Origin of the sequence: Microbacterium bovistercoris (genome assembly GCF_003387575.1) — a bacterium.
Classification (GTDB): Bacteria; Actinomycetota; Actinomycetes; order Actinomycetales; family Microbacteriaceae; genus Microbacterium; species Microbacterium bovistercoris.
Genome location: NZ_QUAB01000015.1, coordinates 1 through 57671, shown reverse-complemented (window position 1 = coordinate 57671; position 57671 = coordinate 1). Strand labels below are relative to the sequence as shown.

Below are 57671 nucleotides of genomic sequence, written 5' to 3'. Positions count from 1 at the left end.
GCTGCGTCAGGCGATCGCGAAACCGGCGCACCTGACCCTGATCGACGCGGCCGAGGCCAGGGCGGCGGCACGCTTCGCCGACACACTGGCCGAGATGACGGCGGCCGCCGCGGCGGGGGAGACCATCCACGACCTGCTCTGGCGGGCCTGGGACGGCGCCCGCTCGGTCGACGGGCGCAAGCTGCAGTACGCCTGGCGTGAGAACGCGATGCAGGCCACCGGTGGCGAGACCGCCCGCGCGCTGGACGCCCTGGTCGCGCTGTTCGATGCGGCGAAGCGCTTCGTCGAGCGCACGCCGAACGAGAGGCCGGGCAAGTTCGTCGACGACATCCTCGGCAGCGAGGTCCCCGAGGACACCCTCTCGTCGCCCGAGCGACCGGGGCGCGTCACCCTCCTGACGCCGGCGACCGCGCTGGGGGCGGAGTTCGACGCCGTCGTCATCGCCGGTCTGCAGGACGGCGTCTGGCCGAACGTGCGCCTGCGTGGCGGGATGCTGCAGACCTGGCGCCTCGCCGACGCGATCACCGCGGCCCGTACCGGCGTCGAGACGGAGGTTCCCGGCGTTCTCGACCGGCGTCGCAGCGCGCTGCACGACGAGCTGCGGCTGTTCGTGCGGGCGCTCTCCCGCGCGCGCAGTCGCCTGCTGATCACGGCGGTCGACGACGACGATTCGACGCCCAGCCCGTTCTTCGGCTTCCTGCCCCAGCCCGAGCCGCCGGAGCGGCACCCGTCCGCCGAGCACCCGCTCACCTTGCGCGGCCTGGTCGCGCGGCACCGTCGCACGCTCACGACGACCACCTCGCTCGCGGCGCGACAGGAGGCGGCAGGACAGCTGGCCGTGCTCGCCCGCGAAGGCGTGCCGGGGGCGGAGCCGGCCGACTGGTACGGCGTGACGCCGTCGTCGACGAGTGCGCCGCTGCACGACCTCGCCGTGGAGGCTGCACGCGTGTCGCCCTCGCGTATGGAGTCGTTCGAGGAATGCGGGCTGAGCTGGGCGGTGTCCGCACTCGGCGGCGACACGGTCATGCCGCCGTCCGCCGGCATCGGCACGATCGTGCACGCCGCGATGGAGACCGCGCCCGACGGCGACCTGGAGCGGATGCGGGAGGTCGTCGCCGCCCGCTGGCCGGAGCTCGACTTCGAGACCGAGTGGATCGGGCGCAAGGAGCGCCGTCGCGCGGAGCAGTACGTCGACCGGCTGCACTCCTATCTCGGCACCGTGACGCGGGACGGCGGCCGGGTGCTCGCCAGCGAGGTGGAGTTCCGGTTCGCGGTCGATGTGCCCGAAGACGACGACGCGCCCGCCGTGCACCCCGCCGGTGAGGACACCGCGCACCAGGCGATCATCCACGGGTACATCGACCGCGTCGAGGCGTATCCGGCGGGGGCGGGCGAGCACCCCGCCGCGCGAGGCCGAGGATGGCAGGCCATGCCCGCCGCAGACGAGAGGGTGGTCGTGGTCGACCTCAAGACCGGAAAATACGAGCCCGAGAGCGACGAGAAGGTCATCGACCACGCGCAGCTCTCCGCCTACCAGCTCGCCGTGCAGCAGGGGCTGATCGAGGGGGCGGATGCCGAGTCGCTCGCCGGTGCGCGCCTGGTGCTCGTCGCGAAGACGCTCTCGAAGAGCGACTACCGCGTCGCCCACCAGCACACGCTCGACGGCGAGGCCCGCGACGACTTCCTGCGCAGGGTCGCCGAAGCGGCGCGGGGGATGTCGGCGAGCAGTTTCACCGCACAGGTCGAGGCGCACTGCGCCGACACCCAGTGGCGGGTGCAGCCCTGCCGCATCCACACCGTCCCGGCGGTGAGCGCGTGATCGGTCACCGGTCGTCGAGCGAGCGAGGAACGAGCGAGACGAAACGCTCTCATGTCTGCCGGACACGTTTCGTCTCGTCGCTGCGCTCCTCGCTCAACGACCCGACGACGGGAGTCCGCGCATGACCTCGTCATGGACCGGACCGCCGAGCATCTCGGCGACCGATGTCGCCGCGGCGCTCGGGCTGCCGTCGCCGACGACCGCGCAGCAGCGGGTGATCGAGGCGCCGCCGACGCCGGCGCTGGTCGTCGCGGGTGCCGGAAGCGGCAAGACCGAGACGATGTCGGGCCGTGTCGTCTGGCTGGTCGCGAACGGGCACGTCCGTCGCGACGAGATCCTCGGTCTCACCTTCACGCGCAAGGCCGCGGGCGAGCTGTCCGAGCGCATCGCCGTGCGTCTCGCGATGATCGACGAGTACGGCCGTCGCGGCCTGCTGCCGCACCTTCCCGAGATCGTCGCCTCTGGTGCGCTGCGCCGGGTCGACGAGGCCGCGACCGGCCGGCAGCGGGACCTCGTCCGCGCGCACGTGCTCGATGAGCTCGCCGAGAGCTACGGCACTCGAGCCGCCCCTGCAGCGGCCGAAGATCTGATGATCCGCCCCCGAGTGTCGACCTACAACGCCTTCGCCGACGGCATCGTCCGTGAGCACGCCGCCCGCATCGGGCGCGACCCCGACGTGGCGATGCTCAGCCAGGCGGCATCGTGGATCCTCGCCCGCGACGTGGTGCTGCGCTCCGACCTGCCCGATCTGGAGCTGATCGACCGCTCGCTCACCGGCGTCGTCGACGCCGTGCAGAAGCTCGCCGGGGACGCCCTCGACCACCGCGTCGACCTCGATCGCGCGGTGCGCATCGCCACGGAGCAGGCCGCCGCCTTCGGGCCCTACCGCAGCAACGACGCCGTCGAGAAGGCCGCTGCCAACCTCGAGGCGATGCCCGTGCTCGCGGCGCTGGTGCGCGAGTACATCGCCGAGAAGGAGCGCCGCGGGGTGCTCGACTTCGCCGACCAGGTCTCCGGCGCCTACGACATCATCGAGTCCGCGCCCGACGTGCGCGCCGAACTGCGAGAGCAGCATCGGGTCGTGCTGCTCGACGAGTACCAGGACACCTCGGTGATCCAGACCAGGTTCCTCGCCGAGCTGTTCCGCGACTCCGCGGTGATGGCCGTCGGCGACCCGCACCAGTCCATCTACGGATGGCGCGGCGCCAGCGCCGACAACCTGTACGCGTTCTCCGGGTCGTTCGCGGCGGAGCAGACCGCGCAGAACTACAGCCTGATGACCAGCTGGCGCAACGACGCGGGCATCCTCGACGTCGCCAACCGCGTGCTCGAGCCGCTGCAGCGCCACGGCCTCGACGTGCCTCCTCTCGAACCTCGGCCGGGCGCCGGTGCCGGCACGGTGGAGACCCGCTTCCCGTTCACCGTCGACGACGAGGCTCGCGAGGTCGCCGAGTGGTTCGGCGATCGCCGCGCGAGGCACAGCGGCAGCAGCCCGCACACCGGCGCGATCCTGTTCCGTTCCAAGCGGCACATGCAGACCTTCGCGGGGGCGCTCGCCGCTGCAGGCATCCCGCACCGGATCCTCGGTCTCGGCGGTCTGCTCAACACCCCCGAGGTGGTCGACGTGGTCTCCACGCTGAGGGTCATCCACGACCCCACGGCCGGTTCCGCTCTCATCCGGCTGCTCACCGGCCCCCGATTCGGCGTGGGCGTCGCCGACATGGCGGGGCTCTACGACCTGGCATCCGAGATCGCCAAGCGCGACAGCGCGCTCATGCCGCTCCCCGACGAGGTGAAGACGCGCCTGCGCGCGTCGAGCGGCGCCGACGAGGCGGTGTCCATCGTCGACGCCGTCGACGTCGTGCGAGGCATGCGCGACGACTACCGGCTGATCGAGGGCATCACGTCCGACGGACGCGCGCGCATACGCGCCGCGGGCGAGATGCTGGAGCGGCTGCGTCGCGCCGTCGCCCAGCCGCTGCCCGAGCTGATCCGCCTGATCGAGTTCGAGCTGCGGCTCGACATCGAACTGGCGGTGAACGAGACCCGGGGCCCGGCACGCGTGGCCACGACGCAGCTGCGCGCATTCGCCGACGAGGTGCGTGCGTTCCTCGCCGCCGATGAGCGCGGCACGATCGGCAGCCTGCTCGCCTGGCTGGACAAGGCCGAGATCACCGACGAACTGATGCCCCGCCCCGAGCCACCGGAGCCCGGGGTCGTGCAGCTGCTCACCATCCACGGCTCGAAGGGCCTGGAATGGGATGCCGTGGCCGTGGTGCGCCTGGTCGAGGACGAGCTGCCCTCGCGCGCGACCGACACGGCGGGCTGGTTCGGGTTCGGCGCGGTGCCCTTCCCGCTGCGCGGCGATGCCGCCGCACTGCCGCGGTTCGAGTGGGACCCGCGCGCGGCGATGGACGCCGTCGGCGACGACCCGGTGAAGCGGCAGAAGGCCGGACAGTCGTCGCTCTCCGGAGGGGTGACCAAGGCCAATCCGCAGGGCGGCGCGCTCACCCGGTTCAAGAAGGCCTACTCCGACTACCAGAAGCAGGAGGAGCGCCGCCTCGCGTATGTCGCGGTGACCCGCGCTCGCAGCGATCTGATGCTGTCCGGGGCGCACTGGGCGGGCCAGAAGAGCCCGCGCAAGCCCAGCCCGTACCTGCTCGAGGCGCTCGACGTGCGAGGCCTCGACGCGCCCGAGGCCGTCGACCCGGACGAGAACCCGTACGACGGTCCGGGCATGACGGCGAACTGGCCGCTCGATCCGCTCGGCGCGCGCCGACTGCGCGTCGAGCGCGCGGCCGACGAGGTGCGCGCCGCGCAGGCCGCGCCGATGCCTGAAGCCGCACCCGAGCTGGTCCGCCTGCTTGCGGAGCGCGAGGCGCGGCAGCGCGGTACCGATGCGACCGTACCCACCCGCGTGCCGGCCTCCCGCTTCAAGGACTACGTCACCGATTTCGAAGGCACGCTCGGGTCGATCATCCGCCCGATGCCGGAGCGGCCGTATCGGCAGACCCGGCTCGGGACGCTGTTCCATGCGTGGGTCGAGCGACGCTCCGACATCGTCGGCGTGGGCACCGGGATCGACGACGGTCTCTGGGAGATCGACGGCGACACGCCGGATGCGCAGGACGTCTCCGAGGCGGATGCCGCCGACCTCGGTCGCCTCCAGGAGATCTTCGAACGCAGCGAGTGGGGAGGACTGCAGCCGATCGCCGTCGAGATCGAGATCGACTTCGCGCTTCCCGGGTCGGTGGAGGACGGGGGCGACGGCCACATCGTCATCTGCAAGCTCGACGCCGTGTACCGTCGCGCCGATCGCGGCGGACGGATCGAGATCGTGGACTGGAAGACCGGCAAGGCGCCGCGCACTGCAGCCGAGCGCGAAGACCGCATGCTGCAGCTCGCCCTGTACCGTCTGGCCTACCACCGCCGGTTCGGTGTGCCCCTCGACGAGATCGACGTCGCGCTCTACTACGTGGCCGACGATCTCGTCATCCGTGGTGACCGCGTCTACTCGGAGGCGGAACTGGTCCAGCGCTGGAGCGCCGCCCGCGCCGCGCGCTGAGCCTCTTCAGCCGAATCCAGATGGTCGTCGTCGGGCGCGGCGAGAGGTCGCCCCGCGGCACTCGGGCCCTTCGCCGTGCCGTGGTCACCGGACGAACCGCGCACACCGGTGATGCCGGCGGCTTCGGCGCGCTCATCCAGGTCGCCCAGATCCTGGGTCTCCTCGCCGGTCACGTCCGCCGCTGACGCGTCCTGTTCGTCGCGTTCGTGCGGTTCGGCGGAGGCGTCCGCGGCGTCCCCCTCGGCCTGCCAGAGGTCCTCTGGGCGATAGGCATCCGTCTGCATCGAGGTGTCCACGGCGACGGGCGGTGCCTGCGGGACACGTCCCGCCGCATCCAGGGCGGAGTCCACGTCGGTCGCGCCGGCCGACACGCGCAGGTCGTCGTGCACGCCGTCGGCGAGCGACTCCAGCAGTGCGGCAGCGTCGTCGACGATGTCGCTGCGACGCATCGTCTCACCGTGCACCAGCCAGCGGGCGAACTCGAGCTCGGCGAGCAGACGCGCCCGCACGCGCAGGGCGGCGTCCACGGCGTGAGCGGAGGCCCCGGCGTACGCGCCGTGCACGTCGTCGGCGGCGTCCTTCGCGCCCGACAGCCAGGCGAGGTCCACGGCGGGATCGCCGAGCGACAACCCGTGCCACCCCACCAGCCCGACCACCTTCGGCCCGAGATCGGGATCGTCCTCGAACAGGAACGAGTCGGCCTGTACACCGCCGAGCGTCACGGTCGTCTCGAAGCGCCACAGATCGTCGTCGTCCACCGCCTGACGCCAGCGGGCGCTGAGACGGGCGGGCACGCGGCCGGTGGCCGTGGCGCGCTCGATCAGCCGGCGCACCTCCTCGCGCACCTCGGAGGCGTCGCGCGCGGTGAGCCCGCCGCCGCGCACGACGGAGGCCGGCAGCGCGTGGGTCGCGGCGATGGCCTCACCGATGGACCACGCCGCGCCGCGTCCGGCCGGCACCTGCGACGCCTCGATCTGGAACCCCGGCAGGAGCCCGGTGACGAGTCCGCGGCCGTCGCCGATGCGCGTCTCGCCGATGTACTCGGGGGCCCGGAAGGGCAGCATCTCGCGGGCGCCGGGGGTCAGGGCGCGCAGCGCGATCGCCTCGGATGCGAGCTCCCGCGCGCCGTCCTCGTCGTCCGCGACGCGGATGGTCAGCTCGCGGCCGTCGGCCAGCGTGGCCACGGCCGAGTCGAACCGACCGTCTCCGCCGGCGGTGAGGGGACGGGCGCCGGTGACCTCCGCCCCGGGCAGTGCGGCTGTGACCGCCGCCACTAGAGTGAAAGGAGAGCGTGCCATGCACTCCAGGGTAGGTCGGCATCCGGGGCCTGACGCCCACGCCACGCCCGATCGGGCACAGGCCGTGGAGCCGGCCGGCCGTCGCCGTCGTGGACAGTCCGTGGATGAGAGGGAGCACATGATCGTCGAACCGGGCCTCCTCGACCGAGCCGGTGAACTGCGAGACGTGCCCGGCGTTCTCGACGGTCTGCGGGCGGATCCGTCCACCCGGACGATCGTCGTGCACGACCGGCGAGCGCGCGTCACCGATGCCGCGTTGCTGCGCGTCCCGCCCGCCGACGTCGTCGGCGCGCGGGACTGGGCATTGCTCGGCAGAGATCCGGACGGCACCCCGGTGCTGCTCGCCGTCGTCGAGGATGCGCCCGTCGATGCGGTCGCGATCGACGCCGTTCCCGCGGATCCCGCGCCGGTCGACACCGCCATCTGGTCGGCTGTGCGGGACGCCGGCGGAGTGCTCGCGGGCGTCGAGGCCGAACTGCTCATCGAGGCCGTCGCCGCCGCCGACTGGCTGACGGCGTTCCGGTTCTGCCCGGCCTGCGGCGCGGAGACCGAGTTGCGGCAGGCCGGCTGGTCCCGGCACTGCCCGTCATGCGGGCGCGAGCACTTCCCGCGCACGGACCCCGCGGTGATCGTCGCGATCGAGAGCGCCGACGGAGAGCGGCTGCTGCTCGGCGCGAACGCGAACTGGCAGGGCCGGATGTACTCCACCTTCGCCGGGTTCCTCGAGGCGGGGGAGTCGCTCGAGACCACCGTGCATCGCGAGATCCTCGAAGAGGCCGGTGTCCGCCTGCGGAACGTGCGCTATGTGTCGTCGCAGCCCTGGCCCTACCCGCGCTCGCTCATGCTGGGCTTCCGTGCGACGGCCGTCGATGAGGATGCGGTCGCGGACGGCGACGAGATCATCGACGTCCGCTGGCTGACGCGGGCCGAGATCGCCACGGCGCTGCGGGGAGAGGGGCCGGTCGGGCTTCCCGGGCCGTCATCCATCGCACGGGCGCTCATCGTGGACTGGTACGAGGAACGAGCGTGAGTGCACTCGACGCTCTCGACGAACGGCAGCGAGAGGCGGCATCCGTGCTGCGCGGACCTGTTGCCGTGCTCGCCGGAGCCGGCACGGGCAAGACCCGCGTGATCACGCACCGCATCGCGCACGGCGTCGACACCGGCGCGTACTCGCCCTCCCGGGTGATGGCGGTGACCTTCACCGCGAAGGCGGCCGGCGAGCTCCGAGGACGCCTGCGCGCGCTCGGCATCGAGGGGGTCGCCGCGCGCACCTTCCACGCCGCGGCCCTCGCGCAGCTCAACTTCTTCTGGCCGACCCTCGCCGGTGACAGCGCACCGTCGATCGTGAACAACAAGGTCCGGATGCTCGGGCAGGCGGCAGACGAGCTGCGCTTCCGCCCCAGCACCGCGACCCTGCGCGACATCGCCGCCGAGATCGAATGGCGCAAGGTCTCGATGATCTCGGTCGACCGCTATGCCGAACTCGGACGCACGGTCACCGGCATCGACGCCGACAGACTCGCCGCGCTGATGCACGCCTACGAGCGGATCAAGGACGAGCGCCGGCAGCTCGACTTCGAAGACGTGCTGCTGGCGTGCGCGGGCATGATCGAGGCCGAACCGCGCGTCGCCGCGGCCGTGCACGAGCAGTACCGCCACTTCACCGTGGACGAGTACCAGGACGTCTCGCCGCTGCAGGACCGGCTGCTGGAACTCTGGCTGGGGGACCGCCACGACATCTGCGTGGTCGGCGACGCCAGCCAGACGATCTACTCGTTCGCGGGTGCGCAGCAGCGATATCTCCTCGAGTTCGAGCGCCGGCACCCGGACGCCACGGTCGTGCGGCTGGAGACCAACTACCGCTCCCAGGCGCCGATCCTCGCCGTGGCCAACGCGCTCATGAAGGGACGGCCCGGAGCACTCGCCCTGGTGCCCGCCAGGGAGACGTTCACCGCCGAACCCCCCACGGTGACGGCGTTCGACACTGAGACGGATGAGGCGGAGGGTATCGCCGCGGCGATCGCCTCCCGCATCCAGGCCGGTTCCTCACCTGCCGACATCGCCGTGCTGTACCGGGCGCACGCGCAGTCCGCCCCGCTCCAGCAGGCGCTCGCCGCGCAGGGCATCCCCACGACGGTGCTGGGCGGCACGCGCTTCTTCGACATGCCGGAGGTGCGGCAGGCAGTGCTCGCCCTGCGGGCCGCCGCCGTCGCTCCGGCCCTGGCCGGATTCCTGCCCACGGTGCGCGACGTGCTGCGCAACCTCGGCCTGACGGAAGAGCCGCCGCAGGCCGGCGGTGCGCAGCGCGACGCCTGGGAGGCCCGGCGTGCGATCCTGCGGCTCGCCGAGGAGGCGCCGGCGGATGCCACGCTGCGCAGCTTCGCCGAGATGCTGTCCGCCAGGGCCAAGGATCAGCACGAGCCGGAGCTGCGGACCGTGACGCTGTCGACCCTGCACGCGGCGAAGGGCCTGGAGTGGCCGCACGTGCACCTCGCCGGATGGAACGAGGGAGCCCTGCCGATCTCGTACGCCACGACCTTCGAGCAGGTCGACGAGGAGCGCCGCCTCGCGTACGTCGGACTCACGCGAGCCGCGCGTACGCTGTCGCTGTCGTGGGCTCGGAGTGCGGGACGAGGGGAACGGGCGCCGTCGCGGTTCCTTGCTGAGATCGGGACGACAGGTCGCGGCACAGGCATCCTCCGTGAAATCTCACCGAGCGCCATGCGATCCGTCCGTCGGGGCTGACTCGGGCGACCAGCCCCGCGTTCTCCACGGGAGTTCGCAGGATGCGCGCCGCCAGCGCAGCCGCCTGCGCGATCCGCACCGACGCGATCGCACCGACCGGTCTGCCGATCAGCTGCGTGTGCAGCCGTGGCCAGGCGGGATCGCGCAGACCCTCGTGCTCGTCGCGGCAGGAGAGACAGGGCGTCTCGCCGGGACGCACGAGCGGACCGACCGTCATCGCCGCGGTCTCGAACGCCACCGGCAGGTGGGCCACGTCGTCGCGCAGGTACGAGGCCAGCTGCAGCGCGGACGCCGCCCCCTCGACCACGATCACCCCGACATCGGCCGGATCATCGCGGACGCCGCGGTCCAGCCCCTCCTCGAGGAGGCACTCCGCCATGCGCGGCAGAGCACGGTCGTCCGTGACGCTCACGCCCTCCACCCAGAACGCCGGAGCGGGCGGCGGATCGTCGCGCAGCACAGGGCGCAGCAGCGTGAGAAGGTCGCGCGCGGCCTGACGCGGCGCGCCGACGGCATGCGCGACGACGTCGAAGGTCGTCAGGCGGATGCCGGCGGAGAGACGCGCGAGCAGCGGTTCGACCCAAGCTGCCGTGGCGTCGACGTGGACGATGCCTTCGATGCCGAACTGGACGGTGTCGGAGTCGCGCCAGAGCAGCGGGTACCGGGGATCCAGGCGTGTCTTCGTGGTCGGACTGAGCGGGCTCATGCGGACGATCATGGCGGAGGCCACCGACGGCGTGGGTGGAGTTCGCCGGGCCTGTGGAGAACTTCTGTTGTTCGAGGGGCGCGGGAGGAGATGTTCCCTGCACTCGCAGAGTGGGACCCTCCGTTGGCTGGAGCGGGCAAGCCCGCTCCAGCCAACGGCCCCTCCCAATGCTCGTTCCGGGAACATCTCCTCCCGCTCGTGCTTTTGGGGAGGGTTCGCGTGCTCGGGGAGGGAGGTAGAGGGATGGAGTTTCTGGTGGCGTGACTTTCAGCCCCGGGTCGTTGAGCGAGCGACGGAGGAGCGAGACGAAACGGTGTCAGCGGAGCTGAGGGGTCAGACCGGGCGGGGGTCGTCGGGGTGGTCCTCGTCGGGGGACTGGTCCTTGGTGTCGCCCTCGGAGGGGGAGCCGCCGAAGTCGTCGCCGTCGAGCAGCCGGGCGAGGGCCTCGTCGAACTCGTCGGCCGCGGGGGCCTCGCCGCGTTCGCCGGCCTGCAGGCGCGCGATCAGCGCCGCCGGGTCGTCGATGTCCGACGCCTGCGGCATCAGGTCGGGATAGTCCCACAGCGCGTCGCGGGCGTTGGTGCCCACGGCATCCGTCACCGCGCGCCACATGGCCGCCGCCTCGCGCAGCCGGCGCGGGCGCAGCTTCAGGCCGACCAGCGCGCCGAGCGCGTCCTCAGCAGGGCCGCCCACGGCACGGCGGCGGCGAGCCGCCTCGGCGATCCGCACACCGTCGGGGAGCCGGGAGATCGCCTCCGTCGTCACGACGTCCACCCAGCCGTCGATCGTCGCGATGACGTTCTCGAGACGGGTGAGCGCCTCGCGCTGGGCCTCGGACTGCGCAGGCAGCAGCGCACCGCCCTCGATCGCCGCGCGCAGCTCCTCCGGGTTCGAGGGGTCGAGCCGCTCTGCGACATCCTGCAGCGCGTCCACGTCGACCTCGACGCCGCGGGCGAACTCGGTGATCTGGGACATCACGTGCAGGTGCAGCCACTTGGCGTGCCGGTACAGCCGCGCGTAGGCGAGCTCGCGCACCGCGAGGTACAGCGCGATCTGGTCCTCGGGGATCTCCAGCCCCTCGCCGAACGCCGCGATGTTCTGCGGGATCACCGCTGCCGTGCCGGCCGGCAGCACGGGGATGCCGACATCGCCGCCCGAGACGACCTCGAGGGAGAGGTCTCCGAGGACCTTCCCGAACTGCATGGCGAACACCGACGCGCCGAGGCCCCGCATCAGCTGACCGGCACCCTGCACGACACCGCGCATCTCGTCGGGCGCCTGCGAGCCGAGTGCCTGGGTGAGCGCGTCGGCGATGCTCGTCGACACGGGACCGGCGATCTCCTTCCACACCGGAAGGGTCTGCTCGACCCACTCGCCACGGGTCATCGCGCGCGGCGGTGCGGAGAGCTCCGACAGCGTCGTCGCCTCGCTCAGCCACAGATCGGCCAGGCCGAACGCATCCGCCAGCGAACCGCGTGAGCCGTCGGTGATGCCCTGTCCGTCCTGGTTGGCGATGTGCAGCGCCTGACGCTTCGTGCTCTCCCAGGGATCGCCGCCGAAGGCGCCCTGCATCTGCGAGAAGAAGGCCTGCATCTGGGCGGGGTCGATCTGGAAGCCCTCCATGCCGCTCATGGCATCGCGCAGCGCATCCGGGTCGATGCCCTCGCCGGACATCATCCGGCGCAGGAACTCCTCGAAGTCGGACGGGTCGGGTCGGTCGTCGCTCATGTCGCCCTCTCAGCACGCGGAAAGCCTGTGACCTCTACGCTAGTCACAGGATTCTGCGCATGCCCCGGACGGACGCGGATCCCTGTACGCCGCTCGCGAACGTCGGAGGTCGCCCGTGTCCCCAACCCGGTCCCGACGAGTCGGCGTAGGCGTCTGGGCGCTCGTCGTCGCACTGGTCGCCCTGGTGGCGCTCACCTTCATCCCCACCCCCTACGTGATCCAGCGGCCCGGTCCGGTGTTCGACACCCTCGGCACGGCGAAGGACGCCGACGGCGAGCAGGTTCCGCTGATCGAGGTCGACGGTGCGGAGACCTACCCGACCGGCGGAACGCTCGATCTGACCACCGTCCAGGTGGTCGGCAACCGGGAGCGCACGCCGAGCTGGGCGGAACTCGCGGTCGCCTGGGTCGACCCCGCGCGCGCGGTCGTGCCGATCGACGTGGTCTTCCCCGAAGGCGTCACGTCGGAGCAGCGCGACAAGCAGAACGCCGAGCTGATGGTCAACTCGCAGCACGAGGCCACCGCTGCGGCGCTCACCGAGCTGGGCTACGACGTCGGTGCGCAGGTCGAGGTCGTCGAGGCCATCGAGGACACGCCCGCCGACGGCGTGCTCGAGGCCGGCGACGTCATCGTCGCGATCGACGGCCAGGAGGTCTCCTCGGCCAAGGTGCTCCGTGAAGAAGTGCAGCAGGCCGGGGGAGACACCGTCGAACTGACCGTCGACCGCGACGGCACCGAGCAGCAGGTCTCGGTGACCCCGGAGGAGCAGGAGGTGAACGGCGACACGACCTGGCTGATCGGCATCTCGCTGACCACCACCTACGACTTCCCGATCGACGTGACGATCCAGCTCGACAACGTCGGCGGTCCCAGCGCAGGGATGATGTTCGCGCTCGGCATCATCGACACGCTCACCCCCGGCGAGCTCAACGGCGGTGAGAACGTCGCAGGCACGGGAACGATCGAGGCCGACGGCACGGTGGGCCCGATCGGCGGCATCCGGCAGAAGCTGTACGGCGCGCGGGATGCCGGCGCGACGATCTTCCTCGCCCCGGAGTCCAACTGCGACGAGGTCGTCGGGCACATCCCCGACGGACTGGACGTGTACAGCACCGCGACGCTCGAGGATTCGCTGCACGTCCTCGAGACGATCGCGGACGGCGAAGACACCTCCGAGCTGCCGACCTGCAAGGCGTCCTGAGCCACCTGCGGACGCAGCCCGTGACACTTCCGTTACGAAGCCGGTGCACAGACGCCCTGCCTAGGATGGACGGGTGACCTCGAACCCTGCGCCGACTGCGGCCACGCCCCGGACTTCACGAAGAATCCTCACGATCTCGCTGATCGTCATCGCAGCGCTGATCGCGGCGTTCTTCGTGTTCGCCTCGCTGTACACGGAGTTCCTCTGGTTCGACCAGCTCGGGTTCGAATCCGTGCTGACGACCCAGTGGCTGGCGACGGCGGTGATGTTCGTCGTCGGGTTCCTCGGCATGGCGGTGCCGCTGTTCGTGTGCATCCAGCTCGCCTACCGGCTGCGGCCGGTGTACGTGCGGCTGAGCTCGCAGCTGGACCGCTATCAGGAGGTCGTCGAGCCGCTGCGGCGCCTCGCTATGTGGGGCATGCCGATCTTCTTCGGCGTCTTCGCGGGCTTCGCGTCCGCGGGCAACTGGCGCATCGTCTGGCTGTGGGCGAACGGCGTCACCACCAGCGTCAAGGATCCGGAGTTCGGTGTCGACACCGGCTTCTACATGTTCGCGATGCCCTTCTACCACATGCTGCTCGCGTTCATCTCGGCCGTGCTGCTGCTGTGCCTGGTGATCACCGCGCTGGTGTCGTACCTCTACGGCTCCGTCCGGATCGGCCAGCGCGAGCTGCGCATCTCCAAGCCGGCCCGCATCCAGCTCGCCGTGCTCGCAGGGCTCTACCTCGTGGTGCAGGCCGTCAGCCTGTGGCTGGACCGCTACCTGACGCTGACCCAGCCTGAAGACCGCATCACCGGCCCCGCGTACACCGGCGTGTACGCGACCATCCCCGGCCTCGCGATCCTCTCGATCATCGCCGCCGTCGTCGCGATCCTGTTCTTCGTGACCGCCGTGATCGGCCGCTGGCGCTTCCCGCTGGCGGCGACCGCGCTGCTGGTCGTGGCATCCCTGGTCGTCGGCGTCGGCTACCCGTGGATCGTCACCACCTTCCAGGTGAAGCCGAACCAGAACCAGCTGCAGGCGGAGTTCTACGACCGCAACATCGACAGCACCAAGACCGCCTACGGCGTCGACGACATGACGGTCACGCCGATCAAGGCCAAGACCGACACTGAGAAGGGTCAGCTCCGCGAGGACGCCCAGACCACGGCATCCGTGCGCATCATGGACCCGAACATCATCAGCCCGACGGTCGCGCAGCTGCAGCAGTACCGCTCGTACTACCAGTTCGGCAAGGACCTCGACGTCGACCGCTACGAGATCGACGGCGAGATGCAGGACACCGTGGTCGCGGTCCGCGAGCTCGACATGACCAAGCTCGGTGGCGGTGACAGCTGGAACAACCGCGCCGCCGTGTACACCCACGGCTACGGCCTGGTGGCGATGGCGGGCAACCAGCGAACCACCGACGGCGAGCCGGTCTTCCTCGAGCAGGGCATCCCCTCATCCGGGTTCCTCACCGAGAGCGAGAAGTACGAGCCGCGGGTGTACTTCGGCGAGCACTCGCCGGAATACTCGATCGTCGGCGCCCCCGAGGGCACGAAACCGGTCGAGATCGACTATCCGCGCGGAGGCGAGGACGGCGGGTCCGACACGAAGACCACGTTCAAGGGCGATGGCGGACCGCGCATCGGCAGTACGTTCACGAAGCTGCTGTACGCGCTGAAGTTCCAGTCCGAGCAGATCCTCTTCTCGAACCTGGTCAACTCCGAGTCGCAGATCCTGTACGACCGCGATCCGCGGGAGCGCGTGCAGAAGGTGGCCCCGTATCTGACGCTGGACAGCGACCCGTACCCCAGCGTGGTCGACGGCCGCATCGTGTGGATCATCGACGGGTTCACCACGAGCGCCACATACCCGTACTCCTCGAAGGTCAGCCTGCGCGAGGCGATCGCGGATTCGACCAACTCGGCCTCGGCCGTGGCGTTCGACGAGATCAACTACATCCGCAACTCGGTCAAGGCCACCGTCGATGCGTACGACGGCAAGGTGAAGCTGTACGCCTGGGACGACGAGGATCCGGTGCTGCAGACGTGGCAGAAGGTGTTCCCGAGCACGGTGCTTCCGATCAGCGAGATGTCGGGCGATCTGATGAGCCACGTGCGCTACCCGACCGACCTGTTCAAGGTGCAGCGCAACATGCTCGGCGTCTACCACATCAAGGACGCGAACTCCTTCGCGCAGGAGGACAACCGCTGGCAGACGCCGGACGACCCGCGCGTCGAGGGCCAGTCCCAGCCTCCGTACTACCTGTCGATGCGGATGCCGGGTGAGGACACCTCCCGGTTCTCGATGTACTCCACGTTCATCCCTGCCGCACAGGGGCAGAGCACTCGAGAGGTGCTGATGGGCTACCTGTCCGTCGACTCGGACGCCGGGTCGACGAAGGGCAAGAAGTCCGGCACCTACGGCAAGCTGGAGCTGCTGGAGATCGACACGGACAACACGGTGCCCGGCCCCGGCCAGGTGCAGAACACGTTCAACTCGAACACGGCCGTGGCATCGCAGGTCAACATCATGCAGCAGGGTGAGTCCGAGGTGAAGTACGGCAACCTGCTGACGTTGCCGGTCGGCGGAGGCCTGCTGTATGTGCAGCCCGTGTACGTGCAGCAGTCCAAGGGCACGCAGCTGCCGAATCTGCGCAAGATCCTCGTCGCGTTCGGCGATCAGGTGGCGTTCGAGGACACGCTGACCGAGGCGCTGGACGCCCTGTTCGGCGGCGACGCGGGCGCCGCCGGCGGTGATGAGGACGTGCCGCCGACGGAAGGCGAGACACCGCCGGCCGAGGGCGAGGAGGCGCCGACCGAGCCGGGTGCGGCGGAGAAGCAGGCGCTGGCGGATGCCTCGAAGGCGATGAGCGCCCGTGATGCAGCGCTCAAAGCCGGTGACCTGGAGGCCTTCGCCGCCGCGGACAAGCAGCTGACAGAGGCCGTGCAGAAGCTGCTCGAGCTGTCGGCGACGTCGGAGACGACGGAGTAGACGCCGGGCCCAGCCGATCAGCGACCCCCTCCTGCCGATGCGCAGGAGGGGGTCGCTGCATCTTCCCCTGGCGGACATCGTGCCGCGGGCGGATGATGGAGCCATCGGCAAGAGCGAGGAGGTGGCACCGATGGAACTCGTAGCGGGGTCCCGCATCGTGATCCATGGCGCGAAGGTGGGCGACACGGAGCGTCACGGTGAGGTGATCGAGGTGCGCGGCGACAGCGGGGGACCCCCGTACTTCGTGCGCTTCGACGACGGTCACGAGTCGCTCGTGTTCCCCGGTCCGGACTGCGAGATCGAGCACCGCGGTTGACGGACCGGCCGCGGACCCGCCCGGGATCCGGGCTCGATTCGCCGTGCCTCCCGAGCCGTGTTAGGCTATTCAACGTGCCGCGGGGTGGAGCAGTTCGGTAGCTCGCCGGGCTCATAACCCGGAGGTCGCAGGTTCAAATCCTGTCCCCGCAACAAGAAGAAGGCCCGGTCCGCAAGGACCGGGCCTTCTGCCTTCCCCGCGGAGAGCAGCGTCGGAGCGGGCGTCGACCCCATCGCGATGATGTCGCGTTATGGTGGCCCCATGAGCGCCGCCGACCGATCATCACGCCTCGACCGGGCGACCGCCGCGTGACCCGGCGGCGGATCGGCGACGCGGTGCGACAGGCGACGGAGCAGAACAGCCGTCGCATCGGCCTCATGGTCACACTGCCGATCGCCGCGCCTTTCGCCCTTCTGCTGGTGTGGCCGCAGGCACTCGGCCTCCAGCGCGCAATCGTGATCGCTCAGCTGATCGCGTTCCGCGCGCCGCTGGCCGTCTTCCTCGCCGTCCTCGCCGTGATCGCCGGAGCGGTCGCGCTGCTGCGCAGGCGGTGGGGCGTCGCGGCTGCTCTTGCGCTGATGCTCGGCGTCGCCTCGATGGCGAACGCTGCCGTGCTGCTCGTCCGCGGCTCCGCGCACGCGTCGCCGGCGGGCGACCTCGTGGTGATGTCGTGGAACATGCAGGGCGGCGCTTCGACCCCGCGGTCCGCTGCACGGATCGCCCTGGACCACGGCGCGGAAGTCGTCGTGCTCCCTGAGACCGACGCAGATGCCGCAGCCGAGGTCGCGCGCCTGATGGACGACGGCGGACGGCCGATGGCGGCGTTCACGACGCCGCAGGAATGGATCCCGACCTCGGCGCTGATCTCCGAGCGACTGGGCGAGTACCGGCTCGACACGTCCGTCGGGACGACTCCCGTGCTGCCCAGCGCCGTCCTCCGTCCCATCGCGGAGGGACCGACGATCGTGGCGGCGCACACCGCACCGCCGCTGCCGGGGAGCATGGACGAGTGGCGCGAAGGCCTCGACTGGGCGGCAGCGCGGTGCGACGAGCCCTGGACGATCATGGCCGGAGACTTCAACGCCACCGTCGACCACTTCGAGGGACTGGGCCGTGAAGGCGGGCTGCTCGGCCTGTGCCGCGACGCGGCGCGCGATTCCGGGGCCGCAGCCGCCGGAACATGGCCGTCGACTCAGCCGGGGTGGATCGCCTCGCCGATCGATCACGTCATGGCCGGCTCGAAGTGGATCACGGCGGGGTTCAGAACCGTCGGGACGGACGGGGTCGGCAGCGATCATCTGCCGGTGATCGCTGTGCTGGAGAGGCGTTGACCTGTCTGCGGCTGGCACGGAGCGCTCAGGCTATGCCCGGACGACGGGGCTGGGGCAGGATGGGGGCATGTCCGGATCCTCGCCGCTCGTGGCCGTCTGCCAGTTCGCGCCGACGGCGGATCGCGGCGCGAACCGGGAGCAGGTCGCGGCGCTCGTCGCGCGCGCGGCGTCCCACGGCGCGCGGCTGGTGGTCTTCCCCGAGTACTCCAGTTACTTCGTGAACCCGCCGGATGCCACGCTGGTGGAGCATTCGGAACAGCTCGACGGGCCGTTCGTGCAGATGCTGCGGGAAGTCGCCGCGCATCACGGCGTCGTGATCGTGGCGGGACTGGTCGAGGCGGCCGGTTCCGGCCGGGTGCACAACACGGTCGTCGCCGTCTCCGTCGACGGGGTGCGCGCCGTGTACCGCAAGCAGCACCTGTACGACGCGTTCGGTCAGACCGAGTCGGACTGGATCGCTCCGGGAGAGCTCGGCACCGCCGTGTTCGACCTGGACGGCATCCGGTTCGGGTTGATGACCTGCTACGACCTGCGGTTCCCCGAGGTCGCGCGCACGCTGGCGGATGCCGGCGCGGATGCGCTCGTGATCCCGGCCGAGTGGGTGCGGGGTCCGCTCAAGGAGCACCACTGGACGACGCTGCTGGCAGCACGCGCGATCGAGAACACTGCCTACGTGATCTCCGCGGACCATCCGGCGCCGATCGGCGTGGGGCACTCGCAGATCGTCGACCCGCAGGGTGTGGTGGTGGCGGGCGTCGGCAGCGACGAGGGCGTGGCGATCGCCGCCGTCGATCCGGCGCTGATCGCGCGCACGCGCCAGATCAACCCCGTGCTGCGGCTGCGGCGCTACGCGGTCGTGCCGCGCCACACCGGTCGTTGAGCGACGACCACCTCGCTCAACGACCGAGCGCGGTGAGCCGGCGGGCGGCCTCCTCGAGCACCTCGACGCGCTTGCAGGCGGCGAAGCGCACCAGGCCCGCGTAGGACGACTGCCGCTCGGGTGAGACGAAGGCGCTGAGCGGGATCGCGACGACTCCGGCGCGTTCGGGCAGCGTGCGGCAGAATGCCGCGGCATCCGCACCGCCCAGCGCCGTGGCGTCCGCCACGGTGAAGTAGCCGCCCTGAGGGCTGTGCACCTCGAAGCCGGCTGCGCGCAGCGCCCCGCCGAGCAGCTCGTGCTTGCGCGACAGCTGCGCGGCGGCATCCGCGAAGTACGAATCCGGCAGACGCAGCCCGACCGCGACGGCCGGCTGGAACGGCGCGCCGCTCACGTATGTGAGGAACTGCTTCACGGTGAGCACGGCGCTGATGAGCGCGGCGGGTCCGTGCACCCAGCCGATCTTCCACCCGGTGGTGGAGAAGGTCTTGCCCGCCGACGAGATCGTGAGGGTGCGCTCGGCCGCGCCGGGAAGAGTCGCGATCGGCACGTGCGGCCCGTCGAAGGCGAGGTGCTCGTACACCTCGTCGGTGACGATGGTCGCGTCGTACCGGTTCGCGAGGCGGACGACCTCGGCGAGCACCTCCGGCCCGAACACCGCGCCTGTGGGGTTGTGCGGGTCGTTGACGAGGATGATGCGAGTGTTGTCGTTCACCGCCGCCGCGAGCTCGTCCAGGTCTGGTTGGAAGCCGGGGACGCGCAGCGGCACGGCGCGCAGCCGGGCGCCGGCAAGGGCGACCACTGCGGCGTACGAGTCGTAGTAGGGCTCGAAGACCAGGACCTCGTCCTCGGGGGAGTCGATCAGAGCCAGGAGCGTGGCAGTGAGCGCCTCGGTGGCACCGGCGGTCACGATGACCTCCGTCGCCGGATCGACCTCCAGGCCGTAGAAGCGCTGCTGATGTTCGCTGATCGCCGCGAGCAGGTCGGGGGCTCCACGACCGGGCGGATACTGGTTGACGCCGGCGGAGATCGCCTCGCGTGCGGCCTCGAGCACCTCAGCGGGGCCGTCCTCGTCCGGGAAGCCCTGACCGAGGTTGATCGATCCGGTGCGCACCGCGGCCGCCGACATCTCCGCGAAGATGGTGGGTGCGACCCGTCCGTCCGACGAGAGCAGGCCGGCGCCGGCTGCGGTTCGGCGCCATGCGCCGGGAATGTCATCCATGCAGAACAGGCTAAGACCATAGAAGAATTCCATCGTCGCCATACGAAACGCACAGAATCGCCCGTCACGCTGTAGGAGCGTTGTAAGGAGCAGATCATGAACGAGAACAACCAGGGCGAACCGATCGCCCCCCAGCCGTCCCAGAACCCGGATGCCGCCGGCGCGCCCGCCGGCCACCAGCTTCCCTCCAGCTTCTCCTCGGACTCGCAGGCCCCGGCCGCAGCAGCTCCGGCCGCAGCAGCCCCGCAGATCCCCGTGACCCCGCAGACGCCTGCCGCACAGGACCAGGCGTTCCCTGCTCCGCACTCTCCGGCCCCGCAGGCCACGGCTCCGCAGCCGCAGGCCCCCGCAGGTCAGGGCTTCGCCGCCCCCGGCGCGGCTTCGCAGCAGCCGGGTGCCGCCTACGCGACCGGCGCCGCCTTCGGTCTTCCTCCGCAGAGCGCTGACGCTCCCACCCAGCCGGTCCAGCCGCTGCAGGGTGCGCAGCCCACCGCTCCCGCGAAGCGCTCGGGCGGAAAGATCGCCGCGTTCGTGCTCGCGGCCGCCCTCGTCGGCGGCGTCGCCGGATTCGGCGGTGGTGCGCTGTGGAGCTCCGCCGTTCCCGAGAGCCAGGGCTCCGCGGAGTCCGGGCCGCAGACCGTGACGGTCAACAACCCCGGTTCGGTCAACGAGACCACCGCCATCGCCACCAAGGTGCTGCCGTCGGTCGTCACGATCGACGTGTCCAGCGGGAATGAGGGCGGCAGCGGCTCCGGTGTGGTGCTCACCAAGGACGGCTACGTGCTGACCAACACGCACGTGGTCACGCTCGGGGGAGCCGCCTCGGACCCGGCGATCCGCGTCACGACCTCCGACGGCAAGATCTACGACGCCACGATCGTGGGCACCGACCCGATCTACGACCTCGCCGTCATCAAGCTCGAGGACGCGAAGGGCCTCAAGCCGATCGACTTCGCCGACTCGTCCAAGCTGAACGTCGGCGACACCGCCGTGGCCGTCGGCGCCCCGCTCGGCCTGTCGAACTCGGTCACGACCGGCATCGTGAGCGCGCTGAACCGCAGCATCCAGATCGCCTCCTCCGCCGCGCCGGAGACCGGCGACCAGAACCAGGGCGAGCAGGAGGAGAACGGCGGCAGCCCGTTCCAGTTCGACATCCCCGGTCAGGGACAGCAGCAGCAGGCGAGCGAGTCGATCTCGATCGCGGTCATCCAGACCGATGCGGCGATCAACCCCGGCAACTCGGGCGGCGCGCTGGTCGACAGCAAGGGCGACCTGATCGGCATCAACGTGGCGATCGCGACCGCGGGCGGTTCGTCCTCGGGCGGCAGCGAGTCCGGCTCGATCGGCCTCGGATTCTCGATCCCCTCCGACGTCGCGCAGCGCGTCGCGAAGCAGATCATGGAGGACGGGGCGGCCACGCACGGCCTGCTCGGTGCATCGGTCCGTGACGCGGCGTCGGTCGAGGGCTCGACCGTCGCCGGCGCGTACATCGTCGAGACCACACCCGGCGGGGCCGCCGCGAAGGCCGGCCTTCAGAAGGGCGACATCGTCACCGAGTTCAACGGCGTGCCGATCACGAACTCGACCGACCTCACCGCCCAGGTCCGCGCGGCCGCCGGCGGAAGCGACGGGAAGCTGTCCTACGTCCGCGACGGGAAGTCGTACGACGCCGAGGTCACCCTGGGGACGCTGAAGCCGTAAACCCCGTCTGCCCCTACGCCGCTCAGAGGGACGTCACCACCGCGATAGGCTCGCGGGGTGGCGTCCTTCTCTTTCGGTTCCGGGAATGCGGCCAAGCTGTTGCGCCTCCCGTTGTATGCCATCGGGCGCATAGGCGCGCTGATCGTGCCGCGCGGACGCACCTGGGTGTTCGGCTGCGGCGCGGGGATCGGTGACGGCGCGCTCGCGATGTGGCGGGTCGCCACCGCTGAAGGACACCGCGCGATCTGGCTCACGCGCAACGCGCGCGAGAGGGCGGATGCCGCTGAGCTCGGCATCCGTACCGTTCCGCGGGACGGCATCCGCGGCTGGTGGGCGACGGCCCGCGCCGGCGTCGTCGTCGTGACCCACGGCCTGGGCGACGTGAACCGCTACGCGTCCTCGGACGCGTTCGTCGTGCAGCTCTGGCACGGTATCCCGCTCAAGCGCATCGGGCTGGACTCGCCCGCCACCACCCAGGTGCCCTCGGTGCCTGGAGCATCCGTGCTGAGGCGCCTGGTCGGCCTGGCGTACCGCGGCGCCGCGCAGCGCATCCGCGTGCTGCCCGCCGCATCGCACCGATCCCGCGGGCGGCTGGAATCCGCCTTCGGACTCGGCGACGACCGCGTGGTGGTCACCGGTGAGCCGCGCGTCGACGTGCTGTCGGCCGGCACCGTCGACGAACGGCGCGCGGCGGCGACATCCGTGCTCACCCGTACGGGGCCGCTGCTGCGCCGGCAGCGCGCGATCCTCTACGCGCCGACGTGGCGAGACGGCGAGGCCGATCCCGCGGTGCCCGATGCCGCCGAATGGGTGCGCATCGTCGCCCTGCTCGAGAAGCACGATGCGATCCTGTTCGTCCGCTCCCATCCGCTGGGCGAAGGCGCGTACGCACCGCCGTGGTCGAGCGGCCGGGTGCGGATGCTGGGCTCCGAACTGCTTCCCGACGTCACGCCCGCGCTGCCGCGAATCGACGTGCTGATCACCGACTACTCCTCGCTCGCCTACGACGTGGGACTGCTCGCCATGCCGGTGTTGTTCCTCGCGCCGGATGCGGAGGAGTACGCCCGCGTCCGCGGGTTCTACGGGCGGTACGAGGATGTCGCACCGGATGCTGCGACAGGCTGGGACGGGCTGCTGGACGAACTCGACCGGACTCTCGGCGATCGGGCCGCGTACCGGAAGCGGTCCGCCCGGTCGGCTACGCTCAGCGCAGAGATGCACGCGTATCGCGACGGCGGCAACGCCGCGCGCGTCTACCGGGCGATCCGCGCACGCGGGATCCCGGCACCGAAGGGAACACGATGACGACTGCCCGGATCGATGAGGTTCGCGAGACCCTGGTGATCAGCGGCACCGGACCGCGCCCCTCGGCGGGATCGCTTTCGGGCGCCAGGGCCGGCGTGATCGCGACGATCACCGGCGGAGGCAAGACGTGGAAGGCGACCTTCCCGCTGCGCACGTCGCGCTGGGGCGGTGCGGAACTGCCGTTGCCGGCGGGGGACTACCGTCTCGAACTCGAGGGCGCCGATCTCGCCGGCGCGACGCTCGCGGACACACTGCTGCCGATCCTGCGCGTCGCCGTCGACGATGCCGTCGTGACGATCGCGCCGCCGATCGACCCGGTCTACGAGACCGACGAGGGCCAGTCCACGCTCGAGGAGCGCTATGCGGCTGAGGGCGGCGGCACCGAGAACGCCGTGTTCTTCGAGAGCTTCTACGGTCGGGTCGCGGGCTGCAACCCCCGCGCGATCGATCGGGTGCTCGCCGAACGGGCACCGGCGGTGACCAGGTACTGGGCCGTCAGCGACCTGTCGGTCGAGGTGCCGGACGGCGCGGTGCCCGTCGTCGAGGGAAGCCCGGAGTGGTGGCGCGCCCGCGGGGCGTCCCGGATGCTGATCGTGAACGACTGGCTGCGCCGGCGCTTCTCACGCAAGCCGGGGCAGCGGGTGCTGCAGACGTGGCACGGCACGCCCCTGAAGCGGCTGGCGCTGCACCGCCCCGGGTTCGACCCCCGTCGCATGGCCGCCGTGGTCAAGGAGTCCCGTCGCTGGGACGTGCTGCTCGCACAGAACGTCTACGCCGAGCGCGTGCTCCGCAAGGCCTACGCCTTCTTCGGCAAGCCGATCTGGGTCGAGGGCTATCCGCGCAACGACGTGCTCATCGACGGGGATGCCGCCGCTGTGCGCGCCGCGCTCGGCATAGGCGAGGGCGAGAGGGTGCTGCTGTACGCGCCGACGTGGCGCGACGACCGCACCGAGATGGTCGACTTCGTCGACCCCGAGGTGCTGGCGAGCCAGACCGATGCCGTGGTGCTGGTGCGCGGGCACTCCCGCACGCTGGGCCCTGGCAAGGACCGCACCGGTGCACGGGTGATCGACGTCACCGGGTACCCCGAGACCGCGAAGCTGCTGTTGATCGCCGATGCGCTGATCACCGACTACTCCTCGGTGATGTTCGACTTCAGCGTCACCGGCAAGCCGATGTACTTCCTGGTGCCCGACCTCGAGCACTACCGTGGCGAGCTGCGCGGCTTCTACTTCGATCTCGCCGAGCGGGCACCAGGACCGCTGTTGCGCTCGCAGGACGAGCTGGTCGCCGCGCTCGCCGCGGACACCGAGGCCGACTACGCGGACCGCTACGCGGCCTGGCGCGCGCAGTTCAACCGCCGTGATGACGGCCACGCCGCGGAGCGCGTCGTCTCCCGCATCCTCGACCAGGGCTGGCTGACGCCCTAGCGCTCGGCCCCGGAGCTTGGCGAAGGGTCAGGGGAGCGGGGTGTTGCGGCCGCCGAGGCGGGAGGCGTCGACGGTGTCGTGTGCGCCGTGGAACAGGCCGGCGACGAAGCCCAGCCCCCAGGAGATGTGCATCGTGGGGAGCACCGCCAGCGTCCAGAGCCGCTCCCGCAGTCCGCGTCGGCCTGGGGCGAACGCCACCGCGATCACCAGCAGCGCGTAGGCGATCAGCGGCAGGTACACGACGGATGCGATCAGCGAGCCGATGCCGGACAGCACCCCGGTCGACTGCAGGACGCCGATGACGAGCGCCACGGCGATGAGGATCACCAGTGCCGGCGGCGCGAAGAAGCGCAGCCCGTTGCGGCGTCCGTACCGGCGCACGAGCTCGCCGCGCCACGCGCCGGTCGCGCGGAACTGCCGTGCGAGGCGCCACCAGCTCTCGCGCGGCCAGTAGGTGACCGCGAGCTGCGGATCGAACCAGACCAGGTGACCGGCCTGCCGGATGCGCAGGTTGAGCTCCCAGTCCTCGCCGCGGCGGATGCTCTCGTCGAACCCGCCCACCTCGTCGAGCACCGAACGGCGCATCACACCGAGGTAGGCCGACTCGGCCTCGCCCTCGTGGGTGCTGCCGTGATAGGCACCGCCACCGAGGCCGACGGGGGAGTTGTACAGTCGCGCGACCGCCTTCTGGAAAGGCGTGCGCCCCTCGGCGCGCATCACGCCGCCGACGTTGGCCGCGCCGGTGCGCTCCAGGGTCTGCATCGCGAGGTGCGCATAGCCCGGCGAGAGTTCGGAGTGCGCGTCGACGCGGATGATCGTGGGGTAGCGGCTCGCCCGGATCGCCAGGTTGAGTCCGACCGGGATGTCTGCGGCGGGGTTGTCGACCACGCGGATGCGGTCGTCGGATGCCGCGAGGCGATGCGCGAGCTCCGTCGTGCCGTCGCCGGAGGGGCCGAGCGCCAGCACGAGCTCGGTGGGACCGTCGACGTCCTGCGACAGCACCGACGCGACCGCGTGCTCGAGGTAGGCGCGCTCGTTGAGTACGGGCATCACGAAGGAGACCCCGGTCGTCGTGATCGCGTCATCCTGCACATCCTGATCCTTTCATGACAGATGCTCTTAGTACTCTGGATGTGTGAGCGTGGTGTCCGATGCGAAGAAGGCCTATTCCCTGCTGCGGAAGGCCCTGAACTCGCGTCGGGCGGTGCAGAGCGTGCGGCGCACGATCGCCGAGCAGCCGCCGCTGCCCGAACGGCATTTCCAGGTGGCGGTGTACTTCGCCGACGGCGCGGTGAACATGTACCAGATGCGGCAGTGGTACCGGCCGCTCGCGGGCCTCGCCGAGCGGTGGCCTGTCGTCGTGCTCTCCCGCACCGCGACAGGCGCCGAGAAGCTGATCGCCGAGGATGCGCCGCCCGTGGCATTCGTCCCGACGGTCCGCGACCTGGAGCGCTTCATCGCCAAGCAGGACATCCGGGTGGTGCTGTACGTCAACCAGAACACGCGCAACTTCCAGATGTTCCGGTACGGACGTCGCTGGCATGTGTTCATCAACCACGGCGAGTCCGACAAGATGTACATGACCACCAACCAGTACAAGGCGTACGACTACGCACTGGTGGCGGGGCAGGCGGCACGCGATCGGCTCAGCCGCACGCTGTGGGACTTCGACGTCGATCGCCGCACGATCGAGATCGGCCGTCCGCAGGCGGATCACTACTCCGGCACTCTGCCGTACACGCCCGACGAGCGGACCGTGGTCCTCTACGCGCCGACCTGGGAGGGCGACCGTCCCTCGGCGCACTACGGTTCGATCGCCTCGCACGGCGAGACTCTGGTCAAAGGTCTGCTCGCCACGGGCCGGCACCGGGTCATCTACCGGCCGCACCCTCGCAGCGGCGTCGTGAACGCCGAGTACGGCGCGGCGCATCGCCGCATCCTCGCCGCGATCGCCGAGGCGAACGGCGCGGACCCCGCGGCGAATCACTCCTACGACGACGGACCGGAGCTCGGCTGGCAGCTCGCCGCCGCCGATGTCGCGATCGTCGACATCTCGGCGATGGTCTACGACCGTCTCGCTGCAGGCAAGCCCCTGCTGATCACCCGGCCTGCAGACGAGCGCGCCTCGATCGACACAAAGGGCTACCTGTCGGACTGCGAGTGGCTCACCGTCGAGGGCGCGGCCGACATCGTCGCGGAGGTCGAGCGCGTCCGCGCAGACGACGACGCGATCAAGAAGCTGCGGATGTGGGTGCAGCACTACTTCGGCGACACGACCGAGGGCGTCGCCACCGCGAAGTTCCACGACGCGATCGAGCAGCTCATGCAGAAGTGGGACGAGTGGCACGCAGCCGAGATCGGTACGGGCGGGTCCGACGAGGACGACGACGACGAAGAGGCGAAGGACGAGGAAGACGACTGATGGGGCTGTTCCGTCGCGCCGAACGGGTCGCGCAGCCGCATCCAGCGGCCGCCGGGCCGTTCCGATTCGAGGTCGACGACGTGTTCGTGATCACCTTCCGAGGCCCGGTGTTCACCGGGCGCGTGGCGTCCGGATCCATCGCGCAGGGTGCCGCGGTCGTGCTCGAGCGCGAGGGCGGGAACCTCTCCGGCGTCGTCAAGGAGATCAATGTCCGCCGGCGGAAGCGTGACATGACGACGGCGGGCGACGAGGCCGGGCTCATGATCGACGGGATCGGCGTGGACGACCTGCCGCTCCGCCCGACCGGGGACGGCCATGTGATCGATTCCGCCGCGCTGCGCGGCGCCGTCATCCGGGCGGTGTGAGCATGGACCTTCCTCGCGCGGCCGCTGTCGCGGCCCGGCTCGACTTCGTTCCGCAGTCGCCGTCCACGAATGCCGAGCTGCGTGCAGCCGCCGAGGGCGCGCCGCACCTGACCGTGCTGCTGACCGACCATCAGACGGCCGGCAGAGGGCGCCTCGACCGCACGTGGATCACGCCGCCCGGCAGCGCACTCGCGATCTCGGTGCTGCTGCGCGAGCTCCCCGCCGACCCTGCCGCACGCGGCTGGGTCCCCTTGATCGCGGGACTGGCGATGGCGGATGCCGTCGGCGCGCAGCTGCCGGCGCATGAAGTGGGTGTCAAGTGGCCGAACGACGTGCTCGTGGACGAGCGCAAGATCTGCGGCATCCTCGCCGAGGCGACGCCGGATGCCGTGATCGTGGGTTCGGGGGTGAACACGGCCATGACGGCAGCGCAGCTGCCGGTCCCGACGGCGACCTCGTTCGCCGCGCTGGGTGCCGTCGCAGATGCGGACCGGCTGGTCGCCGACTACGTCTCGGGGCTGGACACCTGGATCACGGCGCTCGCCGCTGATCCGGCATCCGCTCGCGTGCATGACGCGGTCACCGCACGCTGCCTGACGATCGGCCGCCAGGTGCGCGTCGAGCTTCCCGGCGGAGGCGAGCTGCGCGGCCTCGCGATCCGCCTCGACGCCGACGGGCGTCTCGTGGTCGAGGCCGACGGTGCCGAGCATCCTGTCTCGGCCGGTGACGTGGTGCACGTCCGTCCGATCTGACACGCCGCGGCGCGCAGGGGGATGCCAGCATCCCCTGGGCACAATGGAGCCATGTCCCAGCCCGTCACGCTCGGCGGCCGGCCGATGATGCCGCCGCCCGGGGTTCCCGTCGAGGAGCTGCTCATCGCGCGGTTCCACGGGCACGCGCGTCGCCTGTTCTGGTCGGCGCTGGTGCTGATCGGAGTTTTCGGCGCGACGGCGTACTTCTACGACAACCTGCCGGACGGCTTCGAGAACTGGATGCTGCTGGCCGCTGCAGGTGTGCTGATCCTGATGGCCGTCGTCGTCCCGTACCTCACGTGGCGCTCGCGCAGCTACACGATCACGAACCGTCGAGTGATCGTGCGCGAGGGCATCGGATCGCGCCGTCGCCGGGAGGTCTCGCATGCCCGCGGCTACACCATCGCCGTGCACCGCGGGCTGCTGCAGCGGATGTGGGGTGCGGGCACGATCACGCTCAGCAACGGCGTCGACGCGCCGCTGCGCCTGGTGAACGTGCCCAGTGTGAACCTCGTGCACGAGACGCTGGCCGATCAGATCGAGGTCAGCCAGATCCTCGCGCATCGCGATGCCCAGTCCGGTCTCGGGACCCCGCCACCCGCGGGGCCGCCACTGGCTCCCTGAGCCTGTCGTAGGGTCTGGGCCTGTCGTAGGGTGCTCCCGGATACGGGAGAATGGACGCGACGTTAGGAGTCGCGGATGGCAGTGCGCGTTGGCGTGATCGGCGGAGGACAGCTCGCCAGGATGATGATCGCCCCGGCGGTCGAGCTCGGGCTCGACCTGCGGGTGCTGGCCGAGGGCGAGGGGATGTCGGCGCAGCTGGCGGCCACCCGCGTCGGAGACTATCGCGATCTCGAGACCGTCCGTGCATTCGCGAAGGACGTCGACGTGATCACCTTCGACCACGAGCACGTGCCGCAGGAGGTGCTGCGCGCGCTCGTCGCCGACGGCGTGGAGGTGCACCCCGGACCCGATGCCCTGCAGTACGCGCAGGACAAGCTCGTGATGCGCACGAAGCTCGCCGAGCTCGGCGTGCCGCAGCCGGACTGGGCTGCCGTGCACGACACCGCCGAGCTGCAGGCGTTCCTCGACGATCACGGCGGGCGCGCCGTCGTCAAGACTCCGCGCGGCGGCTACGACGGCAAGGGCGTGATGGTGGTGGCGGATGCCGCAGACGCCGCGGCCTGGTTCGGTGACTTCGACGCGCTCCTGGTCGAGGAGCTGGTGTCGTTCAGCCGCGAGCTCGCGCAGCAGGTGGCCCGTCGGCCCCGCGGGGAGGTCGTGGCCTATCCGGTGGTGGAGACGGTGCAGCGCGACGGCGTGTGCGCCGAGGTCATCGCCCCGGCGCCCGAGGCGTCGGATCGGCTGGTACGGGTCGCCGAGGAGATCGGCCGGCAGATCGCCGACGGGCTCGGCGTCACCGGGATGCTGGCGGTCGAACTGTTCGAGACGACGGACGAGCGGCTGCTCGTGAACGAGCTGGCGATGCGCCCGCACAACAGCGGGCACTGGAGCCAGGACGGCGCGGTCACGGGGCAGTTCGAGCAGCACCTGCGCGCGGTCGCCGACCTGCCGCTGGGCGACGCCGCCCCGCGCGCCGCGTGGTCGGTGATGGTGAACATCCTCGGCGGACCGGCTGACAGCACGATCGACGAGCGCTTCCCGGCGGCGATGGCCGCCCATCCGGACGCGAAGATCCACACCTACGGCAAGGCGTCCCGTCCTGGGCGCAAGGTCGGCCACGTCAACGTCGCAGGCGACGACCTGGACGACGTCGTCTACGACGCCCGCGCGGCGGCCGCGTACTTCGCCTGACACGGTTCCTGAGCGAGCGAAGCGAGACGAAGGGCGTAGGCGCGCCGTTGCGACGTTCTCCCAGGCGCGAACCGTAGCCTTGAACGGTGACTGAGCCACTGCACTCCTCGAGCCGCCCCGTCGTCGGCGTCGTCATGGGATCGGACTCCGACTGGCGCGTGATGAGCGACGCCTCCCAGGCGCTGAGCGACTTCGGCATCCCGCACGAGGTCGAGGTCGTGTCGGCGCACCGCACGCCGGACAAGCTCGTCTCGTACGGTCGGGATGCCCGCAGTCGCGGCATCCGAGTGATCATCGCCGGAGCCGGGGGAGCGGCGCACCTGCCCGGCATGCTCGCCTCGGTGACCGCGGTGCCCGTGATCGGGGTTCCGGTGCCGCTCGCGTACCTCGACGGCATGGACTCGCTGCTCTCGATCGTGCAGATGCCCGCCGGCATCCCCGTCGCCACCGTCTCCATCGGCGGCGCGAAGAATGCGGGGCTGCTCGCCGCGCGCATCCTCGGCACGTCGGATGACGCTCTTGCCGACCGGGTGGAGGAGTACGCCCGTGATCTGGAGTCGCAGGTCGAGGAGAAGAACCGGCGGCTGAAGGGCTCGCTGTGACCCTGGCCCCGCCCCGTCAGCGCAGCGCGGTGGGACGCCCGCTCATCGAGACGCTGCCGCTGCGCAACCCCGAGTCCGCCGATCCATCGTTCATGGGGCGGCGGGCCTGGTGGCTCGTTGCGATGAACGTGCTGATTCCGGGGTCCGCGCAGATCCTCGCGGGGAACCGCCGCCTCGGCCGGTTCGGTCTGGGCGCGACTCTGGCGGGCTGGCTGCTGGTCGTGCTGACGGTCGGCCTCGGGCTGTTCTGGCGCGACGCGGCGATCGTACTGGGCGGCAACTGGTTCGTGCTCACGATCATCCAGGTGCTGCTGATCGGATACGTGGTGCTCTGGGTCGTTCTGACGATCGACACCATCCGTCTGCTGCGGGTGGTCAAGCTCCCGCCGGTCACGCGGTTCGCCGCTCCTGTCGCGGCCCTGCTGGTGCTCTCGCTGGTGGCATGGGGTGGGCTGTTCGCGTCCTCCGCTGCGGCCTCGAGCCGAGGGGCGTTCACCACGATCTTCGGCAACAGCGGCCCGAGTCTGCCGCCGAGCGACGGTTACTACAACATCCTGCTGCTCGGGGCGGACAGCGGCACAGGTCGCGACTCGATGCGGTACGACAGCATCTCGGTGGTGTCGATGAACGCCGCGACCGGGGCGGTGACGATCTTCGGCATCCCGCGCGACATGCCCAACGTGCCGTTCGCCGAGGACAGCCCGATGCGTGATCCGGAGCGGGTCGGATACGACTACCGCAACTACTTCGAAGGTCACGACGATTCGGAGTGCGGCTGGGGGTCGGGCATCAACCAGCTCACCAACGCGGTGCAGGTGTGCCGCGAGGATCGGGGCGAGAGCCTGTACCCGGAGGCCGCTGCGCACGGCTCGGACCCCGGGATCGAGGCCACCAAGGACGCGGCCGAGGGCGTGCTCGGCATCGAGATCCCGTACTACGTCTTCGTCGACATGAACGGCTTCGCCGACCTCATCGACGCGCTCGGCGGCGTGCGCATCACCGTGGAGAAGCGGCTGCCCGAGGGCGGCGGACCCGCGTATCCCGACCAGCCCGCCAAGGACTGGGCCACCGGCTGGATCGAGGCCGGCGAGCAGGCCATGGACGGTGACACCGCGCAGTGGTACGCGCGCTCCCGGTACACCACGAGCGACTTCGACCGGATGAAGCGCCAGCGGCAGCTGCAGGAGGCGATCCTGGCGCAGTTCACCCCGCAGAACGTGCTCACGAATTTCAGCTCGATCGTGGACGCCGGGGCCGCGCTCGCGCACACCGATCTGCCGCAGGACAAGCTGCCGGAGTTCTTCGACCTGGTCATGAAGGCGAAGAAGCAGAAGGTGACCACGGTCGAGCTCACGCCTGACGGCGGCGTCAGCGAGCGGGAGCCGGACTTCGACCAGATCCATGAGATGGTGCAGCAGGCGCTCCATCCGCCGACTGAGACGCCGACGCCCTAGGCTTCCGGACCCGCTGGGTTTCTGGACCCCGTCCAACCGAGTTCCCAGGCATGCCCGATTAGCCTTGCCTCATGAGTGTGCTGCTGCGTGTGGTCCTGGACCAGCTGGTGACGGTCGTGGATCCCGATCAGGCAGCGGCGTCGCTCGATCTCACCGCGGGCCTCGTGCGGACCGCGCCGCGGGGCTGCGGGGTGGCGGCGATCGCGCCGGCTGGCGCGGAGGTGCCGATCGCGGGCATCGAGGAGGTGCGCACGCTGGCCGTCGGGCGGCGCGAGCTGGCCGCGTCCTGGCCGCTGGGCTTCGCCCCCGGGGTCGGCGGAGGCCTGGTGCATGCGCCGACGCTGATGGCACCGCTGGTGCGCCATGACCGGGTGCACGACGGCGATCAGACCATCGTCACGCTGTGGGACCTGGGTGCGTGGGATGCGCCGGAGCAGTACTCGAAGACCTCTGTCGCATGGCAGCGGGGGATGCTGCGCAGAGCCGTCAAGCACGCGGATGCCGTCGTGGTGCCCTCGCACGCCATGGCGCGGCGGCTCGCCGACCTCGGCTCGTTCGGCGATCGCATCCGCGTGATCGCCGGCGCCGCGCCGGAGGGCTTCGCAGAGCCGGCGGATGCTGCAGCGCGGCGTGCCGCGCTGCTGGTGCCGGAGCGCTACGCGGTGATCGTGGGCGGCGTCGATGCGCTGGCGGCCGGCTTCACGGCGGCGATCGCCGCGGGGCTGGACGTGGTCGTTCTCGACGCGGCGGACGGGTCGGAGCCGGCCATCGTGGAGATCGCCTCCGCTGCGGGGATGCCGGAGCGCCGGGTGCACGTGCGGGGGGTGCTGGATGCTTCGGATCGGGCGGCTGTGCTCGGCGCTGCTGCGGTCGTGCTGGCCGTCAGTGCGCTGGATTCCTGGCCGTGGCGCGTGGTCGAGGCGATGCTGCTCGGCGTGCCGGTCGTCGCCGTCGACAGCGGAGTGCATCGGGATGTGATCGCGGACGGCGGACTGGTCGTCTCACCGGCGGATCTTGCGGATGCCGCGGTCGCCGCCACCGGCGGCGAGGAGAAGAAGCTTCGCGTCCTGGCGCACGACCGGGCGAAGGCGTTCTCCTGGGCCAGCTCGGCGGAGCGGGTCTGGGCGCTGCACGCGGAGCTCTGAGCCGGAGTTCCGGGGATTCTACTCCCTCGGAATCAGGTGGCACTCGCACCACACTGGTGACTTCTGTCACACTGTTCACATGTTCCGACGTTCCCGGCGTCTGCAGAAATCGCCCCGCATCAGCCGAATCCTCACCGCGGTGGTCGCCGCGGCCGCGTTGTCGTTGAGTGTGCTCGTGCCGGTGACGACGGCATCGGCGACGCCCGTGAACGGACCGGTGAAGATGTCGCTGGTCGGATTCTCGGCCGGAAACATCATCAGCGACGCCGTCTTCACGGCCGAGAGCACGATGACCGAGGCGCAGATCCAGTCGTTCTTCAACTCCAAGGTCAAGACCTGTCAGAGCGGGTACACCTGCCTCAAGGACTTCCGGATCACATCGGTCAGCAGGTCGGCGGACACGTACTGCAAGGGCTACACCGGGGCGGCGAACGAGAGTGCCGCGCGCATCATCTACCGCGTGTCGCAGTCGTGCGACATCAACCCCCAGGTGTTGATCGTCATGCTGCAGAAGGAGCAGGGCCTGGTCACCCACACCTGGCCCAGCCAGTGGCGCTACGACAAGGCATTGGGGCAGGCGTGCCCGGACACGGCGCCGTGCGACCCGACGTTCGTGGGCTTCTTCCATCAGATCTACGGTGCCGCGCGGCAGATGCAGATCTATATGGAGGGGCGCTACTTCACCTGGTACGCGCCGGGGAAGACCTGGAACATCCGCTACAACCCGAACACTGCCTGCGGCTCGTCGCCGGTCTACGTCGCCAACAAGGCGACGTCCGCGCTGTACTACTACACGCCGTACCAGCCGAACGCGGCAGCGCTGCGTGCGGGGTACGGGACCGGTGACTCGTGTTCGGCGTACGGCAACCGGAACTTCTACAACTACTTCACGGACTGGTTCGGGTCGACGCAGACGCCGGCCTCGACGACGCCGCCGGTCGTGCCGGTTCCGGCGCTGAGCAAGGCTGACAAGGCTCCGTTCGTGCTGGGCAATCTGGCTGACGGGACGGTGCGGGCCTACGCGTTCTCGAAGGGGGCCTGGGGTCCCGTCGTCGTTCTCAGCACCGTGCCGGGCGCGACGGAGGTGCACTCCGTCGGCGACCTCACAGGCGATGGACATCGGGACCTGATCGCCGTGGACTCCGCCCGCAGGGCCTGGCGGCTCGATGGAGCGGGCGGCATCACGTTCGGCGCGAAGACCGCGCTGTCCGCTGATTGGTCTGCCACGGTCCGGCGCACTCCTGCCGGCGATTTCAATGGTGACGGCGTGCCCGACATGTTCACGACCGACGCGGCGGGTGCGCTCTGGCTGTGGCCCGGAGACGACCGCGGATCCTTCCGGAAGGCCGTTCGCGTCGGTAGCGGCTGGGCGACGATGAACCTTGTGAGCGGCGGGCAGGATGTCACGGGCGATGGTGTTCCCGACCTCATCGCGCGGACTGCTGCGGGTGACCTGTTCGTCTATCCCGGTGACGGTCGTGGCGGCTGGACGCCGAAAAAGCAGATCGGTCGAGGTTGGGACGGGATGACGGCTGTCTTCTCGCCGGGCGACTTCGGCGGGGACGGCTTGGCAGACGTGATCGCACGCAAGGCGGACAGTTCGCTGTGGGTGTACGCGGGAACGGCATCGGGTCCCCTTCAAGGCGGAGTTCGGATCGGCGAGGGTTGGGGCGGCATGCTGACACTGTCCGGCGCCGGCCCCACTGCCGATGGTCCTCGCGTCTTCGCGCCCGGAACAGGCGACTTGGACGGCGATCGTCTGCCCGACATCACGGCTCTCCGCCCCACAGGAGAACTCCTCGCATACCGAGGTGACGGATCCGGCGGATGGGGCGGATCCCGCACCCTGGCGACGGGGTGGGCCCGCGGGTCGAACCTGATTCCGATGGGGGACTTCACCGGTGACGGCAGGCGTGACGTGGGGCAGGTGACACCGGATGGCACGTTCATCCTCCACCCCGGTGCGGTGGGCGGCGGGCTGGCGCCCTCCGTTCGAATCGGCGTGGGCTGGAGCGGGATGACGGCTGTGATCGGCGGAATCGACTTCAACGGCGACCGCAAGCCCGACGTGCTCGCCCGCACGTCGGCAGGGGACCTGCGGCTCTACGCGGGCAACGGCAGCGGAGGCTGGGCCGGAGTCAGTGTCGTCGGGCGTGGTTGGGGTGGGTTCGACACGATCTTCTACGCCGGCGACTTCGACGGAGACGGTGCGGGCGACCTGATCACACGCAGAACCGACGGCTCGCTCCGGCTGTATCCGACGACGGGTCGCGGTGGCTGGCGGACGGCGGTGAAGATCGGCCAGGGATGGCAGGGCTTCACCGCGCTGTCCGGCGTGGGCGACTTCGACGGGGATGGAAAGGCCGATGTGCTGGCCAGGAAGTCCACCGGCGACCTGCTCCTGTATCGCGGGAACGGCGCGGCAGGATGGCTGGGGTCGCGGCAGATCGGCCAGGGGTGGAACGGGTTCTCGACCATCCGCTGAGGTCCCGGATTCGTGCAGGCTGTTGCCTTAGGATGGAGGACGTCTGCGACGGCACCGGCCGTCGCCGTTGAGTGAGTGGGACCGTGACTGACACCCGAGAGCTTTTCTCTGTCGTCCCGCGCAGCGAGTTCGACACACCGGGCAAGAGCCACGGACTGATCGACGTCGTGCGCTGGCGCTATCTGCTGCGCCTGCTGGTGCGTACCGGCGTGACCACCAGGTACCGCAACTCCGTGCTGGGCTGGACCTGGTCCTATGTCCGGCCGGCCGCGCAGTTCCTGGTGTTCTGGGTGGTGCTCGGGTTCTTCATGAACCTCAACCACGGCATCCCGAATTACGCGGTCTACCTCTTTTCCGGAATCGTCGTGATCAACCTTTTCTCCGAGGGGTTCAAGAACGCGACGACCTCCATCGTGGGCAATGCCCCGCTCGTGCGGAAGGTCTTCCTGCCCCGCCAGCTCTTCGCCGTGTCCGCGATCATCGTGGCCTTCGTGCATTTCCTTCCTCAGGTAGGACTGCTGCTGCTGGTCTGCCTCTTCATGGGCTGGACCATGCAGATCTCCCTTCTTTCGATCGGGGCGATCCTGGCCGGAATGCTCATCGTCATGACGTTCTCGCTCGGACTCGGACTGTTCTTCGGGGCGATCAACGTCCGCTACCGCGACGCGGAGAACATCGTGGAACTCATGCTGCTGCTGGCGACGTGGGCCTCCCCAGTGCTGTACGCGTGGACGATGGTGCAGGACGCGGTCGTCGATCGCCTCGACTGGCCGTCGTGGATCGTTGAGCTGTACATGCTCAACCCGATCACCCAGGGTGTCGAGCTGTTCCATTACGCCTTCTGGCGCCCGGTGACCGAGACCGCCCTTGCCATTCCGCCCGGACTCGGATGGAACACACTCTGGACCTTCCTGATCGCGGTCGGCATCCTGCTGCTCGGTCAGCTCGTCTTCCGCCGCCTCGAGGGAAGGTTCGCACAGGACCTATGAGCATCCAGACGGCTGCGAAGCCCAGCATCATCATCGACGGCGTCCGCAAGACGTTCACGCTCAACCATGCCTTCTCGCTGAAGGACACCGTGGTGGCATGGATCCGCCGCCGTAAGACGACCAGTACGTTCGAAGCGCTCAAAGGCGTCGACCTCGTCATCGGCGAGGGGGAGTCCGTCGCCATCCTCGGCATGAACGGCTCCGGGAAGTCGACACTGCTCAAGCTGGTGTCGGGCGTCATGGAGCCGGATGACGGCCAGGTGCTCACCCGCGGCCGGGTGGCCGGCCTGATCGAGGTCGGTGCGGGGTTCCACCCCGAACTCTCCGGACGCGAGAACGTCTTCCTGAACGCCGCCATCCTCGGCATGAAGAAGCATGAGATCGAGGCGCGCTACGACGAGATCGTGGCGTTCAGCGAGATCGAGCAGTTCATCGACCAGGAGGTGAAGCACTACTCGTCGGGTATGTTCATGCGGCTCGCCTTCTCCGTCGCGATCCACGTCGAGCTCGATGTGCTGCTCGTCGACGAGATCCTCTCCGTCGGTGACGCACCGTTCCGCGAGAAGTGCCGCCTGAAGTTCGAAGAGCTCATCGCGGCGGGCAAGACCCTGGTCGTGGTCAGCCACGACATGGACATGGTGCGGCAGCTGTGCACGCGTGGGGTCGTCATCTCGAAGGGCGAGGTCGTCTACGACGGCGGTATCGAAGGGGCGATCGAGCTGGTGGACGCGTGATCGTCGGCTGGCTCGCCGTCGTCCCGGCACTGCTCGTCACACTCATCCTCGTCTTCCTCCCCGGCCTGATCGCTCTGCGCGGAGTCGGCATGCGCGGACTCGCACTCGTCGCGTTCGCCCCGCTGCTCTCCGTGGCGATGATCGCCGTCGCCGCGATCCTGCTCGGCCTGGTCGGGGTCGCGTGGTCACCGCTCTCGCTGGGGTCGGTCCTTCTGGTTCTCGTCCTGGTGGGGCTGCTCCTCGGGCGCTTACTCGGTCATCCCACCCCGGAACCGCCGGGTCCGGCGGGCGATGAGGGGCGCTGGCTGCTCCCCGTGGGGCTCGCCATCGGGATCGTCCTCGGGGCGTGGCGTCTCATCGCCTATGTCCAGGACCCCGCGGGTATATCGCAGACCAACGATGCGGTGTTCCACATGAACGCGATCCGCTTCATCCTGGACGCGGCGGACGCCTCGTCGCTGCATGTGAGCGCGGTGATCGGGGGGAGCGGGTTCTACCCCGCAGCATGGCACGCCGTCGTGTCGACGGTCGTTGCGATCACCGGTGGCCAGATCGCGCTCGCAGCGAACGCGTTCACCATCGTCATCGGGGCGGTGATCTGGCCGCTCGGCCTCGCCTGGCTGACGCGCTGCATCACCGGATCGCGCCGGATCGCCGCGCTGGCGGCGGTGCTTTCGCCGGCACTCCAGCTGTTCCCGCTGCTCATGTTCCAGTGGGGTGTGCTCTTCCCGAACGCACTGTCCGTCGCGATGCTGCCCGCGGCGTGCGCCGTCGTCATGTCCTTGCACGTCTGGAACGGCAACGACCGTCCCGTCGCCTCGTGGGTGCGCGGTGTGCTCCTCATCGCCGTGGCGGTGGCCGCGCTCGCCCTGGCGCAGCCGGCGGCGCTGCCGGTGTGGGGCCTCATCTGCTCGGTGTGGTTCACCGATCTGATGCTGCGGGTGCGTCGCGCCGCGGTCCTTCCCGCGCGGGTCGCGATCATCATCGGAGTGTGGCTGCTGCTCGGCTTCATGTGGTACGCGCTGGCACAGGGCACCGGCGGATCGCACTGGCCACAGTTCCAGGGCAAGTTCGAGTCGCTGGCGGTGGCCGTGCTCAACGGCCAGCTGCGCATCCCTTTCGCGTGGGGGATCAGCATCCTGATGCTGGTCGGCCTCGTGGTCGCGATCCTCACTCCGAAGCTGCGCTGGCTGGCTGCGACGTGGCTCTGTCTGACGGTCCTCTACGTGCTGGTCGCGTCGGTGGGCATGCCCCTCGTGCGCAACGTGCTCCTCGCTCCCTGGTATGCCGATCCGTATCGCCTGGCCGCGTTCGCCCCCATCGCCGTCATCCCCCTCGCCGCGATCGGCCTCGACCGCGTCGTGGGCATGATCGTCGCGCGACTGCCTCGAGCGGCGGTGATCCGCAGCTGGACAGCCGTGGGCGTGGCAACCGCGGGCGTGCTGCTCGTCGTGATGCTGCGACCCGTGCCGATGCCGGCGTTCCTCGAGGGCACCTTCGATGCCGAGTCTCGCTACCTGACCGCAGCCGACACCTACCTGAGCACCGATGAGCGCGCCCTGCTCGAGTCGCTCGGCGAGTACGTCGAGCCGGGGGAGCGGGTGATCGCGAACCCCAGCACCGGTGCAGGATTCGGATACATGCTCAGCGGTGTCGACGTCTACCCGCACACCTGGTCGCCCCCGCGCACCGCCGCCTGGGATCTGATCGCCGAGCGGCTGCGCGACGTCGGTGAGGACCCCGAGGTGTGCGCCGCGCTGAAGTCCTTCGGCCAGCCGCGGTACGTCCTCGACTTCGGGCCTGGTGAAGACGCGCCGGGCCGCTATCTGATGCCGGGCATGACCGACTTCGCCGATCAACCCGGCTTCGAGCTCGTCACCGAGCGCGGTGACGTTTCGCTCTGGCGAATCACTGCCTGCGAGGACTGATCCCTCGCGGGGTCAGTGCTTCGTATCAGGCTCGTGCTCCTCGGCGCGCTCGGCCTCCAGCAGCGCGATCTTCCGGGCCAGCAACGTGAGTTGTCGCTGCAGTGCGGCGTTGCGACGGTACTGCGTATACACGAACGCCAGGAACATCACGATCAGCCCGTACATCACGAGGTCCGTGCCCCGGCCGACACCGACGAGGTTCGCCAGCCACGACAGCCACTGCGGGAAGAGCACCGAGATCACCGCGATGATCACGAACAGCATCATCAGAAGGCGGCGGATGGCCAAGTGGCTGTCCGCCCCGGTGCGACGCATCATGAACACCGCGAGCAGGATGATCGCGGCGATGAGGAGGATCTGAATCCACATGGTCACCTCACCACCAGATCGACGAGGATGTTGACCGCGTTGAGCACGCTCTGTCCCTTGGCCTTTGAATAGTCGGTGTACAGCAGTTCTACCGGGTACTCACGCCAGGGCAGGCCGCTCCGACCCAATTCCAGCACGATCTCCGTCGCATGCGCCATCCGGTCCTGCTTGAGGTCGATCCGCTCTGCAGCGTCCCGACGGATGACGCGGAGCCCGTTGTGCGCGTCAGTGAGTTTGAGGCTGGTGGTCAGGTTCGTCACCCAGACTGCCGTCTTCAGGATGACCTTCTTGATCCAGCCGGGGTTCGTCCGGTCATCGAGGAATCTCGAACCGAAGATGATCGCGAGATCCTCTTCTCGGGCGAGCCGGACCATTCCGAGGGCGTCCTCGACCCGGTGCTGCCCGTCGGCATCGAAGGTCACGATGTATTCGCATCCGGTGTGCTCCAGTGCGTACGCGATCCCCGTCTGCAGGGCCGCCCCCTGACCCAGATTCACCGGATGCCTCACGACACGTGCACCAGCGCGTTCGGCGAGGTCTGCAGAACCGTCAACGGAGCCGTCGTCCACACAAACGACGTTCGCGAAATGCGGACGCAATCCTGCCACGACATCGGCGATGACGCCTGCCTCGTTGTAGAGGGGGATGACAACCCAGGCAGCCGGATCAGGGCTGCGCGGCGCGGGGATGCTCGATGACATGATTCCATTGTGTCATTGAGCGCCCGCTGCACCGAGCGGCAGGACGCGCTGAAGACCGCAGGAAAGTGTGAGCAGAGCGTGAGTCGTAGAGTCGAACCCGTCAGAGGATTCCGTGTCGTCGTGGCCACTCGCATCTACCGGCCGGAGGCGGCGGCGGCGTCTCTGCGGCTCGGTGCGCTGGTGGACGAGCTGGTGATGCGCGGTGGCGAGGTCCGAGTGCTGACCACTCGCCCGCCGAAGGCCGTCGCGATCGAGCCGGAGCGTGCTGAAGTGCATAGATGGCCGGTTCTGCGGGATCGCTCCGGGTATGTGCGCGGTTACCTTCCGTACCTCAGTTTCGATGTTCCGCTCTTCTTTCGTGTCCTCTTCGGGGCCGGTGCTGACGTGTATGTCTGCGAACCGCCACCGACGACAGGGTTCATGATGCGCCTTGCTGCTGCGTTGCGCCGACGACCGTACCTCTATTACGCAGCCGATATCTGGTCCGATGCATCGGCAGCGACGTCGGCGCCTGCATTCGTCGTGAGGATCGTGAGGTGGCTCGAGTCCACCGCATTGCGCGGAGCTGCGGGGGTACTCGCCGTGAACAAGGGCGTCCAGAACCGTGTCGCCGCGCTAGCACCCGAGTCTCGGACCCACATCGTCGGGCATGGCGTCGATCTGGAACAGTTCTCGGTGGACGGGGGGACGGTCCATGAGCCCGCGGACATCGTCTACGTCGGGTCTGCCAGCGAGTGGCACGGGGCGGAGTTGGCGGTCAGTGCACTGGCCGAGGTCATGCGAGAGGACGCGTCCCTGACGGCGGCATTCATCGGTCAGGGGGCATCCTGGCAGGGCATGCAGGAGTCGGTTCGACGTCACGGGCTGATGGATCGGATCCGCTTCATCGACACGGTCCCTCCGCGTGACGCGGCGCGATGGTTGCGCGGCGCCCGTGTGAGCATTGCGACGCTGGCCCCAGGTCAGGGGTACGACTTCGCTGTACCGACGAAGCTGTACGCGTCCGTTGCGGTTGGAACTCCGGTGGTGTATTCCGGGCCTGAGCCTGTGCGCTCGATGATCGAGGACAACGGCCTCGGAGTCGGAACCAGATATGAAGTGGATGCGTTTGCGGCCGGACTCAGGCGCGCGCTTGCAGCGCACTCACCGGACGGCGCGCAGCGCCTCGCCGCATGGGCTGAGGACAACGTATCCGCACGTGCTGTCGCCGCGCGCAGCGCTGCGATCATCTTCGACGTCGCGGCCGGGGTGCAAGTCCAGGGGCGACGGCACAGATAGAATCGCCCTGCACCCCCACATGACTCGAGGAGACTGCCCCGTGCCCACCCCCTCTGCTGTGCGCATCGTCGACTCCGCCGACGTCTCTTCCGACGCCGTCATCGGTGACGGCTCCTCGATCTGGCATCTCGCGCAAGTGCGGGAGCAGGCGCAGCTCGGAGAGAACTGCATCATCGGCCGCGGTGTCTACATCGGCACCGGCGTCGTGATGGGGGACAACTGCAAGGTGCAGAACTACGCGCTCGTCTACGAGCCGGCACGCCTGGGCGACGGCGTCTTCATCGGCCCGGCCGTGGTGCTGACGAACGACACCTATCCCCGTGCGATCAACGCCGATGGCAGCCTCAAGAGCGCGCACGACTGGGAGCCGGTCGGCGTGACCATCGAGAAGGGCGCTGCGATCGGAGCGAGGGCGACCTGCGTCGCACCTGTGACGATCGGTGCGTGGGCAACCGTTGCCGCGGGCGCGGTCGTTGTGAAGGACGTACCGGCCTATGCGCTCGTTGCGGGCGTGCCGGCGAAGCGCATCGGCTGGGTCGGTGAGTCTGGCGTGCCGTTGACGCCGGGCGAGGACGCCGGGATCTGGATCTGCCCACAGAGTGGTGACCGCTTTGTGGAGAATGATGGAATCCTGACCAAGGAGGCAGTGTGAGCGAGTTCATTCCCCCGGCGAAGCCGATCATCGGTGACGAGGAGCGTGCCGCAGTAGATCGTGTAATGCGCAGCGGCATGGTCGCGCAGGGCCCTGAGGTGGCGGCGTTCGAGGCGGAGTTCTCCGAGCATTTCGTGCAGGGCCGTCCGTCCATAGCGGTCAACAGCGGCACCGCCGGACTGCACCTCGGTCTGTTGGCCGCGGGCGTGGGCGCCGGTGACGAGGTCATCGTGCCGTCGTTCACGTTCGCCGCGACGGGCAACTCGGTCGCGCTGACGGGCGGTACGCCGGTGTTTGTGGACATCGAGCCAGAGACGTTTACATTGGATCCTGCGGCGGTGGCCGCGGCGATCACGCCGAAGACGAAAGGCATCCTGCCAGTGCACCTTTACGGGCACCCGGCGCGGCTGCGGGAGCTGGAGGCGTTGGCAACCGAGCGCGGCGTCGCCCTCTACGAGGACGCAGCACAGGCGCACGGTGCATCGCTGGATGGGCGTCCGGTGGGCACGTTCGGCGAGTTCGCGATGTTCAGCCTGTACCCGACGAAGAACATGACTAGCGGTGAGGGCGGGATGGTCTCGGCCGCGAACGGCGAGATCGCGCGAATGCTGAAACTGCTGCGCAACCAGGGTATGGAGCGTCAGTACGACAATGAGGTCGTCGGGTTTAATGCCCGAATGACCGACATCCACGCTGCAATCGGCCGGGTGCAACTGACCAAGGTCGACGCGTGGACGACGACCCGCCAACAGAACGCGGCCTTCCTCGACGCGAACCTGCAGGGTGTGGTTGTGCCGCCGGTCGCCGAGGGTGCGGTGCACGTCTACCACCAGTACACGATCCGCGTGCCCGAGGACCGCGACGGCTTCGTCGCCGCACTGAAGGCGGAGCACAACGTCGGTGCAGGTGTGTACTACCCGATCCCCAACCACCGACTTCCCTCGCTCGCGCCGTACGCGCCGGGGCTGGACCTGCCGGAGACCGAGCGCGCCGCCCGCGAGGTCGTCTCCTTGCCGGTGCACCCGTCGCTCTCCCAGAGTGATCTGGACCGCATCGTGGCCGCGGTCAACACCGTCGTCGGGGCAGGCGCCTGATGGCGCTGCGCGCCGGCCTGCTCGGGGTCGGGATGATGGGCCGCCATCACGCGCGCGTACTGCGTGAAGTGGACGGCGTGGATCTGGTCGCGATCGCCGACCCTGGTGGAGACCCGCACGGTGTCGCGGCCGATCTGAGCATGCTGCCAGACATCGATGCACTGATCGGAGAGGGGATCGACATCGCCGTCGTCGCGGTGCCGACCCGGTTCCATGAGGACGCCGCACTCAAGCTGGCCGCCGCAGGCGTGCACACGCTGGTCGAGAAGCCGATCGCGCACAGCCTCGAGGCTGGCCAGCGCATGGTCGACGCCTTTGCGGAGGCGGGCCTCGTCGGTGCAGTCGGACACATCGAGAGATTCAACCCGGCAGTGCAGGAGCTGCGTCGGCGGATCGAGGCGGGCGAGCTCGGCGCGGTGTATCAGGTCGCGACGCGTCGTCAGGGACCGTTCCCGGCGCGCATCGCCGACGTTGGCGTCGCGAAGGACCTCGCCTCGCACGACGTCGACCTCACGGCCTGGGTCGTGCAGTCCGACTACGAGCGCGTCTTCGCGCAGACCGCGTTCAAGAGCGGCCGCGAGCACGAGGACATGATCACGATCACTGGCCGCACCGCGTCGGGCGTCATCGTGAACAACATCGTGAACTGGCTCTCTCCGATGAAGGAGCGGCTCACAGTCGTCACGGGGGAGAAGGGGGCGTTCGTCGCGGACACCTCCACCGGCGACCTGACGTTCTACGCGAACGGTACGATCCCTCTCGAGTGGGAGTCGGTGTCGAGCTTCCGGGGGGTCTCCGAGGGCGATGTCACCCGATTCGCGTTCGCGAAGCGTGAGCCGCTCCGAGTCGAGCACGAGGCGTTCCGCGACGCGGTGCTCGGGGAGAAGACGGATGTTGTGACCATGGAGCAGGGTCAGCGCACCCTGGCCGTGGTCGAGGCCGCGCTGGATTCGGCGCGCGTCGGGGAGGCCGTCGTTCTTTGACAGACACCGTCCGGCTGGATCCTGAGCCGGTCGAAGCTCCGCGCACTGCGTACTTCGACCGGCTTCGTGTCGTTGCCATCGTCGGCGTCGTCGTTCTGCATGTCGCCGCTCAACAGTGGTACGTGGAGGTGCCCGGGGACGCTTCCTGGCAGATCCTCAACGCGTATGACAGTGCGGTCCGGTTCTGCGTGCCCGTGTTCTTCATGATCAGCGGTGCGCTGTTCCTCGATCCAGCGCGTCCGGTGACTTACTCGTCGCTCCTGCGCCGAAGTGCGCCGCGGGTGCTGGTCGCGTTCCTCGTGTGGTCCGCCTTCTACGCGCTCATGAACACGTTCGTGTTCGGTGAGTTCAGGGGGGGGCGAGAACTGATCGAGCAGGTTCTGATCGGCAACTACCATCTCTGGTTCCTGTGGGCGCTGCTGTGGCTGTACGTTGCCACGCCCATCCTCCGGGCGATCACCGCAACGCGGAGCATCGCGATCGTGTTCGTCTCGCTCGCGGCGATCGGGTCGACGGTGGTGCCGCTTCTGGATCGTCTTCCGGTGATCGGGCCGATCGTCGCGGAGATCATCGGAAGGGCCCGGATCGACCTGGTATTGGGCTACACGCTGTTCTTCGTGTTGGGTCATCTTCTGCACAACGGGTTGTTCGCCGAGATGCACGGGTGGGTGATCGCTTCGGCCGGTTTCGTCGCCGTCGTGATCACGGCCGCCGGAACCGCGTGGCTGACGGCGCGGCACGGCGCTGCCGACAGCACCTTGTACGAGTACCTCACGCCGAACGTCCTCGTCGCTTCGGTTGCTGTGTTCCTTCTTGTGAAGAGATTCTCCGAGCGTCCTGGCGCGCGGGGACCGCGGCGGATGACGATGATCATCGGTGCTGCGTCGTTCGGGATCTATCTCGTTCACCCGTTCTTCTTGAGCGTCCTCGCGTCCATGGGGATCACGACCGATGTTCTCCCGGTCGTGATCGGTGTCCCGCTGCTCACGGCGGTCGTCCTCATCCTGAGCCTGCTCGTAGCGACTGTCCTGCATCGCATTCCGAAGATCGGACGGTACCTGGCATGAGCTCTGAGCGCTCATTCAAGCAGCGCGTGGTTGCTCAGATGCCCGACCCGATCGCTGAGCGGCTGTTGCCATGGAAGCGGGCTTCATTTCGTGCCGCGGGAACTGCGAGCGTGCCCCGGGCGGAGCGACGGCTGTTGATCGGTCCCGTGAACTCGGCAGGCCAGGCGCACGCCTGGGCCCAGGCTGCGTCCCGGATCCCCGAGACCGCGGCCATGAACGTGATGTTTCGCGCGGATGAGGATCTCTTCTCATTCCCTGCCGACCAATCGGTCAGCACGGCATACGCGATAACGAATGTGCGGTGGCAGCGCGCTCAGCGCCGCGCAGTCGTGCGGCGCTTCTCCCACGTGCTGATTGAGTCGGGTCGCCGACTGTTCGGTCCGGGGATCGGTGTCCGCGAGGACATCGGAGACCTGGCGCTCCATGATGTCCATGTGGGGCTGCTTTGGCACGGCAGCGATATCCGCCTCCCGAGCGTCCATGCCCGAATGGACCCGGACTCGCCATTTCTTTCAGGGACCTACCCTGATCAGGCGCAGCTTGAGCGGATAGCTGCTCGCAATCATGAACTTATCGCAGCCACCGGGCTGCCGAACTTCGTCTCCACTCCCGACCTGCTCGCGTTCGTCCCTCACGCAAGCTGGCTTCCGGTAGTCGTTGATCACCGGCGATGGTCGAGTGCCGCGGGGGGTGCTGTCCTGGAGCGGGAACGCCCGGTCGTCGTGCACGCGCCAAGTCGGGCCGGGCTCAAGGGCACGGCCCTGATCGCGGGCCTCCTGCGTCGGATGGATGCCGAGGGTGTCATCGACTATCGCGAGGTCGTTGGTATCCCCGCAGTCGAGATGCCTCGAGTCTATGGCGACGCTGATATCGTGCTCGACCAGTTCTCACTGGGAATATACGGGGTTGCTGCATGCGAGGCGATGGCGGGCGGGCGCGTCGTCGTCAGCCATGTATCGGATCAGGTCCGCGCGACGGTGGGCGCGGTGACGGGACACGAACTGCCCGTGGTCGAGGCTCGTGCCGCCGACCTGGAACGTGTGCTGCGGGCAATTCTGGACGATCGGGAACAGGCACGTGCAGTCGCCGCTCGGGGACCGGCGTTCGTTGCAGATGTGCACGACGGACGACGGGCGCGCGATGTGCTCGCGCCGTTCCTCGGAGTAGGCGTCCCGCCTCCTGTGGGAGAATCGACACGTGTGCATTGATCTGAGCCGGGTCGGGTGGCGTCTATGAAACTCGTCACGAAGTCGTATAACGAGCTCATGGGCTACCTGCCCGCCGACGCGCGAGCCTATCTCGTTCGCTACATCGTCATCTCCTGCCTGCTGACGGTACTGGACATCGCGGCGATCATGCTGCTGGCATTGAGCCTGGCGCCGATGATCGCCAGGGCGCCGATCAATCTACCCATCATCGGCGAGATCAGTGCTGGCTCGTACATCTGGTTGATCGGTGTGGTCGCTTTGCTGATCCTGGTCAAGTCAGTGCTCGCGCTGCTGCAGCAGTGGTTTGCGACGCGTCGGTTCGCGGACTTCGAGCTGGAGATCGGTCGCCAGCTCTTCGACGCGTACATCAAGGCGCCCTGGACGTATCGGCTGGGGAGGAACACCGCGCAGATCGTCCGAATCGCCGACGTCGGAATCGCGAATGCGGTGAGCGGATTCCTGCTTCCGATCGTGCAACTTCCGAGTCTCATCGTGAGTTTCGTGCTGATTCTCGGCATCATCGTGGTGGCGCAGCCAGTGACGGCGGTGATCACCGTCGTCTACTTGGGACTGATCATGGCGCTGCTGTACTGGGTCGTCTCCGGTCGCAGCGTCCAGGCCGGTCGCGTGTCGCGAGACTACTCATTCAAGGTCGCGACGCTGATGACTGAGATGATGCAGGCGCTCAAGGAGATCACGCTCCGCAACAAGACCGGTGAGGTCGCGGAGATCGTCCAGTACAACCGCGCATTCAGCACGAGGGCTCGCGCCAATCTGAACTTCCTCGGATCGGTCCCCGGCTTCGTTCTGAACGCGGCGCTCGTCGGCGGCTTCGTCCTGGTCGGCGGGGTGGCATACGTCGCCGGTGGCGCCGGAGAGAGCGGGATGCAGGAAGCCCTGGCAGCCGTGGCGTTGTTCGCAGTCGCGGGGTTCCGTCTGGTACCTTCCCTCACCGGTTTCCAGTCGATCGTGACAAGGACCACGGCGAACGTTCCGCACGTGCAGGCCGTCATCTTCGATCTTCAGGTCTCCGAAAAGTACCTCGAGGTCGCCGAAAAGTTGGGACAGGAGCCGATCGACGGATCGCCGAAGACGCTCACGCTATCCGGCGTCTCCTTCGGCTATCCCAAGCATGAAGACACCCCTGCTTTGCACAGCATCGACCTGACGATACCCATCGGAAGTTCGCTGGCACTTGTCGGATCCTCCGGCGCCGGAAAGTCGACGCTGGTCGATGTGCTTCTTGGTCTGCTGGTTCCCCAACAAGGCACGATTGCTCTCGATGGACAGGACCTCAACGACGTGCTCGCGGCCTGGCGAGAACGAGTCGGTTATGTACCTCAGGATGTGTCGTTGTTCGATGGCACGGTCGCTCAGAACGTGGCGCTCGCGTGGGACGACTCGGAGATCGATTTCGACAAGGTGCGAGCGGCACTCGAGCGGGCGCAGCTGTGGGAGACGATCGAACAGCGCGAAGGCGGCATGCGGGATCGCATCGGGGAGAGGGGAATGTCCCTGTCGGGCGGACAGCGTCAGCGGCTTGGCATTGCCCGTGCTTTGTATAGTGATCCGCTCGTCCTCGTGCTCGATGAAGCGACCAGCGCCCTGGACACGAAGACGGAATCCAAGGTCACCGAGGCGATCCGTGGACTCAAGGGCGAGGTGACGATCGTGTCGGTCGCGCACAGGTTGTCCACCATTCGGGACAGCGATCTGGTGTGTTTCATGCAGGACGGGACCATAGCCGACCGCGGGACCTTCGACGAACTCGTCGCACGAGTACCGAACTTCGCCGAGCAAGCTCAACTCGCGGGGCTCGCGTGAGCGCACCCTTTGTGGAGATCGTCATCGCTTGTCATGACGAGAGTCGCCCGATTGAGCGAGCTGTCTCCTCGGTGCTGGCCGATGATGATGTGCGCGACCGAGTACGCGTGACCGTCGTCGCGCACGGCATCGATGCGTCGAGCCTTGCGAGTCGTCTGGCGGAGATTCCGGGCGATGTTCGCGTCGTACCCTTCCGCGACGATATCCGCAGCGCGGCGGGCCCCTTCAATCGGGGACTCGATTCCGTCGAGGCGGAATACTGCGGCGTGATGGGATCGGACGACTTTCTCGAGCCGGGTGTGATGAGCCGCTGGATCGCTCATGTCGACGCCGAACGCCCCGACGCCGCAATCGCGCAGATCCGCCGGCAGAGCCATACCATCATGCCGAACCCGCTGGTGCGGCTTGGACGACGAGTGCGTCTGGACGCGGCGAAGGACCGCCTCTTCTACCGAACGGCGCCGCTGGGCCTCATCCGGACCGAGCGGATGCGCGCGCTCGGACTGCGTATGGTCGAGGGGATGCGAGTCGGCGAGGACTTCGACTTCGGCATTCGGCTCTGGGCCCATGGCGGACGGATCGATTTCCTCGGTGGCATGGGGAGCTACGTCATCGGCGAGGACGCGCGTCAGCGCACCACGGAGTCCACGATGACGATGACAGAGAGGTTCGAGCCGATCACGCGCTTGTTCCAGGACGGCGTATTTGCGGCGCTCTCACCCGCATACCGACAGGCGCTGGCGATCAAGCTCATCCGGGTCAGCATCGTGGGCACTGCCCAGGCCGTGGTCGACACGAATCCCCCGGACGGGGACGTCGCGGAGGTCGCCGCTTTGCTGCGTCGGCTTCTGCAGGAGGCGCCACGCGCTCTGAGTCCGTTCAACCGTCGTGACCGATGGGTGCTGGACGGACTGCTCGATGAGCCCACGAGCGCGCGAATGGTCGCCGATGTGCGACGCGCCCAGCGGGCAGGGCGCTGGGGGCGGTGGTTCACGCCTGACCTGGTCCACAGCTTCGCTCGAGAATCCACGCTGCGGCGCTATGTCTTGTACTACTGCAAACGTGAACGAGGGAGAAAGATGTGACCACCACTCGCCCGACCATGCTCATTCTGTCTTTCTCACCGATCATCGGCGATGCCAGGGTGCTCAAGCAGGTGGCACGCTTCACCCGCGACTACGATGTCACCACTCTTGGGTACGGTGACTCACCCGCGGGTGTCATCGAGCACATCTCCATGCCACGCGACGTACGTTACGACGACCGAGACGGAAAGCTGGTGCTGCTCAAACGGTATCGCTCTGCGTACTGGGGGATCTCGGCGGTGAAATGGTCCAAGGCGGCGCTGAAGGGCCGCAAATTCGACGTCATCATCGCGAACGATGTCGAGGCCGTGCCCGTCGCTGTGAAACTGAAGCCGAAGCACGGCGTGTTGGCTGATCTTCACGAGTACAGCCCGCGACTTCACGACGACAATCCTGCTTGGTTCGAGAAGATCACACCGTGGTTCGAGTGGGTGGTGCGACGGTACGTCACCAAGGCGGATGCGTGGACGACGGTCAGTGAAGGGCTGGCAGCAGAATACGAGCGGAACTTCGGTTTCCAGGCAGCGCTGGTCAGCAACGCCACGCCGTTCCATGAATTGCAGCCCACCCCCGTCTCGCGTCCGATCCGTCTGGTTCACAGTGGCGCAGGCCTCGTCAACCGACAGCTGCATCTCATGGCCGAAGCGGTGGCCACTGCCGATGCAGATGTCACGCTGGACTTCTACCTGACAGCAAACCACCCGGCATACATGGAGGAGCTCAAAGCGTTCGCCGCCACGACCGATCGTGTGCGCGTCCTTGATCCAGTTCCCTATGAGGAGCTGGTCACCACACTCAATCAGTACGACGTCGGCGTCTTCATGTTGCCTCCGTTGACGTTCAACTATCGTCATGCGCTTCCCAACAAGTTGTTCGACTTCGTCCAGGCTCGACTGGGTATCGTCGTCGGCCCCTCACCGGAGATGGCGGCATACGTGAGGGATCACGGTCTCGGAGCCGTATCAGACGACTTCACGGTGGACTCATTGCGGGGCGTGATCGAGGCGCTGACGGTCGAGAGTGTCACGGAGTACAAGCGCAACGCCGAGGCGAGCGCTGCTGAACTTGCCGGAGAACGTCAGGTGGAGAAGTGGGACCGGATCGTCGCTGATCTGATGACGAGGAAGCGTCGGTGACCAGACCTCGGCTGCTCATCGTGTCGTTCTCGACGATCGTGGCTGATGCACGGGTGCTGAAGCAGGTGCGACGGTTCCGCGACGACCTCGATGTGCACACTCTCGGGTACGGCCCCGCGCCGGACGGTGTCGTATCTCACATCAGAGTTCCTGACACCCTGCCGATCTGGCGATACGATCGTGCTGCGGTGATGCTGCGTCGCTACCGCTGGGCTTACTGGAACAATGCAGCGATCGCTTTCGCCTCGGCGGCGCTGAAGGACAGTCGATGGGACGTTGTTCTCGCGAACGATGTGGATGCTGTCGGCCTTGCGCTTGCACAGCACTCAGAACAGGGCGTGCATGTCGATTTGCATGAGTACGCGCCACGCCAGAAGGAGGACGTGCTGAAATGGCGGCTGTTCGTCGCACCGTTCGTGCGCTGGATGTGCCGCGAGTTCGTCTTGCGGGCGGACAGCGTCACCACGCTGGGCCAGGGGATCGCCGACGAGTACCAACGGGTGTACGGCATCAGAGCCGAAGTGGTAACCAACGCTGCGCCCTATCATGCTCTCGAAGCGACGACCGTGTCGAATCCGATTCGCTTGGTCCACAGCGGTGCCTGTCTGCGCGACCGGAATCTGATGCTGATGGCGAAGGCGGCTATGGCCACGGACGTCGATGTCACCCTCGACTTCTTCCTGACCCCGAACGACCCGACTCACCTGGTTGAGCTCAAGAGCTTCGCGGCCACCACCGATGGACGCGTCCGCGTGCACGACCCTGTGCCGTACGACCAGTTGATTCGTACTCTGAACAGATATGACGTAGGCGTGTTCCTGCTGCCACCCGTCAACTTCAACTACCGGTGGGCGTTGCCCAATAAGTTCTTCGACTTCGTGCAGGCGCGCCTAGGAGTCGTCATCGGGCCATCGCCGGAGATGGCGAGAGTACTCGACGCACGTGGCTTCGGCGCCGTAGCGGAAGAGTTCAGTGCTGATGCCCTGACGCGGGTGCTGAACACTCTCTCAGCCGGCTTGGTTGCGACCTGGAAGCAAGCTGCAGACGCTGCCGCGCCCGAGCTCTCGGGCGAGTCGGAGACCGAAGTCTGGGCCCGGGCGATCGATCGCCTGTTGTCGGTGCAGGCGAGAGGAGAGCAGCCGTGACTCGGCTGTTGCTGTTCACGAACGAGTACCCGTACCGCACGGGCGACGTGGTGTTCGTGCAGAAAGAGATCGATGACCTCGTCGCGCTCTTCGACGACGTCGTCGTCTTCTGCCATGCTCGGGACACGTCAGCGGGAATGGTCGAGTTGCCCGACGGCGTTCGTTACGGAGGAAACCTCTTCGAGCCCGCACCCGAGGACGCGCCACGACGCCTCTTGGAATGGGGGCCTGCCTGGTTGTTCCTCGTCGCGGCCTGGGAGGAACTGCGATCCGGGCGCCTCTTCCGACACCCCGTCCTGTTCGTGCTCAGTTCTAAGGTGGGAATCACTCAGGCTCACCGCACAGCTGTTCGCGAAGCGATCGCCGGTGCTGACGACGTCGTCGCCTACGGCTTCTGGGCGATGGGAGGTGGCCTCGGTGTTCCCTGGTTGCGAGGCATTCGTGCACGGGTCACCCGCACGCACGGTTACGACCTCTATGAGGAGAGGATGTCGAGCGGTTACCTGCCGTTCCGCCCGTTCATGTACCGCCGTGCCGATCGGGTGCTGACGATCTCTGAGGATGGTTCGCAGTATCTCAGGCGCAACTATCGTCAGTCACGGGGGAAGATCGCGCTCAGCCGACTGGGTGTGTATGGACCAGAACGTGCCCCGAGGCACCCATCGAACCCGTTCTGGACGATCGTGTCCTGTTCCTCTGTGAGCGAGCTCAAGCGCGTCGGTCTGATTCTTGAGGCAGTGTGTCTTCTATCGGATCTCGAGGGCGCGCGTCCCGTGCGCTGGGTGCACTTCGGCGGTGGCCCGCTTCTCGCCGAGATACAGGAAGCGGTCCGCGGAGCGCCGGAGGGTGTGACGATCGAGCTAAGGGGGCACGTGGACAACGCGGACGTGCTCGACTTCTACGCTCGCGAGCGCGTCGACGTCTTCGTCAACGCCAGCACCACCGAAGGCGTCCCGGTGAGCATCATGGAAGCGATCTCTTACGGCATCCCGACTGTCGCCACTGCCGTCGGCGGCACTCCCGAGATCGTGGGACCGCAGCTGCGAACAGGGGAGCTCCTCGGCGCCGACCCCTCGCCGAAGGAGATCGCCGAGAGCCTGCTTGCGGTGCTGAATGCAGACGAGGGTACGTACACGCCACGGGAACTCTGGGAACGGGAGTACGACGCGCGACGCACAGGGGCCTATGCAGCGGGCCTGGTGAGTACGGCAGGACGCTGAGGGCGATGCTCACACCGATGTTGCGGTCTTTTGTGGGATTTCGCGAGATACTGTGGCCTGAATTGCCTTGGACGACCACCGTGCCGACCGACTCGGGCTCAGCTTCGATGAGTGTCGCCTACCCGGAGGCCTCGGCGTATTGTCACAGTCACGATTGGGCTCACCTGAATGCGGCCTATCGAAAGGAATGGCCATGCGAAGGTCACGTGTGATCTTCGCTTCGGTCGTGGCCGTCACAGGACTCGTGGTCGGCATCGCCGCAGTTGACGCGCTGCGGCCAAACGCTGTAGCTGAGTCGCAGTCCCGCGCGTCCGTCATTGACATTGAGCGCCTCAATGAGGCACTCGCGGGCCAAGGGAGTGTCGGGGATGCGCACTTCTTGGACTGTACGCTCAGCGAAACGCTACCCAACTTCGCCATCGCGTGGGACGGTGAGCCCGGACAGCGGATCTTCGAGGCGACCATCGATGGCATGGTTAGTGGTGCTCGGCCTGGTTCAGGCCACCGTGAGAGTGTCGGTGGTGACGACACTGTGGAGCGCGAGATCCTCGGGTTCGAGGACAAGACGGCGTACTGGCGAACCGTTGTGCTGAGCGTCGAGGTACTGAATGACTTCGATTCCGAGGCCGACATGCCCTCGGAGATCAAGGTCGTGTTGTGGCTCGACGGAGCGACAGATCCGGCGGTGATCCTCAGGGGACTCCCGGGGCAACGGATCTTCGCCGTCCTCGAAGCGCCTGGCCGACTTGAACCGTCGGACGCGTACCCGGTCGCCCGGAATGGGGCCCTGATTGGGGTAGTTTCCGATGACGGAGCGCTGTCGTTGCCAGGGCTTGATGTGTACGAAGACGGTTACATGGATGGTCTCACCACACTCTCCGCAATCGAGACAGCTTCCGAAGCTCCCATGACCGTGTTGCCCCTGTCGACGGCAAACGGCTATTGGGAGCGAACGGACTGCTCGTAGTACCGGTTGACAACGGAGACCCGCTGTAGTCTGCAGCAGGAACGGAAGCTCCTGCTGCAGACCGGACACGGTGAGGGCTACCGCCCGAGCGAGAACACCGGGGACGGCGGATCCTGATGAGCAACATCAACCGGTAAGAATCCCGCCATGACGGAACCCACCTGGGTGACGACGCGTCGGGCGGCGCTGTCCCTCGGCACGGGCTCGGATGGTGAGAGTGGAGCCGCGCACCACGTCCGACATGAGACCCCGACTGATGCCCGGTTCCGGGGCGCAAGGTCCGATGTTCCTGATGCATGACGGAACAGTGAGCACTGATAGCGTCGAACTGTGAAGGTGCTTGTGGTGACCACGTGGCTGCCGACCAAGGAACAGCCCGATGCGGGGTCGTTCATCGTTCGGGACATTGAACTGCTCTGTCGTGACCACGACGTGGAGGTACTGCACCTGACGCCCGGTGGAGAGACGTTACCTCTTCCTGGAGATCGCACCGCTCTGTTGACCGTGCCCATGTCACCGGCTAACCCGATCAGCGTACGGCGCGCGGCCCGCGCGATCGCAGAGCGTTCCCGCGAGGCGGATCTCGTGCATTCAATGGCGCCTTCGACGCTGCTGCCCTTCCTGTTCGTGAACCCGGGACGACCTTGGGTGCATACGGAGCATTGGTCCGCGCTGCTGGCTCCCTCGACGGTGGGCATCGCTGCGCGCGCTGCCATCCCGTTGACGATGAGATTGATCCGACGACCGGACCTCGTGATCGCTGTCGGACAGAGGCTTGCGGAGGCGATCAAACGGAGCCGCGTCGGTCCGACGGTCGTCATCCCGAACTCCGTCGAACGTCCAGCAAAGTTGCATGAGCGACCGCGCGGCACTCCGACGATCCTGGCGTCCGTCGGTGGCCTCGTACCGCGGAAAGGGCCGGACGTGGCGATCCGCGCGCTCGCACTCCTGCGCGACCGCGGTGAGGACGTTCGGTTGGTCTGGGCAGGCGACGGCCCCATGCGTGACGAACTGGCCGCACTCGCTGTGCAGTTGGAAGTCGAGGACAGAGTCCAGTTCCTCGGCAGAATCGCGCCGGAGGCCGTCGGAGACGTCCTCGCCGAGGCGGATGCGTTCCTGCTGCCCACCACGATGGAGACGTTCGGTGTGGCAATCGCCGAGGCGCTGGTCGCAGGGCGACCGGTGGTGGTCGGCGCAGATGGAGAACAGGCAGCGTTTGTAGCGGAGCCGGACGGTGTGCTCGTGCAGCTGCAGACGCCGGAGGCCTATGCAGATGCGGTGCAGCGTGTGCTCGGGCTGAATGCTGGTCGTTCCGCCGTGGAGATCGCGGCGGCGACGACGGCGCGATTCGACGAGGACACGCGGAGAACCGCCTATGCGGCCGCGTATGAACGCGTCGCGGCGGACAGCTCCGGTCCCGATGTGGACGTGGTGATCGCCGTTCACGATTCCGGACGGCGGATCGACCGAGCCGTGCAATCGGCCCTGACGTCGAAGTCGGTGGCCCGAGTGATCGTGGTCTGCCACGGGGTCGAGCCCGGGGCGATCAGGGAAGCCGCAGCCGTAGACGACGCACGCGCCGAGTACATCGACTTCCGCGATGGGATCCGAAGCCCTGCGGGCCCGTTCAACCGGGGTCTCGAGTCGGCGACCGGGCGCTTCCTCGCGGTGATGGGATCCGATGACGAGCTGGCACCTGGAGCGATTGACGCGTGGCGGCGCACCGCGATGCGCGACAGGGCCGACGCGGTGATTGCGCCGGTGAGGCACGCGCGCGGCCTCCGGGTGCCGACGCCGCCCACGTTGCGCCATCGCCGTCTGCAAGGCGCGAAGGATCGCTTGGCGTACCGGACGGCGCCACTCGGGATCTTCAACCGAGAGCGGTTCGGTGATCTGCGTTTCACTCCTGGCCTGGCCACCGGGGAGGATCTTGCATTCAGCATCAGGATCTGGTTTAGCGGCGCCGTGATCAGCCGCCATGTCGCCGGGGATGAGTACATCATCCACGATGGTGACGGCAGAGTGACTTTCAGTACGAGGCCATTGGCAGACGAGCTACGGGCCGTCGAACTCCTGATCGACGACCCGGGGATGCTGGCGCTTCCCGCCCGGGATCGCACGGCGATCGCCGTCAAACTGTGGAGGGTGACGGTGTTCGGCGCCGCACATCAACGAATCGAGGAGTGGGGTCCATCGGATAGAGAGTGGCTCGTCGGCCTCGTTGCCGCCCTCCGGGAGTTCGCCCCGGAGGCGATCGACCTTCTATCCCGGGCTGATCGGGACCTGGTGGAAGCCCTCGCCAGCCTCGTCGCGACGGACCGTATGGTCGATGAACTGTCGCGCCGCCGCCGTCGGTTCGCCACGCCGTCGGCATTGATGACGAGGAAGATGACGGTGATGTTCGCGCGCGACGCGCCTTTGAGATTCATCGTTGCCAGCCTGCTCGCTCGGTATCGGTGATGCGATGCGTGAACCATGTCGTGAACGTTGGTTGCGGTTCCGGCAATAGCATGGTCTGATGGACGCGAATGCTTCGACGACGATGACGCGTCGCTGGTCGCTTGATGTCACCCGAGTGCTCGCGGTCCTCGGCGTCGCGGCGATCCATGTCTTCGCCGGTGTGGTGGGCAACGCCGACCTGCGGGGGAGTGCCGGGTGGTGGGGCGCGGTCGTCGTGGACATCGGTTTCGTCTGGGTTGTGCCAGTGTTCGTCATGATCTCGGGAGCACTGATCCTCGAGCCGCGGCAGTTCGCACAGGGGCCGCAGTCCTTCTATCGGAGGAGGCTGCTGCGGCTGGCCCCGGCAGTCGTGTTCTGGTCGCTCTTTTACTTCCTTCTCATTCGTACCGGGCTGACCGCTGCGCCGATCAGTCGCGCCGACATCATCAGGTTCCTCCTCGAAGGGCGACCTTATACGCACCTTTACTTCCTCTGGCTCATCGTGGGGTTGTACGCGGTCGCGCCTGTGCTCGCTGCATTCTTGAAGGATGGAGGACGTGGTCGTTCCGTGATCTTTGCGATGACTGTTCTTGTCGCGACGGTGCTCACGGGATCGTCGTCGAGCCTGCTGACCGCGATGGGAGATCCTCGTCCGTTGACCCTGTTGGCGGCAACGCAATGGCTGCCCTACGCTGGGTACTTTCTGGCGGGCTGGGCGCTGCGTGATCTCGTGCTCCGCGGGTGGCGGCTCGGATTGGGCATCCTCGTCACCGTCGTCGCGCTCGCCGTTCCCATCCTTCAGTACGGGATGCGCCCGCATTTGGCCTACCTCGATGCGTTCGCTCCTGTGAGTTATTTCGGGCCCTTCGTGGGTGTGGCTTCGATCGGCGTCTTCGTGTGCGCGAACAGCCTTCTCGCCGGTTGGATTCCGGGGGAGCGCGGGAGCTGGGTGCTACGGGAGCTGTCCGACAGCGCCTTCGGCGTCTTCCTGGTGCACTTCGCGATCATGCTCGTGCTGCGTCGTCTCCCGCTGTTCGCCGCGGCCGACTCTTCGCTGCCGCTCACCATCCTGGAGTGGGTGCTCGTCGTCGTGCTGTCCTTCGCGATCATCTTCGGGCTGCGGCGGGTGCCGTACCTGCGACGGCTGGTGTGACGGGGCTGGAGTACGTTTTGGCGACGGTGACCACGACGTCACGATCTAGACCTCCGGGGATCCTTGTGTCGGCGCCGACGCCGACTCACGGAGATATGGAAAGGTAACGCGAAAGTCAGTCGGGATCTCGACTTGCGTCGCGGTCGTCACCGGACCCGGGGCGACAGGGACTCGAGGGTCGCTTCCCGCATGGAAACGGTACAGAGCCTGGTGCGGCTCATCAGGGTTGATGGGGGCGGTGAGCCTGACGGTTTGTAGTATCGGCTGAAGGATCACCGCACCATTGAGGCGGCCCGTTCTGTGTGGAATGAGCCGCCTCAGTATCTACCGGACAAAGGCGTCGGCTTGTGTCTTGGCGTTGTCGGAGATCGAGCCGGTGCCGCCGAGGATGACGATGCGTTGTGGCTTGAGTCGTGCGAGTTCGGTCTTGAC

44 protein-coding genes and 1 tRNA gene (1 of these 45 running past the window's edge) are annotated in these 57671 nt (G+C 68.3%); 39 read left to right on the top strand and 6 right to left on the bottom strand.

Features of this window, described 5'->3' with window-relative positions:
• Positions 1-1819: the 3' portion of an ATP-dependent helicase gene (locus tag DY023_RS02975; protein ID WP_116240862.1), read on the top strand. Its footprint begins 1382 nt before the window's first position; 1819 of the gene's 3201 nt are visible here — the last part of the coding sequence; its start codon lies beyond the left edge, outside the window; the stop codon is at positions 1817-1819.
• 121 nt (positions 1820-1940) lie between these two features.
• Positions 1941-5384: an ATP-dependent helicase gene (locus tag DY023_RS02970; RefSeq protein ID WP_116240861.1), complete on the top strand. Its 3444-nt coding sequence runs from the start codon at positions 1941-1943 to the stop codon at positions 5382-5384.
• On the opposite strand, the gene DY023_RS02965 is transcribed toward DY023_RS02970, so the two are convergent.
• Positions 5330-6682, bottom strand: a complete 1353-nt coding sequence (locus tag DY023_RS02965) for a protein kinase family protein (RefSeq protein WP_147303249.1) — start codon at positions 6680-6682, stop codon at positions 5330-5332. The two genes, DY023_RS02970 and DY023_RS02965, sit on opposite strands and share 55 nt — an antisense overlap.
• Between DY023_RS02965 and nudC the strand changes: the two genes are divergently transcribed.
• A complete protein-coding gene (gene nudC, locus DY023_RS02955; RefSeq protein ID WP_342770976.1) occupies positions 6681-7712 on the top strand; it encodes an NAD(+) diphosphatase in 1032 nt (343 codons plus the stop codon). The genes DY023_RS02965 and nudC overlap by 2 nt on opposite strands.
• On the top strand, positions 7709-9430 hold the full coding sequence (locus DY023_RS02950) for an ATP-dependent helicase (RefSeq protein WP_116240857.1): 1722 nt from the start codon (positions 7709-7711) through the stop codon (positions 9428-9430). The genes nudC and DY023_RS02950 overlap by 4 nt, the downstream gene beginning before the upstream one ends.
• A gap of 1039 nt (positions 9431-10469) precedes the next feature.
• Here the strand turns inward: DY023_RS02950 and DY023_RS02945 are convergent.
• Positions 10470-11864: a zinc-dependent metalloprotease gene (locus DY023_RS02945; RefSeq protein ID WP_116240856.1), complete on the bottom strand. Its 1395-nt coding sequence runs from the start codon at positions 11862-11864 to the stop codon at positions 10470-10472.
• A 115-nt stretch (positions 11865-11979) separates the two neighbouring features.
• Here DY023_RS02945 and DY023_RS02940 point away from each other — a divergent pair, with 115 nt between their 5' ends.
• The 6 genes from DY023_RS02940 to DY023_RS02915 all read left to right on the top strand — a co-directional run bounded on the left by DY023_RS02940 (position 11980) and on the right by DY023_RS02915 (position 18572).
• Positions 11980-13065, top strand: a complete 1086-nt coding sequence (locus tag DY023_RS02940; protein WP_116240855.1) for a YlbL family protein — start codon at positions 11980-11982, stop codon at positions 13063-13065.
• A gap of 73 nt (positions 13066-13138) precedes the next feature.
• Positions 13139-16045 (top strand): UPF0182 family membrane protein, encoded by a 2907-nt coding sequence (locus DY023_RS02935; protein ID WP_116240854.1) that lies wholly within the window; start codon positions 13139-13141, stop codon positions 16043-16045.
• A gap of 130 nt (positions 16046-16175) precedes the next feature.
• Entirely contained in the window at positions 16176-16361 is a 186-nt protein-coding gene (locus tag DY023_RS02930; RefSeq protein WP_116240961.1) for a DUF1918 domain-containing protein, read from the top strand.
• 78 nt (positions 16362-16439) lie between these two features.
• Positions 16440-16513 (top strand) — tRNA-Met (locus DY023_RS02925).
• Between the two features lie 156 nt (positions 16514-16669).
• Positions 16670-17692, top strand: coding sequence for an endonuclease/exonuclease/phosphatase family protein (locus DY023_RS02920; RefSeq protein ID WP_116240853.1), 1023 nt, complete (start codon positions 16670-16672; stop codon positions 17690-17692).
• Positions 17693-17759: 67 nt separating this feature from the next.
• Entirely contained in the window at positions 17760-18572 is an 813-nt protein-coding gene (locus DY023_RS02915) for a carbon-nitrogen hydrolase family protein (protein WP_116240852.1), read from the top strand.
• 16 nt (positions 18573-18588) lie between these two features.
• On the opposite strand, the gene DY023_RS02910 is transcribed toward DY023_RS02915, so the two are convergent.
• Positions 18589-19791, bottom strand: coding sequence for an aminotransferase class I/II-fold pyridoxal phosphate-dependent enzyme (locus DY023_RS02910; protein WP_116240851.1), 1203 nt, complete (start codon positions 19789-19791; stop codon positions 18589-18591).
• A gap of 96 nt (positions 19792-19887) precedes the next feature.
• On the opposite strand from DY023_RS02910, the gene DY023_RS02905 reads away from it, so the two are divergent.
• Genes DY023_RS02905 through DY023_RS02895 form a run of 3 tightly spaced genes read left to right on the top strand, consistent with a single transcriptional unit; the run spans position 19888 to position 24227 of the window.
• Complete coding sequence (locus DY023_RS02905) at positions 19888-21492, top strand: S1C family serine protease (RefSeq protein WP_116240850.1); 1605 nt, start codon at positions 19888-19890, stop codon at positions 21490-21492.
• Positions 21493-21549: 57 nt separating this feature from the next.
• Positions 21550-22797, top strand: a complete 1248-nt coding sequence (locus tag DY023_RS02900; protein WP_116240849.1) for a CDP-glycerol glycerophosphotransferase family protein — start codon at positions 21550-21552, stop codon at positions 22795-22797.
• On the top strand, positions 22794-24227 hold the full coding sequence (locus tag DY023_RS02895) for a CDP-glycerol glycerophosphotransferase family protein (RefSeq protein ID WP_116240848.1): 1434 nt from the start codon (positions 22794-22796) through the stop codon (positions 24225-24227). Before DY023_RS02900 ends, DY023_RS02895 begins: the two co-directional genes overlap by 4 nt.
• 27 nt (positions 24228-24254) lie before the next feature.
• On the opposite strand, the gene DY023_RS02890 is transcribed toward DY023_RS02895, so the two are convergent.
• Positions 24255-25277, bottom strand: a complete 1023-nt coding sequence (locus tag DY023_RS02890; RefSeq protein WP_116240960.1) for a glycosyltransferase family 2 protein — start codon at positions 25275-25277, stop codon at positions 24255-24257.
• An 85-nt stretch (positions 25278-25362) separates the two neighbouring features.
• Here DY023_RS02890 and DY023_RS02885 point away from each other — a divergent pair, with 85 nt between their 5' ends.
• From DY023_RS02885 to DY023_RS02830, 12 genes are all read left to right on the top strand, one after another.
• Complete coding sequence (locus DY023_RS02885) at positions 25363-26649, top strand: CDP-glycerol glycerophosphotransferase family protein (RefSeq protein WP_116240847.1); 1287 nt, start codon at positions 25363-25365, stop codon at positions 26647-26649.
• Entirely contained in the window at positions 26649-27014 is a 366-nt protein-coding gene (locus tag DY023_RS02880; RefSeq protein WP_116240846.1) for an elongation factor Tu, read from the top strand. Before DY023_RS02885 ends, DY023_RS02880 begins: the two co-directional genes overlap by 1 nt.
• A 2-nt stretch (positions 27015-27016) precedes the next feature.
• Complete coding sequence (locus DY023_RS02875; RefSeq protein ID WP_116240845.1) at positions 27017-27766, top strand: biotin--[acetyl-CoA-carboxylase] ligase; 750 nt, start codon at positions 27017-27019, stop codon at positions 27764-27766.
• Positions 27767-27817: 51 nt separating this feature from the next.
• Complete coding sequence (locus DY023_RS02870; protein WP_116240844.1) at positions 27818-28390, top strand: PH domain-containing protein; 573 nt, start codon at positions 27818-27820, stop codon at positions 28388-28390.
• Between the two features lie 75 nt (positions 28391-28465).
• Positions 28466-29581 carry a 5-(carboxyamino)imidazole ribonucleotide synthase gene (locus tag DY023_RS02865; protein WP_116240843.1) on the top strand — a complete coding sequence of 372 codons (1116 nt, stop codon included), beginning with the start codon at positions 28466-28468 and terminating at the stop codon, positions 29579-29581.
• A 134-nt stretch (positions 29582-29715) separates the two neighbouring features.
• Positions 29716-30183, top strand: a complete 468-nt coding sequence (purE, locus tag DY023_RS02860) for a 5-(carboxyamino)imidazole ribonucleotide mutase (RefSeq protein WP_116240842.1) — start codon at positions 29716-29718, stop codon at positions 30181-30183.
• On the top strand, positions 30180-31637 hold the full coding sequence (locus DY023_RS02855; RefSeq protein ID WP_181905699.1) for an LCP family protein: 1458 nt from the start codon (positions 30180-30182) through the stop codon (positions 31635-31637). The genes purE and DY023_RS02855 overlap by 4 nt, the downstream gene beginning before the upstream one ends.
• 71 nt (positions 31638-31708) lie before the next feature.
• Entirely contained in the window at positions 31709-32782 is a 1074-nt protein-coding gene (locus DY023_RS02850) for a glycosyltransferase (RefSeq protein WP_116240841.1), read from the top strand.
• Between the two features lie 79 nt (positions 32783-32861).
• Positions 32862-35267 carry an FG-GAP repeat domain-containing protein gene (locus DY023_RS02845; protein ID WP_116240840.1) on the top strand — a complete coding sequence of 802 codons (2406 nt, stop codon included), beginning with the start codon at positions 32862-32864 and terminating at the stop codon, positions 35265-35267.
• An 83-nt stretch (positions 35268-35350) separates the two neighbouring features.
• Positions 35351-36256: an ABC transporter permease gene (locus tag DY023_RS02840; protein ID WP_116240958.1), complete on the top strand. Its 906-nt coding sequence runs from the start codon at positions 35351-35353 to the stop codon at positions 36254-36256.
• Positions 36253-36990: an ABC transporter ATP-binding protein gene (locus DY023_RS02835; protein ID WP_116240839.1), complete on the top strand. Its 738-nt coding sequence runs from the start codon at positions 36253-36255 to the stop codon at positions 36988-36990. Before DY023_RS02840 ends, DY023_RS02835 begins: the two co-directional genes overlap by 4 nt.
• Positions 36987-38918 (top strand): DUF6541 family protein, encoded by a 1932-nt coding sequence (locus DY023_RS02830; protein ID WP_116240838.1) that lies wholly within the window; start codon positions 36987-36989, stop codon positions 38916-38918. The genes DY023_RS02835 and DY023_RS02830 overlap by 4 nt, the downstream gene beginning before the upstream one ends.
• 12 nt (positions 38919-38930) lie before the next feature.
• On the opposite strand, the gene DY023_RS02825 is transcribed toward DY023_RS02830, so the two are convergent.
• Both DY023_RS02825 and DY023_RS02820 read right to left on the bottom strand, forming a co-directional pair.
• The gene (locus DY023_RS02825) at positions 38931-39287 is read right to left on the bottom strand and encodes a DUF2304 domain-containing protein (RefSeq protein WP_116240837.1); all 357 of its coding nucleotides are present in this window, start codon (positions 39285-39287) and stop codon (positions 38931-38933) included.
• Between the two features lie 2 nt (positions 39288-39289).
• Positions 39290-39988 (bottom strand): glycosyltransferase family 2 protein, encoded by a 699-nt coding sequence (locus DY023_RS02820; RefSeq protein ID WP_116240836.1) that lies wholly within the window; start codon positions 39986-39988, stop codon positions 39290-39292.
• Between the two features lie 120 nt (positions 39989-40108).
• On the opposite strand from DY023_RS02820, the gene DY023_RS02815 reads away from it, so the two are divergent.
• The 14 genes from DY023_RS02815 (at position 40109) to DY023_RS02750 (ending at position 57239) form a co-directional block, all read left to right on the top strand.
• On the top strand, positions 40109-41266 hold the full coding sequence (locus DY023_RS02815; protein WP_116240835.1) for a glycosyltransferase family 4 protein: 1158 nt from the start codon (positions 40109-40111) through the stop codon (positions 41264-41266).
• Positions 41267-41306: 40 nt separating this feature from the next.
• Positions 41307-41918: an acyltransferase gene (locus DY023_RS02810; RefSeq protein WP_245958561.1), complete on the top strand. Its 612-nt coding sequence runs from the start codon at positions 41307-41309 to the stop codon at positions 41916-41918.
• A complete protein-coding gene (locus DY023_RS02805; RefSeq protein ID WP_116240833.1) occupies positions 41915-43012 on the top strand; it encodes a DegT/DnrJ/EryC1/StrS family aminotransferase in 1098 nt (365 codons plus the stop codon). The genes DY023_RS02810 and DY023_RS02805 overlap by 4 nt, the downstream gene beginning before the upstream one ends.
• Entirely contained in the window at positions 43009-43995 is a 987-nt protein-coding gene (locus DY023_RS02800; protein ID WP_181905705.1) for a Gfo/Idh/MocA family protein, read from the top strand. Before DY023_RS02805 ends, DY023_RS02800 begins: the two co-directional genes overlap by 4 nt.
• Positions 43992-45062, top strand: coding sequence for an acyltransferase (locus DY023_RS02795; protein WP_116240831.1), 1071 nt, complete (start codon positions 43992-43994; stop codon positions 45060-45062). The genes DY023_RS02800 and DY023_RS02795 overlap by 4 nt, the downstream gene beginning before the upstream one ends.
• Entirely contained in the window at positions 45059-46270 is a 1212-nt protein-coding gene (locus tag DY023_RS02790; RefSeq protein ID WP_116240830.1) for a glycosyltransferase family protein, read from the top strand. Before DY023_RS02795 ends, DY023_RS02790 begins: the two co-directional genes overlap by 4 nt.
• Before the next feature lie 24 nt (positions 46271-46294).
• Positions 46295-48094, top strand: coding sequence for an ABC transporter ATP-binding protein (locus DY023_RS02785; RefSeq protein ID WP_116240829.1), 1800 nt, complete (start codon positions 46295-46297; stop codon positions 48092-48094).
• A gap of 11 nt (positions 48095-48105) precedes the next feature.
• A complete protein-coding gene (locus DY023_RS02780) occupies positions 48106-49179 on the top strand; it encodes a glycosyltransferase (RefSeq protein WP_181905698.1) in 1074 nt (357 codons plus the stop codon).
• Positions 49176-50315, top strand: coding sequence for a glycosyltransferase (locus tag DY023_RS02775; RefSeq protein WP_116240827.1), 1140 nt, complete (start codon positions 49176-49178; stop codon positions 50313-50315). The genes DY023_RS02780 and DY023_RS02775 overlap by 4 nt, the downstream gene beginning before the upstream one ends.
• Complete coding sequence (locus DY023_RS02770) at positions 50312-51460, top strand: glycosyltransferase family protein (protein WP_116240826.1); 1149 nt, start codon at positions 50312-50314, stop codon at positions 51458-51460. The genes DY023_RS02775 and DY023_RS02770 overlap by 4 nt, the downstream gene beginning before the upstream one ends.
• A 47-nt stretch (positions 51461-51507) precedes the next feature.
• Complete coding sequence (locus DY023_RS02765; protein WP_147303248.1) at positions 51508-52680, top strand: glycosyltransferase; 1173 nt, start codon at positions 51508-51510, stop codon at positions 52678-52680.
• 226 nt (positions 52681-52906) lie between these two features.
• Positions 52907-53647: a hypothetical protein gene (locus tag DY023_RS02760; RefSeq protein ID WP_147303247.1), complete on the top strand. Its 741-nt coding sequence runs from the start codon at positions 52907-52909 to the stop codon at positions 53645-53647.
• 330 nt (positions 53648-53977) lie between these two features.
• Positions 53978-56107, top strand: a complete 2130-nt coding sequence (locus tag DY023_RS02755; RefSeq protein WP_116240823.1) for a glycosyltransferase — start codon at positions 53978-53980, stop codon at positions 56105-56107.
• Positions 56108-56165: 58 nt separating this feature from the next.
• A complete protein-coding gene (locus DY023_RS02750; protein ID WP_116240822.1) occupies positions 56166-57239 on the top strand; it encodes an acyltransferase in 1074 nt (357 codons plus the stop codon).
• Positions 57240-57671 lie beyond the last annotated feature (432 nt).

What these genes read in the sequence shown, in the direction of transcription:
- DY023_RS02970 (WP_116240861.1), top strand. Translation starts at nt 1,941, where the DNA reads ATGACCTCGTCATGGACCGGACCGCCGAGCATCTCGGCGACCGATGTC.
- nudC (WP_342770976.1), top strand. Translation starts at nt 6,681, where the DNA reads ATGCACTCCAGGGTAGGTCGGCATCCGGGGCCTGACGCCCACGCCACG.
- DY023_RS02965 (WP_147303249.1), bottom strand. Translation starts at nt 6,682, where the DNA reads ATGGCACGCTCTCCTTTCACTCTAGTGGCGGCGGTCACAGCCGCACTG.
- DY023_RS02945 (WP_116240856.1), bottom strand. Translation starts at nt 11,864, where the DNA reads ATGAGCGACGACCGACCCGACCCGTCCGACTTCGAGGAGTTCCTGCGC.
- DY023_RS02930 (WP_116240961.1), top strand. Translation starts at nt 16,176, where the DNA reads ATGGAACTCGTAGCGGGGTCCCGCATCGTGATCCATGGCGCGAAGGTG.
- DY023_RS02915 (WP_116240852.1), top strand. Translation starts at nt 17,760, where the DNA reads ATGTCCGGATCCTCGCCGCTCGTGGCCGTCTGCCAGTTCGCGCCGACG.
- DY023_RS02910 (WP_116240851.1), bottom strand. Translation starts at nt 19,791, where the DNA reads ATGGATGACATTCCCGGCGCATGGCGCCGAACCGCAGCCGGCGCCGGC.
- DY023_RS02905 (WP_116240850.1), top strand. Translation starts at nt 19,888, where the DNA reads ATGAACGAGAACAACCAGGGCGAACCGATCGCCCCCCAGCCGTCCCAG.
- DY023_RS02895 (WP_116240848.1), top strand. Translation starts at nt 22,794, where the DNA reads ATGACGACTGCCCGGATCGATGAGGTTCGCGAGACCCTGGTGATCAGC.
- DY023_RS02890 (WP_116240960.1), bottom strand. Translation starts at nt 25,277, where the DNA reads ATGCCCGTACTCAACGAGCGCGCCTACCTCGAGCACGCGGTCGCGTCG.
- DY023_RS02880 (WP_116240846.1), top strand. Translation starts at nt 26,649, where the DNA reads ATGGGGCTGTTCCGTCGCGCCGAACGGGTCGCGCAGCCGCATCCAGCG.
- DY023_RS02875 (WP_116240845.1), top strand. Translation starts at nt 27,017, where the DNA reads ATGGACCTTCCTCGCGCGGCCGCTGTCGCGGCCCGGCTCGACTTCGTT.
- DY023_RS02870 (WP_116240844.1), top strand. Translation starts at nt 27,818, where the DNA reads ATGTCCCAGCCCGTCACGCTCGGCGGCCGGCCGATGATGCCGCCGCCC.
- DY023_RS02865 (WP_116240843.1), top strand. Translation starts at nt 28,466, where the DNA reads ATGGCAGTGCGCGTTGGCGTGATCGGCGGAGGACAGCTCGCCAGGATG.
- purE (WP_116240842.1), top strand. Translation starts at nt 29,716, where the DNA reads ATGGGATCGGACTCCGACTGGCGCGTGATGAGCGACGCCTCCCAGGCG.
- DY023_RS02850 (WP_116240841.1), top strand. Translation starts at nt 31,709, where the DNA reads ATGAGTGTGCTGCTGCGTGTGGTCCTGGACCAGCTGGTGACGGTCGTG.
- DY023_RS02845 (WP_116240840.1), top strand. Translation starts at nt 32,862, where the DNA reads ATGTTCCGACGTTCCCGGCGTCTGCAGAAATCGCCCCGCATCAGCCGA.
- DY023_RS02835 (WP_116240839.1), top strand. Translation starts at nt 36,253, where the DNA reads ATGAGCATCCAGACGGCTGCGAAGCCCAGCATCATCATCGACGGCGTC.
- DY023_RS02825 (WP_116240837.1), bottom strand. Translation starts at nt 39,287, where the DNA reads ATGTGGATTCAGATCCTCCTCATCGCCGCGATCATCCTGCTCGCGGTG.
- DY023_RS02820 (WP_116240836.1), bottom strand. Translation starts at nt 39,988, where the DNA reads ATGTCATCGAGCATCCCCGCGCCGCGCAGCCCTGATCCGGCTGCCTGG.
- DY023_RS02790 (WP_116240830.1), top strand. Translation starts at nt 45,059, where the DNA reads ATGAGCTCTGAGCGCTCATTCAAGCAGCGCGTGGTTGCTCAGATGCCC.
- DY023_RS02785 (WP_116240829.1), top strand. Translation starts at nt 46,295, where the DNA reads ATGAAACTCGTCACGAAGTCGTATAACGAGCTCATGGGCTACCTGCCC.
- DY023_RS02750 (WP_116240822.1), top strand. Translation starts at nt 56,166, where the DNA reads ATGGACGCGAATGCTTCGACGACGATGACGCGTCGCTGGTCGCTTGAT.